Annotated in this window: 43 protein-coding genes and 1 pseudogene (1 of these 44 running past the window's edge); 20 read left to right on the forward strand and 24 right to left on the reverse strand. The window is 61.9% G+C overall.

Annotated elements, in window-relative coordinates; translation table 11 throughout:
* Nucleotides 1-234: 234 nt before the first annotated feature.
* Nucleotides 235-1,191: a LysR family transcriptional regulator gene (locus AACX99_RS16700; RefSeq protein ID WP_339413552.1), complete on the reverse strand. Its 957-nt coding sequence runs from the start codon at nt 1,189-1,191 to the stop codon at nt 235-237.
* Between the two features lie 106 nt (nt 1,192-1,297).
* On the opposite strand from AACX99_RS16700, the gene AACX99_RS16705 reads away from it, so the two are divergent.
* Nucleotides 1,298-2,053 (forward strand): sulfite exporter TauE/SafE family protein, encoded by a 756-nt coding sequence (locus AACX99_RS16705; protein WP_339413554.1) that lies wholly within the window; start codon nt 1,298-1,300, stop codon nt 2,051-2,053.
* Here AACX99_RS16705 and AACX99_RS16710 read toward each other — a convergent pair.
* Nucleotides 2,043-2,897 carry a LysR substrate-binding domain-containing protein gene (locus AACX99_RS16710; protein ID WP_339413556.1) on the reverse strand — a complete coding sequence of 285 codons (855 nt, stop codon included), beginning with the start codon at nt 2,895-2,897 and terminating at the stop codon, nt 2,043-2,045. The two genes, AACX99_RS16705 and AACX99_RS16710, sit on opposite strands and share 11 nt — an antisense overlap.
* A gap of 97 nt (nt 2,898-2,994) precedes the next feature.
* On the opposite strand from AACX99_RS16710, the gene AACX99_RS16715 reads away from it, so the two are divergent.
* From AACX99_RS16715 to queF, 4 genes are all read left to right on the forward strand, one after another.
* Nucleotides 2,995-3,228, forward strand: coding sequence for a DUF1127 domain-containing protein (locus AACX99_RS16715; protein WP_339413559.1), 234 nt, complete (start codon nt 2,995-2,997; stop codon nt 3,226-3,228).
* 92 nt (nt 3,229-3,320) lie between these two features.
* Nucleotides 3,321-3,791 (forward strand): DUF3291 domain-containing protein, encoded by a 471-nt coding sequence (locus AACX99_RS16720; protein WP_339413561.1) that lies wholly within the window; start codon nt 3,321-3,323, stop codon nt 3,789-3,791.
* Between the two features lie 126 nt (nt 3,792-3,917).
* On the forward strand, nt 3,918-4,616 hold the full coding sequence (gene pyrF / locus AACX99_RS16725) for an orotidine-5'-phosphate decarboxylase (RefSeq protein ID WP_339413563.1): 699 nt from the start codon (nt 3,918-3,920) through the stop codon (nt 4,614-4,616).
* 93 nt (nt 4,617-4,709) lie between these two features.
* Nucleotides 4,710-5,540 carry an NADPH-dependent 7-cyano-7-deazaguanine reductase QueF gene (gene queF, locus AACX99_RS16730; RefSeq protein WP_339413565.1) on the forward strand — a complete coding sequence of 277 codons (831 nt, stop codon included), beginning with the start codon at nt 4,710-4,712 and terminating at the stop codon, nt 5,538-5,540.
* 267 nt (nt 5,541-5,807) lie between these two features.
* On the opposite strand, the gene AACX99_RS16735 is transcribed toward queF, so the two are convergent.
* Together AACX99_RS16735 and AACX99_RS16740 are read right to left on the reverse strand one after the other, a co-directional pair.
* On the reverse strand, nt 5,808-6,074 hold the full coding sequence (locus AACX99_RS16735) for a DUF4404 family protein (RefSeq protein ID WP_339413567.1): 267 nt from the start codon (nt 6,072-6,074) through the stop codon (nt 5,808-5,810).
* A gap of 148 nt (nt 6,075-6,222) precedes the next feature.
* On the reverse strand, nt 6,223-6,933 hold the full coding sequence (locus tag AACX99_RS16740; RefSeq protein ID WP_339413568.1) for an HAD family phosphatase: 711 nt from the start codon (nt 6,931-6,933) through the stop codon (nt 6,223-6,225).
* A gap of 233 nt (nt 6,934-7,166) precedes the next feature.
* Here AACX99_RS16740 and AACX99_RS16745 point away from each other — a divergent pair, with 233 nt between their 5' ends.
* A complete protein-coding gene (locus tag AACX99_RS16745) occupies nt 7,167-7,868 on the forward strand; it encodes an MlaA family lipoprotein (protein ID WP_339413569.1) in 702 nt (233 codons plus the stop codon).
* A gap of 58 nt (nt 7,869-7,926) precedes the next feature.
* Here AACX99_RS16745 and AACX99_RS16750 read toward each other — a convergent pair whose 3' ends face one another.
* The gene (locus AACX99_RS16750; protein ID WP_339413570.1) at nt 7,927-8,226 is read right to left on the reverse strand and encodes a PilZ domain-containing protein; all 300 of its coding nucleotides are present in this window, start codon (nt 8,224-8,226) and stop codon (nt 7,927-7,929) included.
* 215 nt (nt 8,227-8,441) lie between these two features.
* On the opposite strand from AACX99_RS16750, the gene rssB reads away from it, so the two are divergent.
* Nucleotides 8,442-9,626 carry a two-component system response regulator RssB gene (gene rssB / locus AACX99_RS16755; protein ID WP_339413571.1) on the forward strand — a complete coding sequence of 395 codons (1,185 nt, stop codon included), beginning with the start codon at nt 8,442-8,444 and terminating at the stop codon, nt 9,624-9,626.
* A gap of 8 nt (nt 9,627-9,634) precedes the next feature.
* Complete coding sequence (gene rssC / locus AACX99_RS16760) at nt 9,635-10,117, forward strand: anti-sigma factor antagonist RssC (RefSeq protein ID WP_339413667.1); 483 nt, start codon at nt 9,635-9,637, stop codon at nt 10,115-10,117.
* A gap of 57 nt (nt 10,118-10,174) precedes the next feature.
* Here the strand turns inward: rssC and tal are convergent, their stop codons facing one another.
* Both tal and dusA read right to left on the reverse strand, forming a co-directional pair.
* Complete coding sequence (gene tal, locus AACX99_RS16765) at nt 10,175-11,101, reverse strand: transaldolase (protein ID WP_339413572.1); 927 nt, start codon at nt 11,099-11,101, stop codon at nt 10,175-10,177.
* A 41-nt stretch (nt 11,102-11,142) separates the two neighbouring features.
* Nucleotides 11,143-12,147, reverse strand: a complete 1,005-nt coding sequence (dusA, locus tag AACX99_RS16770) for a tRNA dihydrouridine(20/20a) synthase DusA (protein ID WP_339413573.1) — start codon at nt 12,145-12,147, stop codon at nt 11,143-11,145.
* Between the two features lie 124 nt (nt 12,148-12,271).
* On the opposite strand from dusA, the gene AACX99_RS16775 reads away from it, so the two are divergent.
* Nucleotides 12,272-13,417, forward strand: coding sequence for a site-specific integrase (locus AACX99_RS16775; protein ID WP_339413574.1), 1,146 nt, complete (start codon nt 12,272-12,274; stop codon nt 13,415-13,417).
* On the opposite strand, the gene AACX99_RS16780 is transcribed toward AACX99_RS16775, so the two are convergent.
* From AACX99_RS16780 to AACX99_RS16820, 9 genes are all read right to left on the reverse strand, one after another.
* A complete protein-coding gene (locus AACX99_RS16780) occupies nt 13,406-13,666 on the reverse strand; it encodes a pyocin activator PrtN family protein (RefSeq protein WP_339413575.1) in 261 nt (86 codons plus the stop codon). The two genes, AACX99_RS16775 and AACX99_RS16780, sit on opposite strands and share 12 nt — an antisense overlap.
* A gap of 160 nt (nt 13,667-13,826) precedes the next feature.
* On the reverse strand, nt 13,827-14,114 hold the full coding sequence (locus AACX99_RS16785; protein ID WP_339413576.1) for a HigA family addiction module antitoxin: 288 nt from the start codon (nt 14,112-14,114) through the stop codon (nt 13,827-13,829).
* 31 nt (nt 14,115-14,145) lie between these two features.
* Nucleotides 14,146-15,690 carry a DUF3363 domain-containing protein gene (locus AACX99_RS16790; protein WP_339413577.1) on the reverse strand — a complete coding sequence of 515 codons (1,545 nt, stop codon included), beginning with the start codon at nt 15,688-15,690 and terminating at the stop codon, nt 14,146-14,148.
* A 349-nt stretch (nt 15,691-16,039) separates the two neighbouring features.
* Nucleotides 16,040-16,564 carry a S26 family signal peptidase gene (locus AACX99_RS16795; RefSeq protein ID WP_339413578.1) on the reverse strand — a complete coding sequence of 175 codons (525 nt, stop codon included), beginning with the start codon at nt 16,562-16,564 and terminating at the stop codon, nt 16,040-16,042.
* Nucleotides 16,561-16,803, reverse strand: a complete 243-nt coding sequence (locus tag AACX99_RS16800) for a hypothetical protein (protein WP_339413579.1) — start codon at nt 16,801-16,803, stop codon at nt 16,561-16,563. Before AACX99_RS16800 ends, AACX99_RS16795 begins: the two co-directional genes overlap by 4 nt.
* Nucleotides 16,800-17,438: a ParA family partition ATPase gene (gene parA, locus AACX99_RS16805; RefSeq protein WP_339413580.1), complete on the reverse strand. Its 639-nt coding sequence runs from the start codon at nt 17,436-17,438 to the stop codon at nt 16,800-16,802. The genes AACX99_RS16800 and parA overlap by 4 nt, the downstream gene beginning before the upstream one ends.
* 229 nt (nt 17,439-17,667) lie before the next feature.
* On the reverse strand, nt 17,668-18,498 hold the full coding sequence (locus AACX99_RS16810; protein WP_339413581.1) for a replication initiator protein A: 831 nt from the start codon (nt 18,496-18,498) through the stop codon (nt 17,668-17,670).
* Between the two features lie 23 nt (nt 18,499-18,521).
* Nucleotides 18,522-18,803, reverse strand: a complete 282-nt coding sequence (locus tag AACX99_RS16815; RefSeq protein ID WP_269381902.1) for a helix-turn-helix transcriptional regulator — start codon at nt 18,801-18,803, stop codon at nt 18,522-18,524.
* A 598-nt stretch (nt 18,804-19,401) separates the two neighbouring features.
* Nucleotides 19,402-19,647 carry an antirestriction protein ArdA gene (locus AACX99_RS16820; protein ID WP_339413582.1) on the reverse strand — a complete coding sequence of 82 codons (246 nt, stop codon included), beginning with the start codon at nt 19,645-19,647 and terminating at the stop codon, nt 19,402-19,404.
* Between the two features lie 616 nt (nt 19,648-20,263).
* Between AACX99_RS16820 and AACX99_RS16825 the strand changes: the two genes are divergently transcribed.
* From AACX99_RS16825 to AACX99_RS16850, 6 genes are all read left to right on the forward strand, one after another.
* On the forward strand, nt 20,264-23,536 hold the full coding sequence (locus tag AACX99_RS16825; RefSeq protein WP_339413583.1) for an amino acid adenylation domain-containing protein: 3,273 nt from the start codon (nt 20,264-20,266) through the stop codon (nt 23,534-23,536).
* Nucleotides 23,537-23,566: 30 nt separating this feature from the next.
* A complete protein-coding gene (locus AACX99_RS16830; RefSeq protein WP_339413584.1) occupies nt 23,567-25,228 on the forward strand; it encodes a cyclic peptide export ABC transporter in 1,662 nt (553 codons plus the stop codon).
* A gap of 174 nt (nt 25,229-25,402) precedes the next feature.
* The gene (locus AACX99_RS16835; protein ID WP_339413585.1) at nt 25,403-27,502 is read left to right on the forward strand and encodes a TonB-dependent siderophore receptor; all 2,100 of its coding nucleotides are present in this window, start codon (nt 25,403-25,405) and stop codon (nt 27,500-27,502) included.
* Nucleotides 27,503-27,604: 102 nt separating this feature from the next.
* Nucleotides 27,605-27,904, forward strand: a complete 300-nt coding sequence (locus tag AACX99_RS16840; RefSeq protein ID WP_339413586.1) for a hypothetical protein — start codon at nt 27,605-27,607, stop codon at nt 27,902-27,904.
* Nucleotides 27,904-29,451, forward strand: a complete 1,548-nt coding sequence (locus tag AACX99_RS16845; RefSeq protein ID WP_339413587.1) for a PepSY-associated TM helix domain-containing protein — start codon at nt 27,904-27,906, stop codon at nt 29,449-29,451. The genes AACX99_RS16840 and AACX99_RS16845 overlap by 1 nt, the downstream gene beginning before the upstream one ends.
* Entirely contained in the window at nt 29,444-29,749 is a 306-nt protein-coding gene (locus AACX99_RS16850; RefSeq protein WP_339413588.1) for a DUF3325 family protein, read from the forward strand. Before AACX99_RS16845 ends, AACX99_RS16850 begins: the two co-directional genes overlap by 8 nt.
* 64 nt (nt 29,750-29,813) lie before the next feature.
* Here AACX99_RS16850 and AACX99_RS16855 read toward each other — a convergent pair whose 3' ends face one another.
* The 7 genes from AACX99_RS16855 to AACX99_RS16885 all read right to left on the reverse strand — a co-directional run bounded on the left by AACX99_RS16855 (nt 29,814) and on the right by AACX99_RS16885 (nt 53,723).
* Nucleotides 29,814-30,056, reverse strand: coding sequence for a hypothetical protein (locus AACX99_RS16855; protein WP_339413589.1), 243 nt, complete (start codon nt 30,054-30,056; stop codon nt 29,814-29,816).
* 34 nt (nt 30,057-30,090) lie between these two features.
* A complete protein-coding gene (locus AACX99_RS16860; protein ID WP_339413591.1) occupies nt 30,091-34,719 on the reverse strand; it encodes an amino acid adenylation domain-containing protein in 4,629 nt (1,542 codons plus the stop codon).
* 112 nt (nt 34,720-34,831) lie between these two features.
* Entirely contained in the window at nt 34,832-35,875 is a 1,044-nt protein-coding gene (locus tag AACX99_RS16865) for a TauD/TfdA family dioxygenase (RefSeq protein WP_339413593.1), read from the reverse strand.
* Nucleotides 35,876-35,879: 4 nt separating this feature from the next.
* Nucleotides 35,880-40,658: an amino acid adenylation domain-containing protein gene (locus tag AACX99_RS16870; protein WP_339413594.1), complete on the reverse strand. Its 4,779-nt coding sequence runs from the start codon at nt 40,656-40,658 to the stop codon at nt 35,880-35,882.
* Complete coding sequence (locus AACX99_RS16875; protein WP_339413668.1) at nt 40,655-43,780, reverse strand: non-ribosomal peptide synthetase; 3,126 nt, start codon at nt 43,778-43,780, stop codon at nt 40,655-40,657. Before AACX99_RS16875 ends, AACX99_RS16870 begins: the two co-directional genes overlap by 4 nt.
* 5 nt (nt 43,781-43,785) lie before the next feature.
* Nucleotides 43,786-52,749, reverse strand: coding sequence for an amino acid adenylation domain-containing protein (locus AACX99_RS16880; protein WP_339413595.1), 8,964 nt, complete (start codon nt 52,747-52,749; stop codon nt 43,786-43,788).
* A 2-nt stretch (nt 52,750-52,751) separates the two neighbouring features.
* Nucleotides 52,752-53,723, reverse strand: a complete 972-nt coding sequence (locus AACX99_RS16885; RefSeq protein WP_339413669.1) for a TauD/TfdA family dioxygenase — start codon at nt 53,721-53,723, stop codon at nt 52,752-52,754.
* Nucleotides 53,724-53,948: 225 nt separating this feature from the next.
* Between AACX99_RS16885 and AACX99_RS16890 the strand changes: the two genes are divergently transcribed.
* From AACX99_RS16890 to AACX99_RS16905, 4 genes are read left to right on the forward strand one after another with little or no spacing between them, the layout of a single operon-like run.
* A complete protein-coding gene (locus tag AACX99_RS16890; protein ID WP_339413596.1) occupies nt 53,949-54,164 on the forward strand; it encodes an MbtH family protein in 216 nt (71 codons plus the stop codon).
* Nucleotides 54,164-54,943, forward strand: a complete 780-nt coding sequence (locus AACX99_RS16895; RefSeq protein ID WP_339413597.1) for a thioesterase II family protein — start codon at nt 54,164-54,166, stop codon at nt 54,941-54,943. Before AACX99_RS16890 ends, AACX99_RS16895 begins: the two co-directional genes overlap by 1 nt.
* Nucleotides 54,930-55,661 (forward strand): 4'-phosphopantetheinyl transferase family protein, encoded by a 732-nt coding sequence (locus AACX99_RS16900; RefSeq protein ID WP_339413598.1) that lies wholly within the window; start codon nt 54,930-54,932, stop codon nt 55,659-55,661. Before AACX99_RS16895 ends, AACX99_RS16900 begins: the two co-directional genes overlap by 14 nt.
* Nucleotides 55,662-55,673: 12 nt before the next feature.
* The gene (locus AACX99_RS16905) at nt 55,674-57,101 is read left to right on the forward strand and encodes a diaminobutyrate--2-oxoglutarate transaminase (RefSeq protein ID WP_339413599.1); all 1,428 of its coding nucleotides are present in this window, start codon (nt 55,674-55,676) and stop codon (nt 57,099-57,101) included.
* Nucleotides 57,102-57,176: 75 nt separating this feature from the next.
* Here the strand turns inward: AACX99_RS16905 and AACX99_RS16910 are convergent, their stop codons facing one another.
* Nucleotides 57,177-57,449: a hypothetical protein gene (locus AACX99_RS16910; protein WP_339413600.1), complete on the reverse strand. Its 273-nt coding sequence runs from the start codon at nt 57,447-57,449 to the stop codon at nt 57,177-57,179.
* Nucleotides 57,450-57,544: 95 nt separating this feature from the next.
* Here AACX99_RS16910 and AACX99_RS16915 point away from each other — a divergent pair.
* Nucleotides 57,545-57,671, forward strand: a pseudogene (locus tag AACX99_RS16915) (OST-HTH/LOTUS domain-containing protein); its annotated part runs 290 nt beyond the window's last position; the annotation flags it as partial.

Raw genomic sequence — 57,671 nt, forward strand, 5'->3', positions numbered from 1 at the left:
TTGGCACTGAGCTGGCTCACCTGGGCCAACCAGCGCTGAAAGGCTTGAGTATCCATGGTGGGCTGACCTCACAAGCGGATGTCTGCCTTAAAGCGTAGTCCTTGCAACACGGTCTTGGGACATAGCCTTTTTTATGGTCAGCCATCCTTGGCGGCCACCCTTAGGGTTGTCGCTGCGCGATGCCAAAAATGATTCCCGATCATTTTTTCTGCCTGCTGTTCCGGCCGTTTGCCCCTAGTTACGCTGTAAGCCGCTGTGCAGCGCCAGATCCCAAGGTGCTACCGGGCCAAAGCGGGCCTTGAGAAACTCCAGCAACAGACGGCTGCGTGAGTCGGTTTCCCGTTCCAGGCGCAGCGCATAAATGCCGCTGGGCTCGGGAGCAGGTAGGCCGTTTTCACAGAACAATGGCAGCAGTTCACCACGCAATAAGTAGTCGCTGATCAGCCAGGTTGGCAAATGGGCGATGCCCAGGCCGGAGAGGGCGCTGAATAGTAATGCTTCGGCGTTATTGGCGGTCATGCGCAGGCGTTTGGGGCGGCACAATTGCAGTTTACCGTCCTGCTCGAAGCGCCAGGCATAGGGCGGCGCGAGGCTGTCCCAGTCGAGGCCGTCATGGTCTATCAACTCACTGGGGCTGCGCGGCACGCCGCGACGAGCCAGGTAGTCGGGGCTAGCACAGACGACTCGGACCATGGGTGATAGCGCTGTGGCGACTAAACGGGTGTCTGCCAGTGGGCCGATGCGCAGCACCAGGTCGACTTCACCCAGGTGGGTGCCATGCAGATCGACGAAGCTGTCGATCAGACGCAACTGCACATCCAGGCCTGGATAGGCGACCAAGAACTCGGCAATCGCTGGGGCCAGATGCCTTCGGCCGAACGGTGCTGGGGCATCAACACGAATCAGCCCTTCTGGTGCGCTGCTCAGCGATACGGCTTCGGCGCGGGCCAGGTGCAGCTCGGCGAGAATGCGCCTGGCTCGTTCGGCAAACGCCAGGCCAGCGGAGGTGGCGCGCACGGCATGGGTGCTGCGGCTGAACAGGTTGCTGCCCAGCGAACGTTCCAGTGCATCGATGCGCCGAGCCACTGCTGAGGGCGTCAGTGGGTGACGGCGGGCCGCAGCGGAAAAACTGCCGTTTTCCAGTACATCGAGAAACAGGCTGAGCTGATCGGTCAGGCTATCGGGGTTCATGGGTAAGCCCTGCTGTGCGTTATGTGCATAGCCATTTTGCGTTGCTGTGCGTTTCACGGCTAGTGTCGAGGCGCTAGGCTGTGCGGCATCACTTTGGAGCCCACTGATGACCTTGCTCGACTTTGCCTTGAACCTTCTGCTTGGGCTTGCCCTTGGCACCCTAGGTGGTCTGTTTGGAATTGGTGGTGGCTTGATCGCCATTCCGGCGCTTGGCGTGTTGTTTGGCTTGGATCAGCAATTGGCTCAAGGCACGGCGTTGGTGATGGTCGTGCCCAATGTGCTGTTGGCGCTGTGGCGTTATCACCAGCGCAACCGTATCGACTGGCGGCATGCGTTGGCCCTCGCTGTGCCAAGCCTGATGTTTGCCGTGCTGGGCGCAGGCTGGGCAGTCACTGTGGATGCCGAGCGCATGCGCCTGGGTTTTGTGGCCTTCCTGGTATTGCTGGCGGCCTACAACCTCTCTCGGCTGTATAGCAAACCGGCCATGCTCTCGGTTGGCCTGCGTTATCCCTGGCCCTGGTTGACGCTGCTGGGCAGTGGCGCTGGTTTGCTCGGCGGGTTGTTTGGTGTTGGCGGCGCGGTATTGGCGACGCCGGTGCTGACCACGCTGTTCGGCACCAGCCAGGTTATGGCGCAGGGGCTGTCCCTGGCTCTGGCCGCGCCAAGCACGGCCGTAACGCTGGCGACCTACGCGGCCCATGAACATGTCGATTGGCTGCTGGGGGCGCCTTTGGCGCTAGGCGGTTTGCTCAGCATCAGCTGGGGCGTGAAGTTCGCCCACGCGCTGCCAGAACGGGTATTGCGCGGGTTGTTTGCCGGCTTTCTGCTGCTCTGCGCGGTATTGCTCGCGCTTAAAGTCTGAAACCTTCGACGATTTGTTCGGCCAGGGTTTCGGTGACCTGCGACTGGGTCTGGCTGTTACGCAGTAATACGATGCTGGCGGAAGGCATCGCCGGTAAGCCTTCGGCAGTGCCGATGATGCGCATGTCCGGGGTAATCAGACTTTGCAGCTGTGCGGTAATCGCCAGGCCGGCGCTGACCACCGCCATGATCGCCGAGAGGCTCGGGCTGGTGTAGGCGATACGGTATTCGCGCTCCATGGCGTCCAGCGCGTTGCAGGCCCAGGAGCGGCAGAAACACTGGGCATTAAACATCGCCAGCGGCAGCGGCTCCTGTTCATGCGGGCTGAAACCCTGGGCTTCGGCCCAGACAATACGTTCCTGGCGCAACAGTTGGCCGATCTCGGTGCCTGGCTCGCGGGTGACGATGGTCAGGTCGAGATCCTGGCGTTGCAGCAGTTGGAACGACGGCTCGCAGTGCAACTCCACCTGCACCAGCGGGTAGGCCTGGGCGAAGCGCGAGAGGATGCCGGGCATAAAGCGCATCACATAGTCGTCCGGTGTGCCGATGCGCACGGTGCCGACCATGTGCGGGGCGCGCATGCTGGTCATCACCTCACTGTGTAATTTGAGAATGCGCCGAGCATAACCGAGCAGTAACTGGCCCTCGGCTGTGAGGCTGAACTGGCGGCCGTCGCGCAGAAACAGTGGGCGTTGCACCACGTCTTCTTCCAGGCGTTTCATCTGCATGCTGACGGCCGACTGGGTACGGTTGACCATTTCCGCAGCGCGGGTAAAACCGCCGTGATCAGCAATCGCGACAAAGGTGCGCAGCAGTTCGCTATCGATGCTCGGGTAGCTGGCCATACATCAATCTCCGAGATGCATTACATAAGAAACATTCGTTGGATTGATCATAAGCCGAGCGCGAGACTGTCGCCAACCCCACAAGGAGGGCGACGAGATGAAAGGTCAAAAAGGTTATGCATTAGTCAGTGCTGGACGCTTACAGGGCCGCCGGCCGTTGGAAATACTGCGTGCGGTTGGCCGTCAGTTTTCCCGCTGGTGGCAGCTGGCCGAACAACGGCGGCGCCTGGCCATGCTCGATGATGCGGCATTGAAGGACCTGGGCTTAAGCCGCGCGGATGTTATCCAGGAAAGCGAGCGCTCATTCTGGGATGATCCCATGGCGCGCTGAGTCGCTGGCCATGTGCATCGAGGCTGTGATGCGCGTAGGGCTCAGTCAGGGCAGTGGTTATTCAGGGATTTACATAAATAAGGAAAGCATTGATGTCTAGCTATCAACTCGCGCAGTTGAATATCGCCACGATGAAGGAGCCGCTGGAGTCGCCAAGCATGGCCGACTTTGTCGCCAACCTGGAGCGCATTAATGCGCTGGCGGAATCCTCGCCCGGCTATATCTGGCGCTTGCAGGACGAGGCGGGCGATGCCACGGCGTTTCGCCCGTTTGGTGACGATGTGCTGGTGAATCTGTCGGTATGGCGCGATGTGCAGGCGCTCAGTGATTACGTGTACAAGTCCGCCCATACCGAGATGCTCAAGCGGCGCCAGGAGTGGTTCAGCAAGGTTAGTGAAGCGCATATGGTGCTGTGGTGGGTGCCGGCGGGGCATCGGCCATCGGTGCAGGAGGCTGCCGAGCGCTTGGCGTTGTTGCGTGAGCAGGGCGCCAGCGCGCAAGCGTTCAGTTTTCGCCAGGCATTTACGGCGCCGGATGCGCGCGTGGCTGAGCCTGCCGAGTAGCGGTAAGCCATGGTTTGCTGCGACTCTGTTTGAGCCGTGGGCGAGGCGGGCGGATCACCGGAGCGGCAAGCGTGCGGCGCATCCGCTACAATGCGCGCCGAATTTGTCTTGCCCGAGAGCCCGCCCATGTCCGCCTGCCAGACCCCGATTATCGTTGCCCTGGATTTCCCGACCCGTGATGCCGCGCTGGCATTGGCTGATCAGCTCGATCCCAAGCTGTGCCGGGTAAAAGTGGGCAAGGAGCTGTTCACCCGTTGCGGGCCAGAGATCGTCAACGCCCTGGCGGGCAAGGGCTTTGAGGTATTCCTCGATCTGAAATTCCATGACATTCCCAATACCACTGCCATGGCCGTTAAGGCTGCGGCGGAGATGGGCGTGTGGATGGTCAACGTGCACTGCTCGGGCGGCCTGCGCATGATGGCGGCTTGCCGTGAAACCCTGGACAAGCTCGCTGGGGCCAAGCCGCTGCTGATTGGGGTAACCGTGCTGACCAGCATGGAACGCGAAGACCTGGCTGGCGTTGGCCTGGATCTCGAACCGCAGGCTCAGGTGCTGCGTTTGGCTGGGTTGGCGGCGCAGGCTGGTCTGGATGGCCTGGTGTGTTCAGCTCAGGAAGCGCAGGCGCTGAAGGTCGCTTACCCGGCGCTGCAGTTGGTAACCCCGGGGATTCGTCCGGCCGGCAGCGCTCAGGACGATCAGCGCCGTATTCTGACACCGAGTCAGGCGCTGGACGTGGGCGCGGATTATCTGGTGATCGGCCGGCCAATCAGTCAGGCCGCTGATCCAGCTCAGGCGCTGGCGGCTGTGGTGGCTGAACTGGCCTGATCCTGGCGGCAAGGCTGGTTTCAGGCTTGCCGCGGTGAATCTGTTTTTGAAGTTGTATACAATCGCTGCATTTCGACTAGCCAGGTTTTCTCCATGCATCCCGCCGCCGAAGATTCGCCACTGGGCAAATCCAGCGAGTACATCGCTACCTACACCCCGTCTCTGTTGTTCCCGATTCCGCGCGCCGCGAAATGGGCCGAACTGGGCTTGAGCGCCGAGACGCTGCCGTATCAGGGCGTGGATTTCTGGAACTGCTTTGAGCTGTCTTGGCTATTGCCGTCGGGCAAGCCGGTGGTGGCCATAGGCGAGTTTGCCATTCCCGCTGACTCGCCGAATATCATCGAGTCGAAATCCTTCAAGCTGTACCTCAACTCGCTAAACCAGTCGCTGTTCAACAGCGCTGATGAACTGGTAGCGGTACTGACACAAGACCTCTCGGCAGCCGCCGGCAAATCAGTTGGCGTGCGTGTGCGCAGCCTGGCGGAGGTCACGGCCGACGGTGTGCAGGCCGCGCCAGGTATCTGCATTGACGAGCTGGATGTGGCCATCAGCAACTATGCGCAACCGCAGCCTGAGCTGCTGCGTTGTGATTCCGCGCGAGTGGTCGAGGAAAGCCTGCACAGCCATCTGCTCAAATCCAATTGCCCAGTCACCGGTCAGCCGGATTGGGGCTCGCTGGTGGTGCAGTACCGGGGCTTGGCGCTGGATCACGCCAGCCTGCTGGCTTACCTGGTGAGCTTTCGCCAGCACGCAGATTTTCACGAGCAGTGCGTTGAGCGGATTTTTCTCGACCTGCAGCGCCTGCTCAAGCCGGAGCATCTGACCGTGTATGCGCGTTATGTACGGCGTGGCGGTTTGGACATCAACCCCTATCGCAGCAGTGGACCTATCAGTCCTGACAATCAGCGCTTGGTGCGCCAGTAATGAAAAACCCCAGCTAGAGCTGGGGTTTTCGTTAGCGCCTGTCTCGGATCTGCTGTGCGTCGGCGATACTGCGTTAAAAACAGCCTCGGTAAGCCACATGTGGCTAACGCGCTTTAGCGCGACCCGAAGGGCGAGTGAAACGAGTAATGCTCATTTACAGCCGTAAACTCCGCTTCTTCGGCAGTTTTGACCAGCCGGAGGCTGTTACTAACGTAGCGCCTTGTCCCGCACTAGCTCGCAAGATCCGAAAGGCTCTATGCAGGTGCTTTAGATGCCCATATTGGCCAGACTCTGCACGATATTACGTAGGGTGCCGGCAATCGTCGGGTGGCTGGCTTCGAAGCGCTCTACCGCGAGATTGACCCCGTCGATCAGGGTTGCGTCAGGCGCGGCTGCTGCCTGGCGGGCCAGTTGCAGTTCAATATCCTGGGTCAGGACAAACAGCTCGGCGCGCTCGTCTTCAGTCAATGGTGTTTGCTCGGCCAGTTGGTCGCGCAGATCTTGCAGTTGTTGCTGCAGGCGGCTTGCAGGCATGGAGTTCTCCCTTTGGTAATCGACAGACTGACTGACCTTGCGCGGGCGCGAAAGGTCCTGCATATCTTCAGGTTAATCCAAGCACGCCGCCTTTGCTTGCTTTGGATCAAGCGCCGAGTACTGTTTCAGCGGGCAATTGAGTGCTGGCTCAGGGTTTCTCGCCTTTGTGGCGGCGCAGGCTGAGGTCTGCCAGGCAGGTGGGCAGATCGCTGAGTTGGTCGATCACCGAGTGCACGCCAATGCGGTACAGGCTCAATGTGGCCTGGCTGCGCAGTCGATCACGGTCACCCATCGGCAGGCTTTGCCAATCAGCCGGTGCCAAGCCGCAGAGCGGGCCACTGATTGCCAGGCCGATGGTCCAGATACCGGCATTCAAAGCCGCCTGCAGCAAGCGCGGTTCGCCACTCACCAGTACGCAGCCTGCAAGCTGATCTACTTGTAGCTCCATCAGGCTACGCCAGATACCGTCGGGCGCCGGCCAAGGGCGGTGGTTGTGGTTCGGCATACCGGGTAACCAACCCGGTAGTGCGCTGGCCAAGCTGATGCTGGCGTCGCGGGGTAGCTCATCGAGCCAGGCGCAAGGTACCGCTTGCTGTTGCAGTTGCTCAAGCAGTGACAGGGCAGCTGGCGTGGCTTCGGCATGCTCGCATGCCGTCTCGCAGAGCCTCTGCTGATAGGCCTGCCACTCTTCAGCCAAGGGTTCGCGGCCCAGTGCCTGTTGCAGGCTCTGGGGATTGTCTGCGGCCGGATAAAGTCGTTGTAGGGTGAGGGGGATGGTGCGTGCGCCAAAATCAACCAGGCAGCCGGACAGGCTAAATAGAATGGCGGTGAAGGCGGGCGAGATGGCGGGCGCTTGCATGGTCCGTCCTTGAAAAATAATCTAGCCCAAGCTAACGGTTCCAGATTACAGACAGATGAAGGCTTTGTTTCTCTAGGCGTGCATTCAGCCGTCGAGCTGTACGGCAATAGAAAGTAAGTTTTTTGGCTATTTGTTCATCCGCTATGCTGCCTATTTAGTAGGCTGGCACCTTATAATGCGCGGCCCGATTTGGCCGCCTGCGGCAACCTGAGCATTTTCAAGGAGCGACTGTGATGCGTATGACCGGTGCGAGCTGGATTGAACGATTGAGCCTGTTGATAACCGTTACTGGCGCGCTGTGGCTGCCTGCTCTGGCGCAAGCCAATGAAGAGGACCCCTGGCAGGGCTACAACCGCTTTATGTTCCGGGTCAACGATAACGTTGATACCTACACCCTCAAGCCGTTGGCCAAGGGTTATCAGGCGGTGACGCCGCAGTTTCTCGAAGATGGCGTGCACAACATCTTCCGTAACATCGGTGATGTCGGCAACTTGGCCAATAACCTGCTGCAAGGCAAATTGCATGACGCTGGGGTTGATGGCGGCCGCTTGATCTTCAACACCACCTTCGGCCTGCTGGGCTTCTTCGATGTCGGCAGCGCTATGGGGCTGCCGCGTAGCGATGAAGATTTCGGGCAAACCATGGGCGCTTGGGGGCTCAATAGCGGGCCTTATGTGGTGCTGCCACTGTTAGGCCCAAGCACCGTGCGTGATGCTTTTGGCAAGGTACCGGACAGCATGCTGACCGCGCCTGCGTATATTGACCATGTGCCGACGCGCAATGTGGTACGTGGTGTTCAGGCGGTTGACCTGCGGGCCAGCTTGCTCAAGGCCGAGCGTATGGTCAGTGGTGATAAATACATCTTTATCCGCAACGCCTACCTGCAGAACCGCGAATTCAAAGTGCGCGATGGTGACGTAGAGGACGACTTCTGAGTTCTCGTGTGCACAAAAAAGGCGGCCAAGCGGGCCGCCTTTTTGTTGGCCGAGCATTTCAGTTCATGGAAATAATCGCCAAGCCTAATGCCTGGCGGCCGTCTTCCATGGTACTGACACGCATCACTTCGGCTTGGGCATCCAAACCGCGTAATTCATTGTGATCAGAAGCAATATGCACCCGCACCTTGTCGCCTAACTTCACTGCACTTTCGGCTTCCAGCTGCATGCCGGTGCTGGACAGGTCGAGGCACAGCGCGGGAATTTCCTTACCGTCATGGTGCAGGGTGACGGGGGCCTCTAGCCGCATGCGGATGTAATCGCGTTTCTCACTGTAGGCACGATCATTTTGGCTCATGGGCTTTTTCCTCTTGTTATGGGGGCTGTCCTGCAGCTCTTATAACCTTCGCCGATTTGAGGTGTAAAGTCGTGCGGCGACGACCGGCACCCGCTTGAATCACGTAACGGATGGGAGTACCGTCTGCGCCTTGAAGCAAGCCGAGTTCGCGCGGCCAGGCGGTTGCCCTGACGCATAAACCAACCCATACCCGGCGCAGTTTGCCTGGATACCTCATGCACACAACCAGTGCCACGCTGCTGATAATCGATGACGACGACGTAGTGCGTGCGAGTCTCGCCGCCTACTTGGAAGACAGTGGTTTTCACGTGCTGCAGGCCGCCAATGGCTTGCAGGGGCTGGAAGTCTTTCATGCGGAGTCGCCGGATCTTGTGATCTGCGATCTGCGCATGCCGCAAGTAGATGGTCTCGAGCTGATCCGTCGTATTAACGCTCTGCAAATAGATACTCCGGTGATCGTGGTGTCCGGTGCTGGAGTCATGAGCGATGCCGTCGAGGCCTTGCGTCTGGGCGCTGCCGACTATCTGATCAAGCCACTGGCGGATCTCGCTGTGCTTGAGCATTCGGTGCGTCGTGCCCTGGATCGCGCCAATTTGCGCCTGGAGAACCAGCGCTACCGCGATGAGTTGGAAACGGCCAATCGCGAACTACAAGCCAGCTTACATCTGCTGCAAGAAGACCAGAACGCTGGTCGCCAAGTGCAGATGAACATGCTGCCGGTGACGCCGTGGCAGGCTGATGGGTTGAATTTTGCCCACAAGATTATTCCTTCCTTGTACTTGTCTGGCGATTTTGTCGACTATTTTCGCGTCGATGACAGCCGTATCGCTTTTTATCTGGCCGATGTTTCCGGGCATGGTGCCTCGTCGGCATTTGTCACGGTGCTGCTGAAATTTATGACCACGCGCTTGCTGTACGAGTCGCGTCGCGGCGGCAATCTGCCGAATTTCAAACCCTCTGAAGTGCTCGGTCATATCAACCGTGGCTTGATTAACTGCAAGTTGGGCAAGCATGTGACCATGTTGGGTGGTGTGATCGATCAGGCCAATAACCGCCTGACCTACAGCGTTGGTGGTCACTTGCCGCTGCCGGTCCTTTACAGCGAAGGGCAGGCGCGTTATCTGGAAGGTCGCGGCCTGCCGGTCGGGCTGTTTGTTGAGGCCGAATACAATGATCTGGAACTTGAATTGCCGGAAGACTTCAGCTTGACGCTGCTCTCCGATGGCATCCTTGATCTGCTGCCGGGTGATACCTTGAAAGACAAGGAAACCCATTTGCCGCAGCTGATCAGTTCTGCGGGCGGTACTCTGGATGGCTTACGTACGGCTTTTGGGCTGGCCAATCTGGGGGATATGCCGGATGATATTGCCTTGCTGGTGTTAAGCAGGAACCTTGCATGAACCCTGGGATAAGCCCCGGTAGAATCCAATTTGCCGAGCAAGATGGTACGTTCATCTTGAAGTTTGTGGGTGAAGTGCGCCTGACACTGTGTTCGGCCCTGGATTCGACCATCGAGAAAATTTTCACTGCGCTGAACTTCTCAGCCATAGTGATTGATCTCACCGAGACTCGCAGTATCGATAGTACGACCCTTGGTCTGCTCGCCAAACTGTCGATTCTGTCGCGGCAGAAGATCGGCCTGTTGCCAACTGTGGTGACCACCCATGCCGACATCACGCGCTTGCTGCAGTCGATGGGGTTCGATCAGGTGTTCAATATCGTCGATACGCCGGTGCCGTGCCCGGATTGTCTGGATGACCTGCCGTCGCAGGATCAATCGGAAGAGGTGGTACGTGCCAAGGTGCTGGAAGCGCACCGGATTCTGATGGGCTTGAATGAGTCCAATCGCGAAGCTTTCCACGATCTGGTCAATGCTCTCGAGCACCACTGACTAGGGGTGTTAAACAAGCGGGGCGCTCATTGAGCGCCCCGCTTGTTTTCAGGCCATTCAGGCTTGAGTGGTGAGCAGTTTTTCCAGCTTTTCCTGATCTCGGGCAAACAGGCGGATGCCTTCGGCGAGCTTTTCAGTACCCATGGCATCCTCATTCATGGCCCAGCGGAATTGGCTCTCGTTCAGGCTCTGCTTGGTTGCGGCGGCTTTGCCAGGGCTGAGCAGGCGCGCCAGTTGTTGCGGATCATCGGATAGTTGCTGCAGCAGCTCGGGGCTTATGGTCAGGCGATCACAGCCAGCCAGTTGCTCGATCTGGCCGATATTGCGGAAGCTCGCGCCCATTACCACGGTCTGGTAGGCGTTGGCCTTGTAGTAGTTGTAGATGCGCGTAACCGACTGCACGCCGGGGTCTTCTGCGCCGACAAAATCACGGCCTTCGGCCTTCTTGTACCAGTCGCAGATGCGCCCGACGAAGGGTGAAATTAAAAATACGCCGGCATCGGCGCAGGCCTGGGCCTGAGCGAAGGTGAACAGCAGGGTCAGGTTGCACTGGACACCGGCCTTTTCCAGCTGCTCGGCAGCGCGAATACCTTCCCAGGTCGAGGCGATCTTGATCAGCACGCGTTCGCGACCAATCCCGGCCTCTTCATACAAGCCAATCAGGCGTTCAGCGCGGCGCAGGGTGGCCTGGGTGTCGAAGGACAGGCGCGCATCCACCTCGGTGGAGATGCGCCCGGGGATGATTTTGAGGATTTCACCGCCCACAGCGACGCCAAAATGGTCGCAAGCTAGGCCTAGATCGCCTTTGCCGGCAGTCACTGCGCTTGTCAGCAGTGCGCTGTAACCAGGCATGGCAGCGGCTTTGAGCAGCAGGGAAGGGTTGGTGGTGGCATCAACCGGCTTCAGGCGGGCGATGGCGTCGAGGTTGCCGGTATCGGCGACCACTGTGGTGAACTGCTTGAGTTGATCGAGCTTGGAGGTCATGGCGCAGCCTTGTCGTTACAGATGCCCCGACCTTACCCGAGTCAGCGGCCTTGCAGCAATTGCGCCGCTTGATCGAATAGCGCCAGGGGCTCGCTGGTCTTGTGAATGTCCACCGAGAGCAGTTGTCGAAAGCGCCGAGCGCCGTTGAAACCCTGGCCCAGACCGAGCATGTGGCGGGTGATGTGGTGCATGCTGCCGCCTTCGGCCAAGTGCGCGGCGATATAGCTGCGCATGCTCTGCATGGCCTCGAAGCGGCTCATTACCGGGCGGCTGGAGCCGAACAGTAGTTGATCCACCTGCGCCAGTAAGTAAGGGTTGTGATACGCCTCGCGGCCCAGCATCACGCCATCGAAGGTCTGCAGATGTTGCTGGCAATCTTCCAGGCTTTTGATGCCGCCGTTGAGGATGATCTCGAGGTCGGGAAAGTCCTGTTTGAGCTGCGCGGCCACTTCATAACGCAGTGGCGGTACCTCGCGGTTTTCCTTGGGCGACAGCCCTTCGAGAATGGCGATGCGCGCATGCACGGTAAAGCTGCGGCAGCCTGCATCGCGCACGGTGCCGACGAAATCGCACAACTCGGCATAGCTGTCGCGACCGTTGATGCCGATGCGGTGCTTTACCGTTACCGGGATATCCACCGCGTCCTGCATGGCTTTCACGCAGTCGGCGACCAGCTGCGGGTGGCCCATCAGGCAGGCCCCGATCATATTGTTCTGCACCCGATCACTCGGGCAGCCGACGTTGAGGTTGACCTCGTTATAGCCCGCTTCCTGCGCCAGCTTGGCACAGGCTGCCAAGTCCGCCGGCGCGCTGCCACCTAATTGCAGGGCCAGTGGGTATTCCGCCACGCTGTGGCGCAGAAAGCGCGCGTTATCGTTATGCAATATCGCCCCAGTGGTGACCATCTCGGTGTAGAGCAGGGCGTGCTGCGACAGCTGGCGCAGGAAATAGCGGCAGTGCCGATCAGTCCAATCCATCATCGGCGCAACTGAGAAGCGGCGGGACACTGGAGTCGGCGTGTTTTCTGGGGTTAAGCCTTGTAGCATGGGTGTCTCCGGTGTGCGTGTTTCTGACGTGTTTTCGGGGGTTTGCGGGCATTTTTAAAAGTCAGGTGGTACGCTGTACCACCTAAATGCTCGCATGTACCACCGGAAAACAGGATGTACCACCATGGCAACGATCAGGCCGCGAAAGAGGGCTGACGGCACGATCAGTTACACCGCTCAGATTCGAATCAAAAAAGATGGGGTGCAAGTTTACACAGAGAGCCAGACCTTCGCGCGCAAGAAGGCGGCCGAGGCGTGGGTGAAACGTCGCGAGACTGAGCTGAGTGAGCCTGGTGCAATCGAGCGCGCCAAGAGGGGCGGTGTGCTACTCAGGGATGTAATTGATAAGTACTTGGCAGAGGTCAGCCAGGCTCAGCCGCTTGGGCGGACGAAGGAGTATACGCTGCGTGCGATTGCTGCATCGTATCTGGGTGATATGACGCCAGCGCAGATGACCAGCCAGGTACTCGTCGACTATGCGCTATGGCGGATGGGCTCAGAGGGTGGTGGTGTTCAGCCGCAAACTGCCGGCAATGACCTGGCTCATCTTGGAGCGGTCCTGTCAGTCGCCCGCCCAGCCTGGGGGTATGACGTGCCTGCCGGCGCGATGACGGATGCCCGGATGGTACTCAATAAGCTGGGTTACAAGATGAAGAGCCGCGAGCGCGAGCGGCGGCCGACCCCGGCTGAGCTGGCACTGTTGCTTGAGCGGTTCTGTGATGTTTTGAAAGCACGCCCGTTGTCGGTTCACATGCCCAAAATCGTGCTCTTTGCATTGTTCTCCACGCGTAGACAGGACGAGATAGTGAGAATTCGTTGGGCAGACTTGGACGAAAGTCGGCAGGCGGTACTGGTCCGTGATATGAAAAACCCAGGGGACAAGTGGGGCAACGATGTGTGGTGCCATTTGCCTGCAGAGGCATTTGCCATCGTGCAAAGTATGCCGCGGGTCTATGAGGAGATTTTCCCGTATACAGGTGACGCGATACAGGGCGCGTGGGCGCGGGCGATTGAGAGGACGCAGATCGAGGATCTTCACTTCCATGACCTGAGGCACGGTGGCGTGAGTAGGCTGTTTGAAATGGACTGGGATATTCCTCGAGTGGCGAGTGTGTCTGGCCACCGGGATTGGAACTCACTTCGGCGCTACACCCACCTGCATGGGCGAGGGGATTCTTTCGAAGGTTGGGAGTGGCTGCCGAAGGTCATAGAGATGCCAGTGAGGTTTGGCGCGGCAGTGGCCAAGCGCAAGCAGCTTTCAAGCGTATAGCTGCTGGCATTCTTTTAAGGCTGCTGCGCGCTGATCGTCGAGATAGCTCGCCAAGTCTTGCAGGTGGATTCCCTTAGCGGACTTCTGGCTGTGCTCCAGGCGGGTGATCGGTATCCTTATTTGCCCGGCGAGAGCCTTGCGCAGGAACATCTCGGGGCTAAGGTGTGAAAAGTAATCCTGGCAAACTCTATCAAGTGGGATTATCACCTGCCCGTTGTATTGAGCCATCAGCAAAAACAGCGTTTTCATTGCTCCATGCCTTATTTGCCATTCCAGTTGGCTCAGCTTATCGAATTCATTTTTATTCCAAACAAGCTAAGTCGCAGACGGGCGTGTTTGCGCGAGCCGAATTGCTCTAAGTTTCTGGGCCTTTCACGCTGCTGGGGCTCTAGTGACTTGCCGAAGATGCCTAAGCAATCGCAGCGAAGCGCTCGATATGAGGGTGCTCGCGATGTGTCGCTTGCCAGAGGTCGTAATCGATTTGTACGCCAAGCCAGGTACGTGCCTTGCCTATTCCTGCCAATTCCAATCGGACGGCTAGATCCGTGCTAATCGGAGCACGCCCGTGCAAGATCCGCGATAGCGTCTCACGGGCAAAACCAAGTCGACGGGCTAGTTCAGCGATGCTGATATTGAGTTCTGGGAGCACGTCCTCGAGCAGCGTTTCGCCAGGATGTGGCGGGTTGAACATGGTCATGGGAAACCCCTCCTATTCAGTGGTAGTCAAGCTAGTCAAGGAGTTCTATGTCGCTACCAACGAATCGAAAGATCACTCGCCAATTGCCGTTTATGGTGAGAGACCAGAATTCTACAAGCTCCCCTTTAAGGGCATGCAGTCGCCACCCGGGTATGTCTAGATCGGATGGTTCGCAAGCTCTGTCCATAAAACTCAGCATCCGGCTTAGACGTTTCGGGTGATCGTTCTGGATGCCTTTGGTCGAGCCTGATTCGTAGAAAGTGCGTACAGCCCCAGGCCCAGGATCGTTTCCCCCGCAAGCCTGTGATCTGACCAACGCGAGGTGGTGATCAGTGCGGTAAATACCCTCCACAGCCAGTGAGGCAAGTGAGCGATCTACAGCGCGAGGTTCGTTTACGGATCGTGTTTCTACCACCGCCCCGATTGGATAGTTAGACAATTCCGCGCGGGCAGGCAGCGTCACGTAATGAGCCTTGCCGTCGAGGCCATCAACTACCAGGTAGCCTTGATCGTGCAGCTCATCTGCAAGCCCCTTGGCCATCACTCGGCCGACCACATTCGGGTTGCTGCCGCCTGCCTCGAAAACCGTTAGATCCCTCTGCGTGCCAGCCATGGCGCGTTGCATCGTGCGCACGATATCGCCACGTTCGCCCATGGCCCTCAAGGTAGTTTGAGCGTCGTTGCGTATGACCCATTCCCCCGTCCGGCTTTCATGGGCCAGTCCCATTTTCTCAAGGTACTGCAGACGGCCGATCAGTAACTGTCTGCGTGGATGGTTAACGAGGGTTTTCACACGCAGAACGTCCGCTTGGCGTTCCCGCATTAGGGTTCGATCTAAGCTGGTCCAGCGCTGCTGTTGCACCTCGCGCTGCAGTCCCTGGTAGATATCCAGTTCAGTACGCGGCCCCAGCCACTCTGTGGCTAGCTCTGCTGCACGATTGCGCATGCCCTCGGCGATGTAGTCGCGCGCTATCACCAGGTCCTTACCGGTATCGTCTTTGCCGCGCAGGACGATGTGAGTGTGCGGGTTGTCAGTGTTCCAGTGATCAACCGCTACCCAGTCAAGTTGAGTGCCAAGGTCGGCCGCCATTCGGCTCATCAGGTGACGTGTGTAGGTGCGCAGATCATCCAGTTGCTCAGCATCTTCGGGCGAAACGATAAAGCGAAACTGGTGCCGGTCCTCCTGACCCCGTTCCTCGAAGGCACCGACGTCCGCCTGGTCGGTGAGTGGGCCGTAGGCCTTGCCCGGATCGCCATCGCGACTGACACCGTCGCGCTCGATGTAGCGCAGGTGAGTAAGTGTCGAGCGCTTACCTGCTTTGCGCAGATTCACTAAGCGCGTCTTGATGGTCACACGACGGGCGTTGTGGTTCAGTTTTTGCGCGCTGAAACGGGCAGCGACATGTCCGCGGCCGATACCCGCGCCAGGTTGATGAGCTGCTTTTCTCGACTTCCCCGTGCCAGCCTTATTGGCCTGGTGTAAGACCTGATTGACGAAGGTTTGGCCGCGCTGCCGTGGCTTGCCTGGCTGGGGTCGAAACTCTTGCTCGTTATCTTTGTGGCTTCCCTTGCTCATATTGATTGCTCCTCAATGCTGATCGCAGATGGGCGTACCAGGCACACCTATAAGCCAGTGTCTGTGAGCGCTCTTGGTGATTCCGGCACCTGATCGTCTAGGCGGTGTGCCGCCTAAACCTCCCGTGCAGACCACCCCCGCGAGCCACGAAGTGCCGCCCCCTTTTATCTTGCCCTCTGCTTTTCTTCTGCCTTGGTCGTTCATAAGAGGGTCGCTAGGGATGGTGTGGTGGCCTGTGAACACGTCTCAGCGGAAGAGTGAAAGCGGTGTTTCCTGCACGCAGGCGGCGCACGACTTGGCAAGCGAAACACACGAGGTTGCTTAGTCGGTTGACGCGGAGAGTACCGACTCATGGGGGCGTCACCAGCCTCAAGGGCTGTGCTAAGCCGATTACTGCGTCGATCGAGATAGGGCCGAAGTAGCGACTGTCGAATGACTCCGGATTGCTGCTGAGCAGGAACAGTTCATCGCTCACCAAGTGCCGACAAACCTGCCAAGTCGGTAGCGGGCGACCTTGCCAATCCCATCGCAGTTGTCTGGCCACAAGCTTGCCGTCGATCAGTACTTGATTGCTCTGCACGCACACGTGCTGCGGTGCGATAGCGGCTACCGTTTTCAGCAGTGGCACGGTCGATGGCAGGTAACCGCGCTGCGCCGCAAATGCTGCTATCTCTGCCGGCAAGCGAACCAGAGCTAGGTCGCCAGTAGCCAGAAGACGAGCATCAGCGATGCGGTACCAACCTGCGGGCACGCTGTTGGAAGCGTTGTAGACGAGCAGGGGTGATGAGCTCGTGAGTGCAGTCCAGGCCAGTGCGAAGAAACTGCCGACGCTCAAGGCAATGGGCCCTAACGCATGACGACCCAACGGCGTCATGACGTGACCTCTGGGAACTCTCGTTCCAGGACATCACGCAGCATCTCCGCCATCGTTACACCGCGATCGAATGCAGCGAGCTTGATGCGTGTTCGCAGTGCTGGTGTGACGTCGAGCGTGAGTCGGGCGCTGTAGTGTTCGACTTTGACGCTGTCTTGGACGGCGCCCTGGCGTATCCAGTTATCGGCCTTGGGGTCTGCTAACGGACGAGCACCGATGTCGATGCGCTTGCCGCTCACAGCGACCACCGCAGCAGCTCGTCTACTAGGTTGCTGACTTCACGTGCGGCAGCGCTGTCCGGTGCTAGTTCGCACGCAAGGCGACCTGCAGCGACGCTCTCAGCGAAGACAATGCGTTGGCGTACTTCCGACTGCAGAGCTGGCAGCGGCTGTTCAGCCAAGGCGCTGCGTGCTTCCCGGCCAATTACCGTGGTGCTGACGCGACGGTTGATGGCAAATGCCGCGCGCAGCATAGGCCTGAACACCTGTGCCTCGCGAATCAGATTGACCATCTCCGCGCTCGCCCACAGATCGTAAGGGCTGGGCTGTACAGGGATCAAAGCACGGTCGGCGGCGAGCAACGCCGAGCGGGCGAGGGCGGCAATGCGCGGTGGTCCATCAATGATCACGTGATCGGCACGGCGAGCCAGTTCCGGGGCCTCCTGATGCAGCGTCTCGCGTGCGAGGCCGACGGCGCTGAACAACCGAGGCAATCCCTGCTGGCTGCGTCGTTGCGTCCAGTCCAGTGCAGAGCCCTGTGGGTCAGCATCAAGCAGGATGACGTTGTTGCCACGCAGGGCCAGTTCGCCTGCGATGTTGGTGGCCAGGGTGGTCTTGCCAACTCCGCCTTTCTGGTTGAGCAGAGCAACAATCATGGTCGAGTCTCCCTGGCCAGATAGGCCCGATTTTCACCTGTCCACAATCGGGCAGCTTCCCAATAAAAAGTTAGAGCTTTTAAGTTAGTTAAGTTAAGGGCGGGTGTAGGCCGCGCCAGACGTGGCCTGCAGAGCATTTTGTGCGCCTGATGGCACGATGGTGATGCTCCTGATAGCACGTGCCTGCTTGCGCCTGATAGCACGTCTGAATTCACAGCTTTTGCGCAGGTTATCCCCGTGCCGTATACGGCACGGCGCGGAAGGCGAGCAGTTCGGTTGAAGGGGTGAACCGAACGATGTTCATGTGATATCCAGGTAGCGACTGCCGAGCGACCAGTGCACGTAGGTCGAGAGCAAAATCTGAATAGCGGGCTGTGCTCCCTGATTTGCGGTACAGGTGGCGAAAGTCGAATTGCCAGCCGTCCTCCTGCTTCCCGCCATGCTTGCGCACCAGGCGATACAACCAGCGCTCGATGCCACCGGTGAGCCGGAAGTAAGCCGAGTCGATTGTTAGCACCAGCGCCTGGTCGAGTACCCCGCTGTAGAACCAATCTGGAAGGATCAACTCGATACCCAGCGGACGACCATCTGGTGCGGCGAGTTCCTTCCACTCGTTGATCCAGGAGAAGCGGTGCAGGCGCCTGCCAGTAGTCTCGCGGATTGAGGTGGCCACGCTGGTCGACTGCAGCCGATCCAGTGCGGCCTTGAGCCGCTGGTAGTCGCGCTGGGACGTGCCCCGGCCAATAAATCGCAGGATTTGATAGGGCGTTGCGCGCATCAGTCTCGAGGTCGGAATACCGGCATCGCGCGCTTCGACGATCTGACTGGCTGCCCAGATCAGGATGTCGGCATCCCAGATCGTAGCGATGCCATGCTCCAGCGTGCCCTCCACACGCACCGTCACTTCTCCTGAGTGAAAGTCGATAGGCGTTGTGCGCCGCGACTTGGCAAGCGAGAAGAACGGATTTGCCATCAGGTCCTGGGCGTCGCGTGGCGCCATATCGCCCGGTAATGCGCGGAACAGGTCTAGTTGCTCGTTCTGCGCTGGCAGGGTGTGCATGCAGCGACTCATAGGCGAGGGTTTCACTGGTCATCACGCTGAGCTCCTGGGTGGCGTTCGAGGTACTCAGGATCGAAGGTGGTCTCAAAGCTGCGCTCATTGGCCCAAGTCTCGAGATCTGCCAGGGCGTACATGACCCGTCTGCCGAACTTGTGAAAGCGCGGGCCACCGCCGAGTACGCGCTGTTTTTCCAGAGTGCGCGGCGATAAGCGCAGGTAGGTCGCTGCCTCGGTATTGGTGAGGTAGCGGGGTGGAGTACCGGCTTGCTTCGCGGTTGCTGTTTGATTGGGCGCTATTGGGGCCATGGCATGAGCCGTCGGCCCAGCCTTGCGATGACGCGGAGAGTCTAGGTCGACGCGATGCTGGTGGTGGGGCAGAGTCGGTAGTTGCGACATGGTGTGTCCTCCGTCGAAGTGGAAGGTGCACCGTGCGGCAGCCGTCGCGCTCGATCATGCCGGGTTAGGTCTGGGCGAACTCGCAGGAAGATCGGCGATGGATTGATGCCCCCAAGGTCTGGGCGCTGACCGAGTACGCTCACTTACGAGAACAACTGCGAATTGAAACGACATTTCGTAGACCAACTCGCGTGACCTCAAGGTTTTGCGTATCTACGGCTTTCTGTAGAACCTGAAATGCGCATATACGAATTTCTGTAGACACGTAAAAGCGTAAATCCGGTTTCCTGCAAATCCGTAAATCTGTAGATACGGATTGGCTGATTTGTGCAAAGACGTAAGTCCGTAAAGGTCTGAATAGGTCACTGCCGCAGAGCTCTTTTCTACATGCTCATGGCTGGTGTACACGCCAGTTCACCAGCCTTCAGGGTGGGGCGCGCGGGTGGCCGGCAGGACAGGAGCGCAAAAAGCAAAGGCACCGGGTTCGCCCCGGTGCCTTGATTTCACATCAACGGTTCCAAAACACATGCACTTGCTCAAAGTCCGTTTCCAGCGTGAATACGTCGCCGCCACACTCCATGTCTCGCGCCATGGCGGTGTAGTCGATGTAGTTGGCCAGGTGTGGGGGAATGCTGCTGGTTGCTTCAGTTAGATCTTGGGCGCAATCGGCCAGCGAGGCGTAGCATCCGCAATAATCTTCCTCAGCGGCGTTGCGTACCTCGTCAATGTCGTTGAAGTGGGCGAGTACAGACATTCTTTCAGTTGCAAACGACCCTTTGGGCAGAGCAGCTTTTATAGGGGGGCACGCTGTTGCTAGTAAAGGGATGTGGATTGAACTATAGCCGTCAACAGGGCGGGCGTTTAGAATTGCAGCGCTCAGGGATGGGCAGCGTTTTCGGGTAATGTGCATCACTTAGATGCTATTTAATGACAGGACGTCGCATGATGCATAGGAACTCTTCGCAGTATTTCAAGCAGGCTTTGACGAGTGCAGGCCTGAAAACAAGTATGCCTAGAGTGAAAGTGCTGCTCGCCTTGCAGGGCGAGCACTCTGAAGGGCTGACTTCTCGTCAACTCCACGAGCATCTTGTAAGTGCCGGTGAGGCGCTCTCTCTCCTTAGTGTCCGCCAAGTAATTGGTCGTCTGTGTGATCGGAATCTTCTCGTTAGAGTTGACCAGAGTCGTTATCGACTCAATCAAGCTGTTTTGCCTGAGCCAGAGCTTGGCGGGGTCTAGTTCTAGCGGGGTTCGGGTGCCGAAATATAAGGCCGGGCTAGCCTAGCTTGTTGTTGACAATAATTATCATTGCCACCTAGTATCCGTGCGCATTTGGAGTCGCCCCTTGGCTCCTTGTACCGGAATTACTTTGCATGAATGAGTTCGATAGCGCCTTGTTGGCGCTGCTGCTTGAGGACGAAGCGCCTCAGGCTGGCCGCATACCCTCACTGCAATCTGCCGGGCCGTCCCCTCTGTCATTCGCTCAGCAGCGGCTGTGGTTTTTGCAGCGTGTGGCTCCAGAATCGACTGCCTACAACCTTACTCGGGCGTTTCACTTACGCGGCAAGCTCGATGTGTCGGCGTTGGAGAGCGCCTTCCAAGCTGTTATGGCTCGGCACGCGGTATTGCGTAGTCGCTTCGACGACATTCAGGGTGAGTCTCAGCAAATTGCGCTTGATGAGGTGCCTTTCAGTCTTGCCATTGAAATGCACGCTGGCCTGTCTGAGGAGGTGCAGGTAGAAGTAGTTAGCAGCCGCTTAAATCAGGAGGCTGCGCGGCCCTTCGATCTGGCTCGGCCTCCACTGCTGCGAGTGACTTTGTTGCACTTCGGTGAGAACAGTCACGGCCTCTTGCTGGCCATGCATCATATAGTTTCGGATGCCTGGTCCAACCCTATTCTGGTGCGTGACCTAGCCGTCGCCTACGCACAGGCCCTGGCGGGACAAACGCCTGAACTGCCGGCGCTGCCTGTGCAATATGCCGATTACGCTGTTTGGCAGCGCCAGCAGTTGCAAGGTGAGGCCTTGGCGAGTGAGCTGCGTCACTGGTGCGACTATCTGGGCGAGCGCGTGCCGGTATTGGAATTTCCCACCGACCTGCCGCGTCCGGCCAAGCCGAGCCAGCGCGGGCAGCGCCTGCGTTTCGCCATTCCGGCCGAACTCACTGCACGCGCCCAGGCATTCTGCCGGGCCGAGGGCTTTACACCCTTCGTGCTGCTGCTGGCGACCTGGCAAGTGCTGCTGGCGCGCTACAGCGGTCAGCAGGCCTTTGCCATTGGCGTGCCCCATGCGGGGCGCAGCCGCGGTGAACTGGAGGAACTGATAGGTTTTTTCGTCAATACCTTGGTCTACCGGGTTGATCTGAGCACCCAGCCGAGTGGTCGCGAGCTATGCCGGCGGTTACGCCAAGAGTCCTTGTCGGCACTGGATCACGCCGAGTTGCCATTCGAACTGTTGCTGGAACAATTGCAAGTTGAGCGCGATCCGAGCAGGACTCCGTTGTTTCAGGCGATGTTCAACCTGAATAGCGGCGCTGAGGTGCGTCTAAGTCTGGCGGATATCGATATCGAGCAGCTGCGGATCGAGGCCGACAGTGCCAAGTTCGACCTGAGCCTGGATGTCGCAGTGCGCCCGGATGGCGTGCACTGCGAGCTGGAATACAGTCTAGATCTGTTCATGCCGGCCACCGCCGAGCGAATAGCGGCGCATTACCAGCAACTGCTAGGTGCATTGCTGGGTAACCCCGAATCAAGCGTCTGGCAGCTACCGCTGCTGGTAAGCGGCGAGCGCGATGCAGTGCTGAACCTTTGGAACCGCACCGAGCAGGCGCTGACGTCGGGCGGCGACATGCTGGCGCTGTTCGAGCTGCGCGTGCTGGCCGACCCAGAGCGCTGCGCACTGGTCTGCGGCGCAGAGCAGTTGAGCTATGCCGAGTTAAATGCCCAGGCGAATCGCTTGGCGCACTGGCTGCGCGGGCAGGGCGTGGGGGCCGAACAGTTGGTCGGCGTTTGCCTAGAACGCGAAGCCTTACTGCTTATCGCGTTACTGGCCATCCACAAGGCTGGTGCAGCCTACCTGCCGATAGATCCCGCGCAGCCGTCGGCGCGCAACGCCGACATACTCGGCCAGGCTGCGCCGCGTCTGCTGCTGACCTGTGAAGCGCTGGCTGGTCTGTTCGATAGCAGCTTGCCGGTGGTCACCCTGGAGTCGCTGGAACCGGCGTTGGCGACACTCAGCGAAACGAACCCTGGGTTGACTGCGCATCCACGGCAGTTGGCTTACTGCCTCTATACATCCGGCTCTACCGGCCGACCCAAGGGCGTGCAGATCGAGCGCGAAGCATTGGCCAATTTTCTCCAGGGTATCCAAGCGCATGCGCGCCTGACGGCCAATGACCGCTTGCTGGCGGTGACTACCCTGGGCTTCGATATCGCCGTGCTGGAGCTATTCCTGCCGTTGCTGCATGGGGCTTGCGTAGTGCTCGCCCAACGTGAGCAGGTGTTGCAGCCAGCCGCCTTGATCGAACTGCTGGAGACCCAGGCGATCAGTCTGATGCAGGCGACCCCGGCCACCTGGCAGATGTTGCTGGAACACGACAGTCAAGCCTGGCAGGGACTGCGGGTACTTTGTGGCGGCGAAGCACTGACCGGAGAGTTGGCCGAACGCCTGCTGGCGCGTGGTGTGCGTCTAAACAATGTCTACGGGCCGACCGAAACTACCGTTTGGTCGACGGTGCAGAAGGTTGAGCGAGTAGATGCAGCAGTCGTCCCTATAGGTCGGCCGCTGGTCAATAACCGCCTGTATATCCTCGATGAGTATTTACAACCGCAGCCGCCCGGCGTAGCGGGGGAGTTGTATATCGGCGGTGCCGGCCTGGCTCGTGGCTATGCCGGACGTGCTGATTTGACCGCCGCGGCCTTTGTGCCAAATCCCTTCGCTGTGGCCGAGGCTCCTGGAGCTGGAACTGGCAGCCGGCTCTATCGCACTGGCGATCTGGCCCGCTACCGCGCCGACGGCAGTGTTGAGTTCCTCGGGCGTCGGGACTTTCAGGTGAAACTGCGAGGCTTTCGTATCGAGTTAGGCGAAATCGAAGCAGCGTTGAGCGCCCATGGCGAGGTGCAACAGGCTGTGGTGGCGATACGCAAAGCACCTGGCGGACAGGATGCGTTGGTTGCCTACCTGCGCGCGGCTCCTGAGTTGGTCAGCGAAAGCCTCGGTCCCTATCTGCGCGAGCGGCTGCCGGCCTACATGCTGCCGGCGGCTTTCGTCAGGCTGGAGAATTTTCCTCTGAATGCCAACGGAAAGATTGACCGCCAGGCATTGCCTGCTCCTGTTTGGGGGGCGGGCGAAGCGGCGATGCCGCTGGTCAGTGATAGCGAAAGACGCTTGGCCGCGATCTGGGCTGACGTGCTCGGGGGAAGCGTCACTTCACGCCAGGATGAGCTCTTCGCTCTGGGCGCGCAGTCCTTGCAGCTAGTGCGCATCCAGGCGCGGATCGCCCGCGAGTTCGACTGCGAGGTGGCCTTGGCTGAGTTGTTTGCCCATCCGCGTCTGAGCGATATGGCCCTGTTAATCGAACAAGCCTGCCTGACACCTGAAGAGGATCAATGGGCGCAGATCGACAGCCTGTTGCAAGACTATGAATAAGCGTATCGAGGGTTACTCATGACGGTCTTTATGTCTTTGCTGCGACGCCACCGTGGCCTGCTTACGCTGGCTCTGCTGGGCAGCCTGGCGAGCGCGGCGGCTGGCATAGCGCTGCTCAACGAAATCAATCAGATGATCGCCGGTGTTCAGACCATGAGCATTGCGCGAGGGAGCTATTATCTCGGTCTGCTATTGGTGCTATTTGGCTGTGGCTTCGCTTCCCAAGCCTTGCTGACCGCCCTGGGCCACCGGGTGGTCTATGAGCTGCGCCTGCAATTGGTCAAGCGTCTGCTGGACACGCCTATCGAGCAATTGGAGAAGATCGGCGCTGCAGGCCTATATGCCACCCTGAGCAAGGACGTCGAGTCCATAGGTCAGGCCTTCAACCGACTACCCTTTGTGCTCTACAACGGTATCTTGATGCTGGGGGGGTTCGCCTATCTGGCCTGGCTGTCCTGGCAGCTGTTGCTGCTGTGTGGGTTGTTGCTGGGACTGGGCGTCTGGTTGGCCCATGGTTGGTTTGCGCGCATGCGCGAACTGATGAAAGTGGTGCGCGACACTGATGATCAGCTTTACGCCGCCTATACCGCGGCCATCGAGGGGCGCTACGAACTGGCGTTGAATACGCCACGCAAGCGACGCTTCTACGAGCTGGATCTGCTTCCTGCAGCAGATCGCGCTCGGGCCAACGAGGTACTTGCCGATCGCTATTGGACGCTCAGTCTGAACTGGACAGTGACGCTAATCCTTGGCCTGGCCGGTGGGTTATTTGCCGCTGGAACGTTGTTGGGCATAGCGGCTGCCACTGTGGCGGCTTTCGTCTTGGTACTGATGTTTTTGCGCATGCCACTCAACGATATGATCGGGAGCCTGCCCACCTTGGTTTCCGGGAATGTGGCTTTGGCCAAGATCGAGTCACTGACTCTGGCCCCAAGCAGCCCCGATTTCTCAGCCCAACAACCCAGTTTTCCCAACCACGGCGAGTTGCTGCTCAAACTCGAGGGGCTAACTTACGCTTACCCCTCCGTCAGCGATGACTATGGCTTTCACTTGGGTCCCATAGACCTGCAGGTCTATGCGGGCGAAACCCTGTTCATCGTCGGCGGCAACGGCAGTGGTAAGTCGACCCTGGCCAAGTTGCTGACAGGGCTATATCGCCCAAGCAGCGGGCTGTTAAGCCTGTACGGCGAGGCGATTACCGATGAGCGAAGAGATTGGTATCGCAGCCATTTTTCCACGGTGTTTTCCAGCTTCCATCTGTTCGAGCGCCTGGTCGGCCCGACAGGCGATTTTGATCTGTCTCTGGCTCAGGCCTGGCTGGCTCGCCTGCGCATGGACCGCAAGGTATCCATCGATCCAGCCGGCCTGCTTTCCACAACTCAGTTGTCCCAGGGGCAGCGTAAGCGCCTCGCTCTGCTGGTGGCGTTGGTGGAGGAGCGGCCGATCCTGCTACTCGACGAGTGGGCTGCGGATCAGGATCCGGCCTTCCGTGCGTTCTTTTATTTGGAACTGTTGCCCGAGCTGAAGGCCTGCGGCAAGACGGTGATTGCCATTAGCCATGACGACCGCTACTTCGCTGTCGCCGACAGGGTTATCCGTTGCGACAGTGGGCAACTTAGCGCTCTGGATAGCAGTGCCTTCACCCCGCTGCAGAAGCCGCAAAATGTTGCCACGGCTGGAGTTGGGGCCTAAGACCATGCGGCTAACGGCGGCATTGGGGTTGTGGGGTTGGCCAGCATTTAGCTATTATTGAAAATCATTATCGTTAGTGATTCGATTAAAACTGTCAGGGAGAGCGGTATGCAGCGTCGGTGTAAGCAGTCGAAGCGGTCTGCGCGGGTTCAAAACCGTCTATTGGTGCCATTTATGCTGACCGGCATCGCCTGTTCAGGCGCGTCTTGGGCCGAGGAGCAGGTTGATAGCTTGGATCTGCCAGCGCAAACGATCACCGGCAAACAGGACGATCAGACGCTGGTCACTGCCGGATCGAAAGTCCCGCTCAAGCTGCGCGAAGTCCCGCAGACTGTGAACGTGGTGGGCCAGGAGCGCATCGAGGAGCAGAACCTCTACACCCTGGAGCAGGCCATGAAGCAGGTCGGCGGGGTGACGGTGCAGCGTATCGATGCCAACCGCACAACCTATTTTTCCCGTGGTTTCGAGATGACCTCCTTGTCGCTGGATGGCACGCCTACGACTCTGGATAACCGCATTTTCCTCTCGCCGGATCTGGCCATGTACGAGCGGGTGGAAGTACTCAAAGGCCCGGCCGGCATCCTCAATGGCACCGGCGGCACTGGTGGCAGCATCAACCTAGTGCGCAAGCGGCCACAGGGCGACGCGGCGGTGTCCGGCGAGCTGAGCGCCGGTTCTTGGGACGACTACCGGGGAATGGTCGATGTCACCGGTCCGCTGACCGAGAGTGGCAATATCCGTGGTCGTGCAGTAGCCAGTCAGCGTGATCGTCAGTTCCATTACGACGGTGGCGATGAGAAAAGTAATCTCTTCTACGGCGTGCTGGAAGCCGATGTGACTCCGGATACACTGTTTACCCTAGGTGTCAGCCACCAGGAAGTGGATGCTCGGGGTGCACAACGCTCGCTGCCGTCCTATCTGTCGCAGACTCCAGACGGAGATTTTAAACTGAAGCTAGTCGATGTCTCACGCGACAACTTCTACGGCGCCGATTGGAATCGCGACTATTTCTGGAGCGATAGCGCCTTTGCCGAGCTGGAGCAGCAACTGGCGGGTGACTGGAAGGCCAAGCTGTCCCTGCGCCATGCACAAAATAACTACGACCTGACACAGGCCTACGCTCGCAACGGCATGGGCATTGACCCTGCGACCAATCTGGTAGATATCAACGCCATTCGCTTCGACTACCGTGAAGAGCAGAATGAAGTTGATGCCTATGTCGATGGGCCGTTCAGCCTGTTCGGCCGCGAGCACAAACTACTGCTTGGCGCTAACTACTCGCGTTCCGAGTTTAGCGATAACGGAAACTCCGACTCTGAGTTTCTTGAGGAGGTCGATCTGTTCGATCCTCAGGTCGTCTCGGCGCAACCCGGTTTTGCCAATGTGGAAGATGTTTTCGCAGATACCCGCCAGCGTGGCATCTACAGCAATCTGCGCTTGAGCTTGGCCGATCCGCTAACCCTTGTGCTGGGCGGTCGTCTGTCCTGGTGGGACTTCAGCAATACCACTTACGCGCCTTCCGGGGCTCGCACCGGCAAGACCACCGATAATGTAGATGGCGAGTTCACCCCTTTTGTCGGTTTGGTCTATGACATCAATCAGACCTACTCCCTCTACGCCAGCTACGCCGAAGTGTTCCAGCCGCATAATGCACGTACCCGTGATAGCAGCGGCGGCATGCTTGAGCCCCTGCAGGGCGAGCAGTGGGAAACCGGTATTAAGGGCGAGTACATGGGCGGTGCTCTGGCGGCATCCTTTGCCCTGTTTCAGGTCGAAGAAGAGAATCGCGCGATTGACGACCTGAACAATGCATCGATAGCCGGTGGCAAGGCGCGTAGTCGTGGTTTCGAGACCGAACTCAACGGCCAGCTGACCTCCAACTGGACCTTGAATGCTAACTACACCTACACCCACAAGGATTATCTGAACAGCACCGACACCGTCAAAATCTTCACCCCTAAGCATATCTTGCGCGTATGGACTCGCTACCAACTGCCGGGTGAGTTGCAGCGCTGGAATCTGCAGGCCGGCATGAATAGCGTCAGCAAGACCTACAACACCATCACGCCGCTAGACGATGCCAAGTTGCAGCAAAGCGGCTACACCCTGTTCGATGCCGGTGTGGGCTACCAGATCACCCCGCAGTTGTCTGCGGATCTGTTGGCGACCAACCTGACCGACAAGAAGTACTACCAGCGCATCAATACCATGCAGGACGGCAATATCTGGGGTGACCCTCGTGCCGCCACCCTGACCCTGCGCGCTAAGTTTTAAGCGCAGGCTTAGCGGGGGTGAGTATCGGCTCTCCCCTGTAGGGTAACCAAGGTCCAGCCCTTTTGAGGGGCTGGGCCTTTTGTCTTTCAGGAGCTACTGACCGTGCCCAGCGTTGCCAAAAAGTCTTCGCCCCGTGCCCGTGCTCGTGCCGCTTGCCTGCTGGCGGTACTGCTCGGTTCCTATGCAGTGATCTGGACGTCCACCGAATTTGCCGCCGTCGCCTTGTCATGCCTGGGGATGGCACGCAGCGAGGCGGTGATCGTCAGCAGTCTGCTGGGCTTCGTGCTTTATCCAGTGTTGACTCTGGCAACGCTGGCAACACAGCGGCCATTGTGGCTCTGGGGCATAGTGGCAGTTACTAGCCTGATGCTCGGTGCGTTCGGTAACTGGGGCACCAACTGATGTTTGCCAACCTGCGCGAGGCCATGCTTTGGCTGCATAGCGTCCTCGGTCTGGCCTGTACCTGGGTGCTGTTCGTAGCGTTCTTTATGGGCAGCCTCGCCTTGTACAACAGCGAACTGGATCGTTGGATGCTACCGCAAACGCGGTTGTCAGCGCCGGTCGTCGAGCTGTCCTTGGATCGTCAGATATTGCCTGAGGTCGAACGTTTAACGACGGGACAGGCGCTTGAGCAATGGTATGTGGAGTTGCCCAGTGCCAGGGTCCCTGTGTTGCGTCTGCAGACCTGGGATATGCAGGGAGAAGGGCAGAGCCGCTTTATCGACCAGGCCACTGGCCAGTTACTGGAAACGTCGGGAAGCCAGGGTGGGGATTTCTTTTACCGCTTCCATTACATGTTGCACTTGGAGGCCGGTAATCTTGGCTTGCTGCTAGTGGGTCTGGCCAGTATGGCCGGTTTGATGGTGATGATTGCTGGGCTGCTGATTCATGTGCGGCTGTTCAAGGACTTCTTCAGCTTCCGCCCAAACAAGGCGCCGCGGCGTTTGCTAGATCTTCATAATCTATCCGGTGTGTTCGCACTGCCGTTCTATCTGGTCATCCTGTTGAGCGGTCCGGTTATCAGCTTTCCTCAGTATCTGCCGGCTGGCCTCCTCGCGGCATACTCGGAGCAACCTGGCGAATTCGCCAGCGAAGCGCGTGATACCTTCAGTCGACCACCGTCGGGCCAGTCGGGCCGACTGGCATCACTGGATGCCATGGCCGCACAGGCCCGTGCGATATGGCGGGACGGCGAGCTGACTTTTGTCCGCGTTTGGCACCCAGGCGACGCTGGCGCCTATGTGGAAATCAGCCGTTCCTTGGCGGATCGCTTGAGCATCGACGGCGAGACCCTGTTCTTCGACGGAGCCAGCGGACAGTTGTTGCACCAGTCCCGGCTCAAACCGGCGGCTTCCACCTATAGCCTACTGGCAGGGCTGCATGTGGCGCACTTCCAGCAGCCGCTGCTGCGTGCTCTGTATTTCCTGGCCGGTGTCAGCGGTTGCATCATGCTGGCCAGCGGCATGCTGTACTGGAGCGAGAAACGTCGCTTGCGCTTGCCTCTGGGGCGCGCCGGCGTGCGTCTGGTCGAGGTTGTTGCCGCCAGCCTGATCACCGGCTTGCCTTTGGCGACCCTGAGCATGCTGGCGGCCAATCGACTGTTGCCGGAGACCCTGGCGCAACGGGCGAGCTGGGAGGTGTGGCTGTTCTTCGCCGCTTGGATAGCCGCAACCTTGCATGCCCTCTTGGTCATTTGCCGCTGCGCCGAACTGCGTGCGCCCTGGCGCAGCCAATGTGCGGCTATTGCTTTGCTGGCGCTGGCGACATCGCTGCTCAACGGCATCACCACCGACGACTATTTGTGGCGAGCGCTGAGCCAAGCCCAATGGGCGATAGCCGGGGTGGATGGGGTTTTGCTGCTGACGGCATGCCTGGCTGCCAGTGCCTGGTTACGCCTGGGGCGGCGCAAGGCGCGGGCGTTGCGACTCGAGGCGCTGGAAGATGCTTGATCTGTTGCTCGGCGGCGGCATGCTGGCGCTGCATCTGCTCGGCCTGGCTTGCCTGGCGTTGGCCCAGGGCAAGCACTGGAAAACCCTGAACATCTATTCTCCGCGCCAAACTTGGATAGTGCCTATCGGCTGGGGCAGTCTGGCGTTAAGCCTGCTGCTGGCCTGGGCTTCTCAAGGCGCGACATTCGGCAGCCTGGTCTGGCTGCTTCTACTGCCACCCTGCGGCTATGCCCTGGCCTTCACCCTGGCTTGGCGACCGCAGTGGTTGTGGCCGCTGGCCAGGCTGTTGAGTCGGTAGTCGCCTCGCGGGGGTTATACCCCGCCTACGGATTTTGCATCCGATCCTTTCGTGTGGACGTTCTCTATGGCCGGCTATCGCGCAGAAACTCATTCTTGAAGTAAGCACGAATCAGCACGGAAGCGATCAACAACACTACGCTTCCCACGGCTATTTTCGCTTGGTCCAGGCCGCCATCTTCCGTCATTACAGCAAACAGCATGACCGCGAAGACCAGCGTTGCGGCCAGCCATGCCGAGTAAAACGCCCGCTTTTTTCCTATTCGTCCATCTTTTATTCCCTTGAAGTTAGCTCCTTCCCCCGCCAAGGCGGAGGAGAACCATCATCCGCGCTACTTCCAGCTAGCGTGCCATACCGCCCGCATAGGGCTTGAGCACCCGTACCAGATCGGCCAATTGCGGATGCAGGAACACCAGTTGCGCTGGGATCGCCGTGCCCCATAGCGCTTGCAACCGCGCACAGAGCAATACTGCCTTGAGCGAAGTGCCGCCTTGCTCGAAGAAGCTTGCCTGCGGGTCGAGCGTGGGTTGTTCCAGCAGTTCTTCGAGCAGGGCGTACACCTGGGTTTCCGCCTTCAGGGCGCTACGCTGGTCGGCTGCGGTTGCCTGGCTGAGCTGCTCGCTCAATTGCTCCAGACTCGCCTGCGGCTGTCGCACCACATGGCGTAGCAATTGCCGATAGTCCTCGGCCAGCATGGCGACATTCTCTGGCTCGAACAGGTCGGTGCTGTATGTGAAGGTGGCGACCAGGCCGTGTTCGCGCTCGCCGATATCCAGCATCAGATCGAACAGTGTGCTGTGGTTGCTGCCTTCCTCCAGGGGGGTGATCTGCAAGTTGCCGAACTCGCTGGAGGCGAGGATGCGTTCGCGGTGCAGATCGAACATCACCTGCAGCAGCGGCGCACTCTGCTGCTGGGTATTGGGCAGCGCTTGCAGCAGCTGCTCGAACGGCAGGTCCTGATTGTCGTGGGCGGCCAGCATAGTGTCGTGCAGTTGAACCAGCAGCGCCTCGAACGAGGGGTTAGCGCTCAGATCGATGCGCAGGGCCAGGGTGTTGACGAAGAAGCCGATCAGCCCTTCGAGCGCTTGCTGATTGCGGTTGGCGATCGGGATGCCGACGCGGATGTCGTGCTGCCCGCTGTGCCCGGCAAGGAGCAGCTTGAAGGCGGTGAGCAAGGTGCTGAACAGGGTCACGCCCCGCTGCTGGGTCAGCTCGTGCAGCGCCTGGGTCAGTTCGGTGTCGAGGCTGAACTCGTACTGGGCGCCGCGATGGCTGGGCAGCGCTGGGCGCGGACGCATACCGCGCAACTGCAGCAGCGGGCGGTCTTTGCCCAGGTGGGCGAGCCAGAAGTCGAGCTGTGGCTTGAGTGCCTCGGGGCTGAGCTGGCGGCGCTGCCAGTGGGCGAAGTCGGCATATTGCAGCGCCGGCTCGCTCAACGGTGAGGGTTGGCCGGCGCTGAATGCGGCGTAAAGCGCGATCAGTTCGCTTGTCAGCACGCGCATCGACCAGCCGTCGGTGACGATATGGTGCAGGCATAGCCAGAGCACGTGATTGTACGCGTCCAGGCGCATCAGCCCGGCGCGGATCAGCGGCCCGCGAGCCAGGTCGAAGGGCTGCAACGCCAGGCTGTCCAGTTGGCTGCGCAGCGCCTGCTCGCGCTCGGCTTCGCTCAGGCTGCTGATGTCCAGCAGCGGCAGCGGGAAGGCACGCGGCGCGTCGACGTGTTGCAGCGGCTGGCCATTCTCCAGAACGAAGCGGGTACGCAGACCGGCGTGGCGGCGCAGCAGTTCGCTGAAGCTGCGTTCCAGCGCCGGCTGGTCCAGCTCGCCGGAAAGCCGCACCGCCTCGGCGACGTTGTAGGCGGTAGTGCCAGGATGTAGGCGGTCGAACAGCCACAGACGTTCCTGGGCGAAGGACAGCGGCAGCGCGCTATCGCCAGCGGCCGGTTGGATCGGCGGTAACGCGGGCGCGCTGGCAGCCGGCAGGGCTTGGTCGGCGAAAGCGCCCAGGGTCGGATGCTGGAACAGCGCACGCACCGGCACTTCGAGATTCAAGACGCTGCGCAGGCGCGAGATCAGGCGGGTGGCGGTTAGCGAGTGGCCGCCGAGCTCGAAGAAGTGATCGTCGAGGCCGACTTTTGTCACGCCCAGAACTTCTGCCCAGAGGCCGGCGAGCAGACCTTCCCGCTCGTTGCGTGGGGCGCGGTAGGCGCGTTGTCCGCCGCGCTCGGGGGCGGGCAGGGCGGCGCGGTCGAGCTTGCCGTTGGGGGTCAGCGGCAGCGCCGGCAGCACCACGTAGGCGCCCGGCAGCATATGCTCCGGCAGGCGCTCGGCCAGGTGCTGGCCCAGCGTTTGCGCGCCGGGGCAGGCGTCGCGGGCGACCACATAGGCCACCAGCTCGGCTTCGCCGGCGGGGTTCTGCCGGGCGATCACCGCTGCTTCGCGCAGGGCTGGATGCTCCAGCAGGCGCGCCTCGATCTCGCCCAACTCGATACGGAAACCGCGAATTTTCACTTGATGATCAACGCGGCCGAGGAATTCCAGATCGCCTTCGGCGTTCAACCGGCCGATATCGCCGCTGCGGTACAGGCGACTGCCCGGCGCGCCAAAGGGGTCTGGCAGATAACGCTCGGCGGTGAGATCCGAGCGGCCGAGGTAGCCCTGGGTGATGCCGGCGCCGCCGATATAGATCTCCCCGGCGACACCAGGGGCGACCGCTTGTAGCCGCTCATCCAGCACTTGCACACGCATATTGGCGATGGCGCGGCCGATGGGCAGTACGCCTTGTTCTTCGCCCTGGCTGCGGTACAGGCTGCACCAGACGCTGCCTTCGGTTGGGCCATATTCGTTGTAAAGCGCGGCGCTCGGGCAGACCTCACGGTGCCGCGTCGCTACTGCGGCCTGGCAGGCTTCGCCGGCGACTATGGCGCAGCGCAGGCTGCTCAGGTGTTCGCCGCCTTGTTCCAGCACCTGGGCATAGAGCGAGGGCAGCATCAGGCAATGGCTGATGCGTTGCTCGGCGATCAAGCGGCCGAGGGCCAGGGCGTCCTGTACCTGGACGTCTTCCGGCAGGCACAGGGTACCGCCTTGGCTGAGGCTCCAGAACAGGCCAGCCACCGAGCTATCGAAGGCCAGGCCGGAAACCAGCAGGAAGGCCTCCAGCGGCTCCTGGTAACCCAGCCAGCGGGCGCTGGTGGAATGTACGGCGTTGCGGTGCGAGACCATCACGCCCTTGGGCCGGCCGGTGGAGCCGGAGGTGAAGATCAGGTAGGCCAACTGGTCCGGGTGGCCGATGGGCGCGGGGCGCTGCTCGGGCAGCTCGGCCTGGTCTTCGGCATCCAGCCAGAGGCTGTGGTAATTGCCGGCCGGCAGACGCTCGGCGAGGGCGCTGACGCTCAGCAGCAGCGGCGCTTGGGTTTGTTCCAGCATGTCGGCCAGGCGCTCGGGGGGGTAGGCCGGGTCCAGCGGCAGGTAGGCGCCGCCGGCCTTGAGAATGCCGAGAATGGCGACTATGGCCTCGCGGGTGCGACCGAGGAACAGTCCCACCGGTTGACCGGCACCCAGGCCGGCTTGGCGCAGGCGATGGGCCAGGCGATTGGCCTGGCGCTCCAGTTCGGCATAGCTGACTTGGACGCCGCCGTGGCTGAGGGCGATAGCCTCGGGGCGGGCCTCGACCTGGGCTTCGAACAGCTGATGCAACAATGCCGGCGCGGCGATGTTCGCCTCTGTGCGGTTGAGGTCGGCGAGCCATTCGGCTTGCCGCGTGTCTATGCCGCTGGCCTCGCGTAACGGGCGCTGGCTGGCGCTGGAGGCCTGTTCGCAGAGGGCGAGGAACTGTTCGAGGATCAGGCCGGCGGCATGCCCGGTCAGGCGGCTCGCGTCATAGCGCAGGGCAAAGGCGAACTGGCCGTTGCGCTCTTGTACATCGAGCTTCAGGGTCGAGGGATCGCCGTCGGCCTCCAGCTCCACAATCGGCCAGGGGCAAGGCTTACACTGGCTATAGCGGAAGCTGAAGGGCAGCCCCGGCGCATCGCCCGGCCAGCTTTCCTGCCAGGCTTCGGCTTCCGCCAGCAGTGCGTCGAACTCGCCGGTGAGTGCCGCCAGGGGTTGGTTTTCGTCCACCGCGAGCAGCAATGGCAACCCCTTGGCGTAGGCGCCGAAGGCGGTTTGCGTGGCGTCGTTACGGCCTTCATGGCACCAGCCGAGCAGCAGGCGCGGCAAACCCAGATGGCGTTGCAGCAGGGTCGCCCAGCACAGGCCGAAAACCGTTGCCGGTTGAGCGTTCAGCCCGGCGAAGGTGCTGTGCAGGCGGTCTTGGGCGGCGGCGGGCAGGGTTTGCTCGACTCGCTCTGGCCGGTAACCCTGTTCCGCGCGCGGGTGCTGGAACGGGTGGGCTGGGCTCAGCAGTTCCGCCGCCTGCTGGCGCTGCCAGAAGGCGCGACCGGCGTCACCGTCCGGGCCGCTGATCAGTTCGTGCTGCCACTCGGCGAAGTCGGCGTACTGCACCGCTTCGTCGTCCAGGCTCTGGCCTTGGTAGAGGGCGGCCAATTCCAGCAGCAGACGCTCCAGGGTCGCGGCGTCGGCGTTGGCGGCCGGCAGGGTCAGCAATAGGTGGTTGCTCGGGCCGTTGCACAGCAGGGCGGCGGCCAGGGGCGGTTGCTCGGGGTTAGTTGCGCTGGCGGCTAGCTCGGCCAGCAGGCGGGCTTCAGCGCCCGCCGCGCTGACCTCGACGATTTGCCAGGTGAAATTCAGGCTCTCGGCGATCACCTGCACTGGCAGTTGCATACCTGGCACGGCAGTCAGGCGGGTACGCAGAATTTCATGGCGCGCCAGCAATTGACCGAGGGCGGCATGCAGGCGTTGCGGGTCGATGCCTGCCGGTAGCTCGGCGCGCAGGTGCGCTGCGGCATGGGGGGCGATGCGCCAGTGACGGGTTTGTTGTAGAGCGGGGCGGAAACCTTCGATGGACATGTCCGTTGGCCTTTGGAAAAGGGAGGCAGATGTAGGAACCAGCTCGCTGGCGATGCTCTTACGGTGGCTCCTATTGCCAGCAGAGCTGGCTCCTAAAGATCGTTACGGTGGGCTATCTGAGCGCCACGTCGCTGCTATTCAGCGCTTCGGCCATGGACACCAGGATGCGCCGCGGGCCGTTGTATTCGTTGCGCGCGTGCACCGCGAGCATGTTGTCCAGCAGCAGCACGTCGCCGCGTTGCCAGGGGAACTCGATCATTTGCTGCAGGTAGACCGCGCGTAGATGCTCCAGTACCTCGGGCTCGATCGGGCTGCCGTCGCCGTAGAAGGTGTTCTGCGGCAGGTCGTCGTCGGCGAAGTCGGCTTGCAGGGCATCGCGTACCGAAGCCGGCAGGGTACTGACGTGGAAGAAGGTGGCGTGGTTGAACCACAGAATCTCGCCGTTGCGCGGATGGCGTACTAACGCCGGGCCGACTTGGCGGGTGCGCAGTCGGTTGTCCGCTTTCCATTCCACGGCAATGCCGACGTTGGCGCAGTAAGCCTCGACCTGGGCACGGTCTTCGGTCTGGAACACCGTTTGCCAGGGCAGGCCGAAGCCGTCGCCGTAATTGCGCACGTACATGATGCCTTTCTCGGCAAAGCGTTCGCGGATCGCCGGATCGATCGCGCGGGTAATGGCGCGGGTATCGCCGATCGGCGTTTCGCCGCGCCATTCTGGAGCGACGTCGCACCAGAGGAAGATCTTCAGCGGGAATACCGGCGAGTAGGAATGCTCATTGTGCGGGAAGATCCGCTGATCCTGGGGGTAGTCGGTGGAGGTGTAGATGTTCAGGCCGGGGTTGACCTGGGTGCGCGGTGAGGCGCGGAAGCGGTACTCCAGAGCGCCGCCGGACAGGGCGCTGATGCACTGATCGAACTCGTTGGCCGAGCCCACGGCGAAGCCGCGAAAGAGAATCGCGCCATGTTCTAGCAGCTTGCTTTCCAGCAGCTCGCGCTGGCGTTCGGCCCAGGCCTGGAGGCTGACCCCGGCGGTGGCGGGTTCGCATAGCAGTGGGAATGTCTGGCCGGGCAGCAGTGGGGTGAAGCGCACCAGGGCGTCTTCTTCCAAACGGATGGCTTTACGGCGCATGCCGCCGAGGGTCAGGGAAGTAGTCATGGGCCTAGCCCTCCAGGGAATCGGTGGTGAGTAGGGGTTTACGCCGGGCGCCGCCGAGGCGCGCCAAGCCTTGCTGGCTACGGGCGCGTTGTTCGCTCAAGCGGCGTTCGCGGGCGCGTTGGGCGAGGTTCTGGGCCAGGGTCGCTATCTGCATTTCTGGGGTGGAAACTACCTGCGCCAGCAGTGCTTTGAATTCCTCGGCGAAGGCCGCGATGGTCGTGGGCTCGAACAGATCGACGCTGTATTTGAAGGTGCAGTCGAGCCCGCGTGCCGTTTCTTCCACGGTCAGGTGCAGGTCGAGCTGGGCCTGGCCGTGTTCGATCGGCTCGGGCAATACCTCCAGACCGGGCATTTCGAGGGCGCCTTCCGGCTGGTTCTGCAGCACCAGCTTGACCTGGAACAGCGGGCTGTAGGCCAGGCTGCGCGACGGGTTGAGCGCCTCCACTAGTTTGTCGAACGGCAGTTCTTGATGGCTGTAGGCATCGAGCACCTGTACCCGCAGGCGCGCCAGCAGCTCGGCGAAGCTCGGGTTGCCGGCCAGATCCGCGCGCAACGCCAGTTGGTTGAGGAAGAAGCCGACCACGCCTTCGGTTTCGGCGCGGCCACGGTTGGCCACATCGGTGCCGACTATGGGGTCGAGCCGCCCGCTATGGGCGTGCAGCCAGACTTGGAAGGCGCCGAGCAGCCCCATAAATAGCGTGGCGCCCTGTTGCCGGCAGAGGTCGGTCAAGGCGCTGGCGGTGGTGCGCTCGACGCTGAAACGATGGCGCCCGCCACGGCCGCTCATGGCCGTCGGCCGCGGCCGGTCGGCGGGCAATTCCAGCGGCGCCTGCGGCTCGCCGAGGGCTTGGCGCCAGTAGGCGAGTTGGCGCTCCAGGCCGGCGCCGTCGAGGCGTTGTCGTTGCCAGGCGGCATAGTCGGCGTACTGGATCGGCAGGGCCGGCAGCGCGGCCTCGCGACCTTCCAGGGCGGCGCGATAAAGCTGCGCCAGCTCGCTGACCAACACGCCCATGGACCAGCCGTCGGCGACGATGTGGTGCAGCACCACCAACAGCAAATGCTCGTCGGCCGCCAGTCGCACCAGGGTCAAGCGCAGCAAGGGCGCCTGGCTCAGGTTGAAGGGCCGGGTGGCTTCCTCGATCAACAGGCGGCGGGCTGCCTGTTCGCGCTCGGTGGGCGCTAGATGGCCGAGGTCGACCATCGGCAGCGGTAGGTCGATAGCCTCATGGATCAGTTGAGTCGGCTCGCCGTCCCGTTCTGCGAAGCGGGTACGCAACGCCTCGTGGCGACGCACCAGGGCTTGGAAAGCCGCGTGCAGGGCATCGCTATCGAGACGGCCGCGCAACCGTGCGGCGCTGGGGATGTGGTAGGCGGCGCTGCTCGGCTGCAGCTGCTGGATAAACCACATGCCCTGCTGCGCGTGGGACAGCGGCAGGGCCGCGATGCCCGAGGCCGGGCGCGGCGCGACGGCAATCGGCTGCTCCACCGGCGCATCACTCGAGGGCAAACGTTCGGCCAATTGGGCGATGGTTGGCGCTTCGAACACCGCCCGCAGCGGCAGCTCGATACCCAGTTGACGGCGCAGTCGAGCCACCAATTGGGTGGCCAGCAACGAATGCCCGCCGAGGGCGAAGAAGTTGTCGTGGATGCCGACCGCTTGCAGCCCGAGCACCGCTTGCCAGACCTGCGCCAATTCCTGCTCCTGGGTAGTGCGCGGCGGCGCCAGGTCATGGTTATCCGCGCCGTATTCCGGTAGTGGCAGAGCCTTGCGATCGAGCTTGCCGTTGGGGCTCAGCGGCAGTGCCAGCAGGCTGACGAAGGCAGCGGGCAGCATGTAATCCGGCAAGGTTTCGGCCAGATGCTCGCGCAGCGTGTCGATTGCTGGCGCCTCGGCATGTGGTACCACATAGGCGACCAGGCGGCGGTCGCCGGGGCGGTCTTCGCGTACCAGTACCAGGGTCTGGCGCACGGCCGGATGGCTTTGCAGGCGCGCTTCGATCTCGCCCAGTTCGATGCGGAAACCGCGCAGTTTCACCTGCTGATCGATGCGCCCGAGGTATTCGATGGCGCCGTCCGCCAGGCGCCGCGCCAGATCGCCGGTGCGGTACAGACGGCTGCCCGGCGGGCCGAAAGGGTCGGGAGCGAAGCGCTCGGCGCTCAAGGCCGGGCGGCCGTGGTAACCACGGGCCAGCAGCTCGCCGCCGATGCACAGTTCGCCGGGCACGCCGGGCGGCGCCAGGTTGCCGTCGCGGTCCAGCAGGTAGAAGGCACGACCAGGCAGGGCTTGGCCGATCGGCATCTGCACCGGCAGCGGCTGCGCGCCGCTGGCCCAGGCTTGGCAGTCCTGCACGCTGGCGGTCACCGTGGCTTCGGTGGGGCCGTAGGTATTGAGCAGGCGTATGGGCGCCAGGCCGGCTTGGCGCCAGGCGCTTAACCCTTCGGGCGGCATCGCCTCGCCGGTGGCGCTGACCAGGCGCAACGCGCCGTAGTCGGCGGGCGGCTCGGCGGCGAAATCCTGGGCCAGTTGATACCAGTAGGCGGTGGCCAGGTCGGCCACGCTGATGCCATGGCGCAACAGGCGGCGCTGGAATTCCTGGCTATCCCACAGCTCGGGCCCACGCAGGACCACACAGGCGCCGCAGCTGAGGGCGGGAAAGAGTTGGTCGACGAAGCCGTCGAAGTTGAAGGTGGAGAATTGCAGCACTCGGTCGGCCGCGCTCAGCGCGAAGAAGCCGAGGGCCACCTCGCTGTGCCCGGCCAGCGCTTGATGGTCGATGGCCACGCCCTTGGGCTTGCCGGTGGAACCGGAGGTGTACATCAGATAGGCCAATTGCGCCGGGTGCACGACCACGGTCGGGTCGGACACCGGGCCTGAGGCGATAGCGGTTACGTCGAGGCGTTCCAGTTGGGCATGGGCATCCGTGGCGGCGAGGGTCTCGGGTGCCACCAACAACAGGCGGATGCCGGCATCTTCGATCATATGGGCCAGGCGTTCGGCGGGGAAATCCGGGTCCAGCGGCACGAAGGCCAGCCCGGCTTTGAGGGTGCCGAACAGCACGGCAACCATCTCCAGTCCACGGGGCAGGCACAGGCCGATGCGCGCCTCTGCCGGCAGGTTCAGCGCCAGCAGGCGATGGGCTATACGGTTGGCGCGCTGGTTGAGCTCGGCGTAGCTCCAAGTGCAATCGTCCAGCACCAAGGCGGGCGCCTCGGGCGTGGCGACGGCCTGGGCGGCCAGGCGCAGGTGCACTGGTTGCGCGGCTGGCAGCACCATCCGCGCCTGACATTCGGCCAGCAACGCGGTTTGCTCGGCATCGCTCAGCAACGGCAGTTGGCCGATACGGCAATTGGGGTTGTCCAAGATGCCTCGCAGCAAGCGTTCGAAACCCTCGGCATAGCGGTCAATGGTGGCATCGTCGAACAGGTCACGGTTGAAGCTGAAGCAGGCTTCCAATTGACCATTGCGTTCGGCCATGTCCAGGCTGAGGTCGAACTGCGCGGCGTTCTGCTCGCGCTCGATTTCCTCGATGCTCAGGCCCGGTAGTTCCAGGCGGCGCGATTGCTGGCCTTCGAACAGGTTGAACAGCACCTGAAACAGCGGCGGATGGCTGAGGTCGCGTTCGGGTTGCAGGGCTTCCACCAGACGCTCGAAGGGCAGTTCCTGCTGGGCCTGGGCGGCGAGGCTGGTGGCTTTGACCTGATCCAGCAATGTGATGAAGGGTTGCTGGCCATCCAACTCGGCGCGCAGCACCAAAGTATTGATGAAGCAGCCGATCAGCCCTTCGGTTTCCAGGCGGGTACGGTTGGCCACCGGCACGCCGACGCGCAGATCGGTTTGCCCGCTGAGGCGATAGAGCAGCAAGTCGAAGGCCGCCAGCAGCACGCTGAACAGCGTGGTGCCACGCTCGCGGGCGAGGCGGTTGAGGCCGGCGCTTAGCTCGGCATCCAGGCGCCGAGTGTGGCGTCCGCCGCGGCCGCTCGCTTGTTTCGGCCGCGGGCGGTCGCTGGGCAGCTCCAGCACCGGCTGTTCGCCGCCAAGTTGTGCGGTCCAGTAGGCCAGTTCGGGCTCCAGCGCTGCGCCGGCCAGGCAGTTGCGTTGCCACAGCGCGTAGTCGGCGTACTGGATCGGCAGCGCGGCCAAGACCGGTTCGCGACCTTGCGCGAAAGCACCGTAGCAGGCAGCTAGCTCGCGGGTGAGAACGCCCAGCGACCAGGCATCCGCGACTATGTGATGTGCGGTCAGCAGCAGGGCGTGCTCGTCCGCCGCTAGCCGTATCAGGTGCAGACGCAGTGGGCCTTCGCTCAGATCGAAGGGCGCGTTGGCCTCGGCGTCGATCATCTGCCGCAGTTGCTTTTCGCGCTCGACTGTCGGCAATCCGGCCAGATCGGTCTCGCCTATTGCCAGTGGCAGTGCGGCATGGACGATCTGCTCGGCTTCGCCCTCGGCCTGGTGAAAGCTGGTGCGCAGTGTTTCGTGGCGCTGCACCAGGCAGGCGAAGCTGCGTTGCAGCGCGCCCAGGTCCAGCTCGCCGCGCAGGCGCAGCGCGGCCGGCATATTGTAGGCGGCGCTATCGGGCTCCAACTGCATCAGGAACCACAGGCGTTGCTGAGCGTAGGACAGCGGCACGGCGCCGTTACGGGGCGCGGGGACTATGGGCAGGCGGGTCAGGCGGATGCCCTTGTCGGCCAGGGCACGGATAAAGCCTTCGCGTTTTTCCGGAGCGAGCTTGGCGATGCGTTCGGCCAGGGTTTTGGCGTCGAAAGGCAGGCTTGGGCTGTTCAATTCGCAACTCCTACGCTCGATTGCGCACGCGCTTGCAAGGCGGCGCGTTCTTCGGGACTCATGGCGGCGAGTTTGAGGCGCAGCTCGGCGATCTGCTCCAAGCGCCCCGGCACGCTTTCCATTCCGCGCAGAGCCTGAGTCAAGGCTGCGACGCTGGGGTGATCGAACACCAGGCCGGGCGCCACTTCGATTTGCAGCAGCTTGCGCAGGCGGGCGCAGAGCTTGATCACCATCAGCGAATGACCACCGAGGTCGAACAGGCTCTGCGTCGTGCCCACCGCATCGCGCTCCAGCAGTTCGGCATAGAGGTCGGCGAGCAGAGTTTCCAGGGCATCGCGCGGGGCCTGGATTTCGCTGTCGTCGTCCTGATTGCTGGGGTCTGGTAGCGCCTGGCGGTCGATCTTGCCGTTGGCCATTCGCGGCAGTGCGGTCAGCTTGAACAGGCGGGTCGGTTGCAGGTAATCCGGCAGTTGCCCGCGCAGTTCGCTCAGCAGTTCATCGGTGGGGCGTTCGCTGACCACATAGGCGAACAGCTGTTCGCCGACCACCTTCACCGCCGCCTGGCTGACGCCGCGCAGGGCCAAGAGCGCAGCCTCCAACTCGCCCGGTTCGACGCGGAAACCGCGAATCTTCAATTGCTGGTCGATCCGGCCGAGCAGTTGCAGGCGACCGTCGGGCAGCAGGCGGGCGCGGTCGCCGCTGCGGTAGAGGCGTCGGCCGGGGCGCAGCGGGTCGTCGATAAAGGCATCCGACTCGCGGTTCAGATAACCACGGCTCAACTGTGCGCCGCCCAGGTACAGCTCGCCGACGACGCCGAGGGGCGCGGGGCGCAGGCCCTCGGCACTGGTTTCCAGCACATAGGCGTAACTGTTGGCCAGGGCGCGGTCCAGCGGCAGGCTGTCGCCCTCGCAAGAGGTCTGCCCGAGGCTGTGCACCAATAGGCCGACGGTGCTTTCGGTGGGGCCGTAGTGGTTATGGATGCGGCATGTCGGGGCCAGGCGGCGGATACGTTCCATCAGCGCGCGCGGGGTGGCTTCGCCGCCGAGGATCAGGGCTGCCGGCAGGCTCGCTGTATCGTCCTCGATCAGCGCGGCGAGGTGCGAGGGCACCATCTTCAGGCAGTCGATGCGCTGCGCGCGGACGAAACGGGCGAAAGCTGCGGCATCGGTGCTGTCCGTGTCGCTCGCCACTATCAGACAGGCGCCGTTCCACAGGGCGCCGAACAGGCTGGTATTGCCCAGGTCGGCGGCCACCGAGGAGGTCAGGGCGAAGCGCTTGCAGTCGCCCAGCTCCAGCGCTTCGCTGACGGCGGCGCTGTAGTTGAGCAGTTGGCCGTGTTCGATCACCACACCTTTGGGCTCGCCGCTGGTGCCGGAGGTGTAGAGCAGGTAGGCGGCATGATCTAGGTGAATGCTGTCGAGAGGCGCCAGTTCGACTTGGCTGTCGTTTAGAAGATCGGCGAGACGCAAGAAGTTTTGGCCGTGCAGATACTCTCTCGGAAACTCGCTCAGCAGCAGTTGCGGCTGGGCGTCGGCGAGGATTTTATTCAGGCGCCCGGCCGGCCAGGTCGGGTCCAGCGGCAGATAGGCGCCGCCGGCGCGTAGAACCGCTAGCAGCGCCAGCACCAGCTCGCCGCAACGTGGCAGCAACAGCGCCACGCGGCTCTCCGCTCCGACGCCACGGGCTTGCAGCGCGGCGGCCAGGCGTTCGACACGCTCGTTCAATTCGCGGTAGCTGAGCCGCAGATCGCCGGCATGCAGCGCCTCGGCCTCGGGCGTGGTCGCCGCCCAGTGGGCAAGGCGAGCCGGCAGGCTGGTCGAGCCGAAGTCACGAACCGCGCCGCACAGGGCCAACTGGCGCGAGCGATGGGCCACCGGGCTGAGATTCAGTTCGGCCAGGGGCGCGTCGGGGCGTGCCGGCAGTTGTTCCAGCAGGCACAGGTATTGCTCCAGCAAACACTGCGCATCGTCCTGCCCATAGCGGACGCTGTTGTGGTGCAGGGCCAGGCTGACGCCGTTGTCCGCCATCTGGACTTGCAGGGCCTGTTCGAAGCGCGGGTCGGCGCCCGGCAGTGCCAAGGCACACCAGCTCAGGCCGGCCGCTTGCTGTTCGGCGGGCTGACCCGCCAGGGCGAAGCCGACACTGAGGTGCGCTTGCTGCGGTTCGGTCAGGGGCCAGTACTCTTGTGCGCCGACATGCTCTTCCAGCAGAACAGCCAAGCGTTGCAGCCATTGCGAAAAGGGCTCGGTCAGGGCGAGACGCAGTGGTAGCGGCAGCACTTTGTCGAAGACACCGACCCCACCGGCCAGCGCCTCGTAGTCGCGCCGACAGTCGTGCTGCCAGCCGCCGACGAAGGCCGGTTGTCCGCCGATGCGCGCCAGCAGCGCCCACCAGGCGGCTTGCAGCAGGGTCGGCAAGGGCTGCTGTTGGGCTTCGGCGAGGCGTTCCAGCTCGGCCGCCAGTGCGGCAGGTAGCGCTTGGCTCAAGCAGCCTTGATTGCTGTCGGCCTGATCCTGGCGACGGTAGCCCAGGCGTAGCGCCGGCAGTTGCTCCAGGCCGAGGTCGGCCCAGTAAGCGCGGCCGGTTTCGGCTTCAGGGTCGGCTGCCAGCTCGGCGCGCCAGTCGATAAATTGCGAGTACTGAAAGACCGCTTCCAGTTCGGCGTACGGCTGGTCATAGAGCTGCGGCAGTTCGGCGAACAGGGTTTCCAGGCTCAGGCGGTCGCCGGCGCTGGGCGCCAGGCTCAGCGCCAATTGCCAATCGCGCTCGTCCAGGCGGACCAGTACGGACCGCAACAGGCGGCCATTGTCCAGGGCGAACGGCTGGGCGCACAGCTCGGCCACGCACGTTTCAAGGCTGTCCGCCGCCGTGCGCAGATCCAGTGTGTGCCAATCCAGATCGGCCGCAACCGGTTGTTGGCGCAGGCCGCGATAGAGCGGCGAGGGGCGTAGTGCCATGCGCAGGCTTTCGTGGCGCGCCAACAGGGTGAGCAACGCTTGGCGCAGGCGTTCTTCATCCAGCGCGCCGTTCAAGCCGATGCGCAGTTGCGCTGCCGGATGGCCGGCGTCGAGGGCGACCTGTTGTTCCGGGCCGAGGGGGTATCCCGAGTCGATTTCGTGCATGTCGTTCAATTCTGCAATTCCATTTTGCTGCGGTTATTCAGCAGTTGCGCTGGCTGGTGAAGGTCGCCCATGGCTACCACTATCTTGCGCGGGCCCTCGTAGGGGTCGCGGGCGTGGGCGGCCAAGAGGTTGTCCAGCATCACCACATCGCCGCGCTGCCAGTCGAAGCGCACCGCGCATTCCTCGTAGAGACGGCCGAGCAGCGCCATTACCTCATCGTCGATCGGGCTGCCGTCGCCGAAGTAGACGTGGCGCGGCATGCGCTCCAGGCCGACCATACCCAGCAGGTCCTCGCGCACTTCCGGCTCCAGGCAATGCACGTGATGCAGCTGCACCTGGTTGAAGAAGCTGCGCTCGCCGCTCAGCGGGTGGCGGATCACTGCCGGGCAACGGGTGCGGGTTTGCAATTCGTCGTTGGCCAGCCAGACGAACTCGGTGTCGCTGGCGCGGCACTGGGCCTCCACCTCGGCGCGGTCGTCCGTCTTGAAAAATTCCTGCCAGCTCACGTCCAGGCGCTTGGTGAAGGTGCGCACATAGAGCAGACCCTTGCGCTCGAAGGTGTCCGCCAGGGATTGCGGCAGGCGCCGGTACAGCTCGCGGCAATCGACGATGGGCGTGGCGCCGCCCACCGGCGAAGGCTGTTCGCAGAAGAACCACTGCTTGCGCGGCGCGCGCGGCAGGTGCGAACTCTCGTTATGGAAGAGGATCATTTCCCGCTCGGGGTAGGGCGTGGAGCGGTAGATATTGCGCCCGCCTTCTTTCTTCGGCAGGTCGCCGTAGCCGCCGAACAGACCGGGGTGGATGGCCTCGGCGAAGGCTTCGAAATCCTGCGCGCTGTTCAGGGCGAAGCCACGGAACAGCAAGCCGGCGTGGCGGCACAGCAAGGTGTCGATCAGATCCCGGGAGCTGCGCGCCCAGCCCACCGGGTCGAGGTCGGCCACGGCCGGTTCGATCAACAGCGGGAAGTCGCGGTCGGCTACCAAGGGCGTGGTCTTGATCAGCGGACGCGGCGTGGTGCTGGTACGCGGCGCGAGTTTTTTCAGCTTGTCGAGTTTGTTCGGCGCAGGGGGCTTGGCCATGCCGGAAGGCTCCGATTGCGGCAGTGTGAAGGTGAATGCGGCGACAGTGCCCCGGGGTACGGCGACGGCCTGTTCCAGTACCGCGACCCAGGCGTCGGCCAGAGCGGCGATGCGCTCGGCCTTGAACAACGCGCTGGCGTATACCCAGTCGGCACACAGGTCGCCGCCGTCGCGTTCGAGGAACAGCGCCATGTCGAACTTGCTGCTACGTTCGGCGGGCGGCAGCAACTGGATAGCCAGGCCGGGAATGGCGAAGTCGCTTTGCGGCGTGTTCTGCATCACGAACAAGGCCTGCACCAGTGGGTTGCAACTGCGGTCGCGGGGTACGTTGAGGGCCTCGACGATGCGCTCGAAGGGCAGCGCCTGGTGCTCGAAGGCGGCCAGGCAGGTGCGCTTTGTGGCGGCCAGCAGCTCGACGAAAGATGCCGTCGGCTGCAGGCGTGAACGCAGTGGCAGGACATTGACGAAGAAGCCGATCAGCCCCTCCAGCTCACGTGCTTCGCGCCCGGCCACATCGGTGCCGAGCAGCAGGTCGTCGCTGCCGCTGAGGCGGTGCAGCAATAATTGAAAGGCGCTCAGCAGGACCATATAGAGGCTGGCGCCCTCGGCATTGGCCAGGGCTTCCAGGCGCGCGACCAATTCTGCGGGCACGCGGAAGGCGTGGGCGGCGCCGGCGCTGCTGGCTTGGACCGGGCGCGGCCAGTCCGTGGGCAGCGCCAGTATCTGGGGAGCAGCGGCCAACTCGGCACGCCAGAAGCCCAATTCACGCTCCAGTCGCTCGCCGCTGAGTAGCCGGTGCTGCCAGACGGCGTAGTCGGCGTACTGCACCGGCAGGGGCGGCAGATTCACCGGTTGGGCGGCGCACAGACTACGGTAGAGCTGGCTGAATTCGTCGAACAGCACGCCCACCGACCAACCGTCGGCGACCATATGGTGCAGTGCCAACAGCAGTTGATGGCGCTGCTCGCCGAGCTTGAGCAGACGAGCGCGGATTAGCGGGGGCTTGGTCAAGTCGAAGGGCTGGCGCAGGTTGTCCAGGCTTTCCCGGCCGGCCTCGGCTTCGCGCTCGGAAGCTGGCAACCCGGACAGGTCACGCAGCCCCAGGTGGAAGTCCAGGTGCGCGGTTATCACTGCGCAAGGTTCGCCGTCGTTGTCCGGGTAAGCGGTGCGTAGCACCTCATGGCGTTGTAGCAGGGCGGTGAAAGTGGCTTGCAGCGCCGCCACGTCCAGTTCGCCGTCCAGGCTCAGGGTCGCCGCCATGTTGTAGGCGGCAGCCGCGCCATGCAGGCGATCCACCAGCCACAAGCGTTGCTGGCTGGGCGACAGCGGCATCTCGGCGCTACGTTCGACCGGGCGTAGCTGCGTGCTATCGGCAACTTCGCTTGGCTGGGCGAGCAGGGCATCCAACCGCTCGGCCAGTCGGCACAGGGTCGGCGCTTCGAACACCGCGCGCAGTGGCAGGTCTACCGCCCAGTCTTGGCGTACACGGGCCAGCAGCCGGGTGGCCAGCAGCGAATGGCCGCCCGCCTCGAAGAAGTGACTGCGGCGACCCAACGCCTGCGGTGGCAGCAACGCGGCCCAGAGTTCGGCCAGGCGCTGCTCGGTTTCGCCTTGGGGCGGCTCGATCAGCGTGCTGTCCAGGCGCGGTGCCGGCAATGCCTTGCGATCGACCTTGCCGTTGCCGTTCAGCGGCCAGTTTTCGACCCGCACCCAGGCGGACGGCAGCATATAGGCCGGCAGTTCGCCGCGTAGATGCGTGGCCAGCTCGGTTTCGTTGGCCGTGGCGTCGTCATCGCCTTGCCAATAGGCCACCAGCAGCTCGCTTTCGCCCAGGCGTTGCAGGTTGACCAGGGCGCGCTGCACCGTCGGGTGACGTTCCAGGCAGGCCTCGATTTCGCCGGGTTCGATGCGAAAACCCCGCAGCTTGAGTTGAAAGTCCTTGCGCCCCAGGTATTCCAGCACGCCGTCCGCGCGCCAGCGGGCCAGGTCGCCGCTCAGGTACAGGCGACTGCCCGGCGCGCCAAAGGGGTTGGGCACGAAGCTGGCGGCGCTGCGCGCGGGGTCGGCTAGGTAGCCACGGCTGACACCGATGCCGCCGATGGCCAACTCGCCGGGTACGCCGACCGGCAGCGGGTTGAGGTCGTGCCCCAGCACATAGAGCTCGGCTCCGGCGGTGGGGCTGCCAATGGCGACGCTGCCGCTTTCCTCGGGCGCCTGATGCAAGGGCTGGAAGGCCACGTCGTCCGAGCATTCGGCCGGGCCGTAGGCGTTCATCAGCGCGATCTCGGGGTAGCGCTCGAACCAGGCGCGGGCGGTCGGCATCGGCAGCGCTTCGCCGGTGGGCAGCACCCAACGCAGCGCGGGTAGCTCGATACGGCGTTGATCCTGAGCATCCAACAGCGCTTGCAACAAGGCGGGTACCGGCTCCAGCAGGCTGACCTGACTGCTGGCGAGCAGCGCCAGCAAGGCCAGGGGATCGCGCACCACCGCGTCTGGGACTATTTCCACGCAGGCGCCGAACAGCGGTGCGGTGAGGGTCTGCCAGACCGAAATATCGAAACAGGCCGGCGCGGTCTGGGCGATCACGTCCCCTTCGCTAAAGCCCAGCGGCGCGAGCTTGGCCAGCATGTTGTTGAGCATGCCGGCGCGGTTGACCATCACGCCCTTGGGCTGACCGGTGGAACCGGAGGTGAAGAGCACGTAGGCCAGTTGCTCGGGTCGCGCCGCTGTCTGTGGCAACTGGCCCTCGGCGCTGCGTTCGAGCAACTCGCCGGGCACGGCGATAGGGCCGTCGTAATGCGCGGCCAGGGCGGCGCGATGCACTTCGCTGCAGACCACCAGCGGCCGATCCGCGCGGCTCAACACTTGCTGCCAGCGTGCTGGCGGCTGAGTAGGTTCCAGCGGCAACCAGGCGGCACCGGCGCGCAGGGTGGCGACCATCAGGCAGAGCAACTCCAGACCGCGCTCGGCCAACAGTGCCACCGGCTGATCCGCCTGCGCGCCCAAGGCGCGCATACCACGAGCCAAGGTCTCGGAACACTCCCAGAGCTGGGCGTAGCTGAGGCTCTGATCGCCGCAACGGGCAACAATGCGCTGAGGGTGTGCGGCGACCCGCGCGGCGACCCGGGCTTCCCAATCGGGCTCGAGGCTGTAGTCGGCTGCGTGGCAGCCCCAGTCGGCCAAGCGCGCCTGTTCGCCGGCATCCAGCAGGCTGATCTGGCCAAGTCGGGTTGCGCCGGGGCTGTCCATCGCCAGCAGCAGGTGGCGCATATGCGCCATCAGGGCCAGCAAAAGCGGCTCGGGTAGGCGCTGGGCATCGGCGCTGAACAGCAGTTGCAGTTGGCGTCCCGGCAGGGCTTCCAGGGTCAGGCCGTAGTTGGTCTGTTCCAGGTTATCCAGGGCGCGCAGGGTCAAGTCGCCAACCTGCAACCGGCGCTCGGCGGCGGCCGGCAGGTTCTGGAACACCAGCAGTGTGTCGAACAACGCGGCGCCGCGATCCTGGCTTTGCAGGATTTCGGCCAGTGGCGTTTGTTCGTGTTCGCGCAGGGCGACGCTGGCGTCCTGTACCGCCCGCAGGAAATCCGCTAGTGCCAGCTGCGGTCGCGCTTGCAGGCGCAATGGCAGCGTATTGATAAAGACCCCGAGCATCTTGTCGGCGTCGGGCAGGTCGCTCGGTCGGCCGCTGCTGGTGACGCCGATGACCATGTCGGGCTGGTCGTTGTAACGCGCCAGCAACAGTGCCCAGGCAGCCTGGATCAGTGTATTGAGGGTGACCTTGGCGCGCTTCGCCGCCTGGTTCAGGCGCAGGGTTTCCGCGGCGTCGAAGCTCAGCCCGCGGGTGAGGTAATCCACCGCCTGGCCGGGCCGCGGTGCGGCTAACATCGGCAGCGAACCGCTGCCTTCGAAGCCTTGCAGTGTGCGTTGCCAGAACGCCGCCGAGTCCTGCACCGGTTGTGCGGCCAGCCAGCCGATATAGTCGCGGTACGCCGGGCGCGGCGCCGGGGTGCTGCCGCTGTAGCGGGCGAGGATTTCCTCCAACAACAGCACCGAACTCCAACCGTCGGCGATCAGGTGATGGCGGCTCCACACCAACCACCAGCGCTCGGCCTCTAGACGGATCAGCGCCAGGCGTTGCAGCGGCGGATGTTGCGGGGCGAAACCCAGGCGGCGATCGTCCTCGCAGTACTTTTGCAAGGCCTGTTGGCGAGCGGATTCGTCCAAATCGCTCCAGTCGAGCAGCGTCACCGGCAGTTCCAATTCGCGGAAGACAGCTTGCACGGGCTCGTCCAGCCCCTGCCAAAGCACGCAGGTACGCAGCAGCGGATGGGCGGCGACTGCCGCGTGCCAGGCGGCGAGGAAGGGTTCGGGGAAGAAGGGGCCGGTCAGTTCGGCCTGCAACTGGTTGACGTAGACCCCGCTTTCGCCTTCCAGCAGGCTGTGGAACAGCAGGCCTTTTTGCAACGGCGACAGTGGATAGGCGTCTTCCAATTCGGCGCCGGCTAGCTCGCGCAGCTGTTCGGCTGTGAGAGTACTCAGGGCGAACGCTGCCAAGCGCGGCGCGGCGGATTGCACGGGCGCGCTGCTGGCGGCGGGGGCGCGGCTAAGCAGCAAGCCGGCGAGCGCTTCAACGCTGGGGTGTGCGAAGAGTTCCTTGGGACTGAACTTGAGCCCGGCCTGGCGGCACTTGGAGATCAGTTGCAGGGCCAGGATGGAATCGCCGCCTTGGGCGAAGAAATCGTCCCGGCGGGCTAGCTCAGGCTGCCCCAGCAGTTCGCGCCAGAGAGGCAACAACAACGCTTCGAGCTGGCGCGTGGGGCTGTCAAGGGTCGCTGCGAGGTTGGCAATGGTCGGCTGGGCGAATAACTGTTTTGGGCTGAACTTGAGGCCGACCTGGCGGGCCTTGGCGATCAGTTGCAGGGCCAGAATGGAGTCTCCGCCGAGGGCAAAAAAGTCGTCGTGGATCGACAGCGATTCGCGTTGCAGCAGCGCACTCCACAACTGCACCAGGGTTTCCTCCACGCTATCTCGCGGTGCGCCTTCTGCGGCTTTGGCGTTGGCGGTTTCCGTGGGCAGTGGCAGGTTTTTGCGATCCACCTTGCCGTTGGCTAGGCGTGGTAGCTCGGTCAGTTCGACGAAGGCAGCGGGCAGCATATAGTCGGGCAATTGCTTGGCCAGACGCTGGCGCAGTTCGTCCAGATGGATGGGCTGGGCAGCGATCAGGTAAGCGACCAGGCGCAGTCCGTCGCCGCTGGTTGCCGGTTGCGCCAGCACCACGGCGTCGCGCAGTTCGGGGGAGGCCTTGATGCAGGCTTCCACTTCGCCCAACTCGACGCGGAAACCGCGAATCTTCACCTGGTTGTCGATGCGTCCGAGGAATTCCAGCAAACCGTTGGATAGCATGCGCACGCGGTCGCCGGTGCGGTACAGGCGGCTGCCATCGGCGGAGAAGCGATCAGGGATAAAGCGCTCGGCGCTCAGCCCCGGTCGGTCCAGATAGCCATTGGCGACACCTGCGCCACCCACATAGAGCTCACCCGCGCTGCCTTGGGGCAGGGGATTGAGGTAAGCATCCAGCACCTGCACGCTGACATTGGCCAGGGGGCTGCCCACTGGAACTAAACCGGACAGACTGGGTTCGAGTTCCTGCACGCTATGGCTCAGGCAACCGACCGTGGTTTCCGTCGGGCCGTAATGGTTGACAATGCGGCAATTCGGCGCCAGTTCGCGGATGCGCTGTACCAGGCTCAGGTCCAGCCCTTCGCCCCCCAGCACCAGGCTGTGGCGCGGTAGCAGACGCGCTGGCTCGGCCACGGCCAGTAGGGCCTTGAGGTGCGAGGGCACTATCTTCAGGCAATCGAGCGGCTGCTCGGCCAGGCTGGCGGCCAAGGCCTCGGGGTCGGCGGCTAAGTTTTCGTCGATCAGTTGTAAGGTTCTGCCGCTGAGCAGGGCACCGAACCAGGCGGTGTAACCGAGGTCGGCCGCCACAGTGGCGAGGGCGCTAAGTGTTGCAGCCGGAGGCAGTTGTAACGCCTGCAATACGCCGCTGACGTAATGGATCAGGTTGCCCTGGCTTACCACCACGCCTTTGGGCATACCGGTCGAACCTGAGGTATAGATCAGATAGGCCGCCTGAGCTGGATGAATAGCCGGGACCTTACGCTGCGTTGCATCGGGCAGGGAGTCCGGCGCGTCGAGATCCAGCCAGCGTGAGTCACCCAAATCCTGTGGCGCCGGGCCTTGGCCAACCACCACGGATGTGTTGCTGTCTTGGAGCATATGCAGTCGGCGGGATGCGGGTAGGGCAGGATCTAAGCACAGGTAGGCTGCACCTACTTTCCAGCATGCCAGCATGGCGCTGATCAGGTTGATGCCGCGTGGTAGGGCCAGGGCCGCCACTCCGCCGGGACACAGGCCGGCCGCCGCTAATCGCTCTGCCAGGCGCTCTGCGGCCTGGTCCAGTTCGGCGTAGCCGAGGCTGACGTTGGCATCGCTCAGCGCTGGGCGCAGAGGATGAGCCGCAACCTGTCGATCAAAAGCTTGCAATGCGGTAGCGGCGAATGGCTGAAGCGTCGGACCTTGCAAGCGCGCCAGTTCTTGGATCGGACAGATCGGCAGTTCGCTGACCCGTGCCTCAGGGTTTTGCGTGGCGGCGCGGGCGAATTCGGCGAATTGGCCTGCCATGCTGCCGATGCGTTCATCGCGATACAGGTCAGTGCTGTAGCGCCACTGGGCCAATAGCTGTTGGCCGTCGTCTTGCCAGCGCAGGTTCAGCTCATTGGCCGCGCCGCGCTGGGTAAACAGGTACTCGCGCAGGCTGTAGTCGGCCAGGGCCGCGATGCGCCGACTCGGCATATAGGTGAGCATATGGCGGAACAGACCTGGGCTACCCGCATCTTCTTGCATGCGTGCAAGGGGATAGCGACGGTGACGCAGAGCTTCACGGAGCTGTCGTGCACTGTCCTGCAGGCAATCGACTAGTCTCGGGTTGCCCGCGAGCTGGGCGCGTAATGGGACGGCATTGAGGGTATAGCCGATCAGTTGCTTGTACTTGGCTTTGTGCCTGTCCATCGTCGGGGTGCCGATCAGGAAGTCATCCTGGCCGCTCAGGCGATGCATGAAAACTTGGAATAGTCCCGCGAGCAGGGCGAACAGACTGATGTTCAGGCGCTCAGCTAGGTCCCTGAGTGCCGTGCTATCCGCGATGCTCAGGCACTGCTCGAACTCCTTGCCGCTATAGCTCGGGCTACGTGGGCGTGGCAGGTCCGGGGTCAGCTCCAGCGAGGGTGGCGCGCCCGTTAGGCGATTTTGCCAAAAGTGCGCCTGCTCCTCAGCTGCGCTGCCAGCGAGCAGTTCGCGCTGCTCGGCCAACCAGTCGAAGTACAAACCGGGCCTGGTCAACGTCGGAGGCTGGCCATTGATCAGGGCTTCATAGGTGTTAAAGGTCAGTTCCAGCGTTGATTCCACGCTGAAGAAATCGCCGCAGATATGGTGAAAGGCTGCGCACATATACAGCTTTCCGCGGCTCTGCAGCAGGCGCAGGCGGCTGATATTGGCCAGAGGTAGGTCGAATGGCAGATCCGCCTGGCGCTCCAGCCAGGCCACGACACCGGCTTCGTCCAGATCATCGTCTCGTTCGCTGGCAACATCCGCCTCTATCTGGGCCGGCTGAAACATCCACAGCTGGCCTTGGTCTTCCTGATAGCCACAGTGCAGGGCCTCACAATGCGACACGACTATGGCGAAAGCGGCGCTGAGCATCTCGGGGTCGAGGTCGGCGCGTAGCTCTCGGGCCGCCACCATGTTGTAGGCCGGACTGTCCGGGTTGAGTCGGTGAAATTGCCATAGGGCGAGCTGACCGGGGCTGGCCAGGTGTTTCTGGATGATGTTCATAGTCACTCCTGCACTGGCTCGGCCATGGCTACGATGACTTTGCGCGCACCACTGAAACTGGCACGGCCGTGAGCCACCAGCATGTTGTCAAGCATCAGCACGTCGCCTTGCTGCCAAGGAAAGCGCACAGTGCAGTCATCCAGTACCCCACGGATTTCATCCAGTGCACTGTCTTCCAGAGGCGAGCCGTCGCCGTAATAGACGTTGCGCGGCAGGTCGAGCGGATCGTCGACCACCGCCAGCAGGCCCTCACGCACGGCGGGGGCAAGGTTGGAGATGTGGAACAGGTGTGCTTGGTTGAACCAGACCATGTCCAGGGTGACAGGGTGGCGTGCCGTTGCCTGGCAGACTTGTCGCGTGCGCAACTCGCCATCGTCCTTCCATTCGAAATCGATGCGGTTGGTGCGGCAGAAGGCTTCCACCACGTTGTGGTCTTCGCTGTTGAAGGCTTGCTGCCAGGGCAGGTCGAGGCCATTACCGTAGTTGCGCACGTACATCAGGCGCTTGTCGTTGAAGCGCTGACGCAAGGCAGGGTCGATACGGTCGTGGATTAGGCGGCTGTCGGCGATCGGCGTATCGCCGCCTTCGGCACTTGGCTGCACGCAGTGGAACCAGATCTTCATCGGCCATTGCAAGGTATAGGACTGCTCGTTGTGCAGCGGTATGACCTGGTGGGAGGGATATTCGGTGGAGGTGTAGACGCCTTGCTCGACTGCTTTACGCGGGGTTGAGCCGAATTCGTAACTCAACAGTTCATGGCCGAAACTGCGCACCAACTGCTGAAAAGCTTGCTCGCCTAGTACATCGAAGCCACGCAGCAAGAGGCCGCCAACTTCATGTAAGCGTGTGCGCGCCAGTTCGAGCAGGGCGGGCAGGCTAGCCACGTGATTCACCCCAGGTTGAACCAGTAGCGGCAATGACGAATCCGCCAGTAGAGGTTGCACGCTTAGCTCGTATTCGCGTGCAGCTGTCATTCCCATGAGTCGCCCCTTCCTTAGTAATGTTCTCTACGTGCGCAACAGGGTGCTGTGAAAGCCCTGATTTAGACGCCTTGGTCTTTGGCGCTGGAGTCTAGCGGAATTAATCGTCAAATGTAATGATAGCAATTATCATTTGTGTTGGATTGTGTTTAGATACGGTCCAACGCGGGGCGTGGAGCCTTAGCGAACGATCGATGGCAGCCGAATTAAGGAAGCAAAATGAGCTGGGACAGTCCCGATACGCGTTTTCTGGTGGTGGTTAATCACGAAGAGCAGTACTCCATCTGGCCGGACTACAAAGAGGTGCCTGAGGGCTGGCGCGCAGTCGACAAGCAAGGCACCAAAGAAGAGTGCCTGGCTTATATCGAGTCGGTCTGGACCGACATGCGGCCTTTGAGTTTGCGCCAGGCTCTGCAGGCGCAAGGGCAGGGTTGATGACAGTGGCTGACAGCTCCTGGTTCTCGGTATTGCCGAAAGGCAAAACAGCGGCCGCTTTGCGCCTGTACTGTTTTCCCTATGCGGGGGCCGGACATACAGTGTTTCAGCATTGGCGGGCTCTGCTGGCCGATGAGATTGAACTGGCTCTGATCAAACTGCCGGGGCGCGGGGCGCGCTTCTCTGAGCCCCATGCCGAATCGCTCGATGAGTTGGCGCAGGCTTTGGCGCAATCGATTGCCGAAACCACCGATGGGCCTGAGCACTTCGCCTTTTTTGGTCATAGCATGGGTGCTTTGCTGGCTTTCGAGACTGCACGGGCTTTGCAAAAACGCGGACTATCGCCCCGCGCACTGTTGGTGTCGGCGCGCACCGCACCGGTCGCCCATGGCTGGCGCGAGCGTCTGTCTGACCTGCCGGACGCAGCCTTCCTTGAGGTTATTCGCAGCATGAATGGCCTACCTCAGGAGGTGCTCGACAACCCTGAGTGGTTAGCGTTGTTCCTGCCGATCATTCGCGCCGATTTCGCCCTTTGTGAAAACTACCGTTATCGCTCCGGGCTGCCGTTGGCTTGTCCGATCCAGGTAGTGGCGGGGCGCGATGATGCCAGCGTACCCCTAGCCCTGCTCGATGGCTGGGCCGGCGAGACTCTGGCTGGCTGTCAAAGCAGATTATTTGCGGGCGGACACTTCTATCTGTTCGAGCATGAGGCTGAACTGCTTGAGCTGATGCAACACCAGCTCTATCCACCGCGTAAGCACCGGCATGCAACTGTCTGAGCGGGAGGTGCACCTTTGGTCGGTGCAGCTGCAGCAAGTCGAGCCCTCTCTGCTGGAATTGGCTGCGGATGAGAGAGAGCGTGCCGCGCGCATGCGCTGTTCGCAGGCGCGCGGTGCATTTGTGCAGACCCGCTTGGCTCTGCGCACCCTGCTTGGACACTACCTCGGTTTACCTCCCCGTGCCGTCGCACTGAACAGTGGGGCTTGGGGCAAGCCCCAGCTCGGCGCGGGTATGGGCAATCTGCAATTCAATGTCAGTCATAGCGGCCACTTGGCCTTGATCGCCTTATCCCACGCAGCAGTCGGCGTGGACCTGGAATGGCAGCAGATCGATCTCGACTGGCGCGAGCTGCTGCCGGCCTGTTGCCATCCTGCCGAGCAGGCCGACTTTCATGGCGTCGCAGACGCAGAGGGTGGTGCTCGACTAATGCGCTTGTGGACTGCTAAGGAGGCTTACCTCAAAGGCCGCGGCGAGGGGCTAAGCCTGCCGCTCACGGCTATTCGCTTGGGCGTCGCCGGTGACTGGCAAGCTCATATCGACGCTCCTTGGGACGATGGCCAGGGCTGGTGGCTACATGCACTGGCACTACCCGCGGGCTACCTCGGCTGCGTCGCTACGCCGTTTCCCTCCCCACTGATCCGTTTCCAGTCCTTGGCCGAGCTGACGAGCAGTGCTCGGGCCGAGGGCCCACTTACCCCGATGTTTTGTTACCCCTAAGGGAAATTCACTATGGAAAGTATTCAAAGTCTGCCCTCGTCCAGCGCCGCTTTTAACCTTGAACATTTTCGCCAGCAAGGCCCGCGCGAGCTGAACGCCAATCCCTACTTGCAGCGTCAGGCCGCCCGCGAATCCAACGCGCGATCCTACCCTCGACGCATTCCCTTGGCGTTGCAGGAAGCCCACGGGATCTATGTGCGTGACACCCAGGGGCAGCTGTTTATGGACTGCCTGGCTGGCGCCGGTACCCTGGCGCTCGGCCACAACCACCCAGTGGCCATCGCCGCCATGCGCCAGACCCTAGATGCAGGTTTACCGCTGCATACTCTGGACCTGACTACGCCGGTCAAGGACCGCTTCGTCGAAGAGCTGTTTGCCGCATTGCCCGAAGCCTTCGCCCGCCAGGCACGCATTCAATTCTGCGGACCGACCGGGGCCGATGGTATCGAAGCGGCACTTAAGCTGGCTAGAATCGCCACCGGGCGAAAGCCCATACTGTCCTTCTCCGGCGGTTATCACGGCATGACCCACGGCGCACTGAGCCTTATGGGGAACCTGGGGCCGAAGCTGGCATTGGGTGCGGCGATGTCCGAGGTGCAGTTTCTGCCGTATCCCTACGACTATCGCTGTCCGTTCGGCATCGGTGGCGAAGCCGGAATAGACGCTGGGCTGCACTATATCGAGCAACTGCTCAGCGATCCCGAATCAGGTGTGTTGCCACCGGCCGCCGTGGTGGTGGAGGTGGTGCAGGGTGAAGGGGGGGTAATCCCCGCACCGACACGCTGGCTGCAGGGCTTGCGCCAACTTACCCGTAAGCACGGCATAGTGCTGATCATCGACGAAGTGCAGACCGGCCTGGGCCGCACCGGCCGCCTGTTCGCCTTTGAGCATGCTGATATCGAGCCCGATATCCTGGTGCTATCCAAGGCCCTCGGTGGAGGCCTGCCGTTATCCGTGTTGGTTTACCGCGACGAATTGGATACCTGGAAACCTGGCGCCCACGCCGGCACCTTCCGTGGCAATCAGATGGCCATGGCGGCCGGTGCGGCAACCCTGCGGCACATTCTCAGCGAGAACTTGCCAGCCCACGCCAACCTGATGGGCGAGCGTTTGATGGCTCAGCTGCGCCAGCTGCAGCACGATTACCCATGCCTCGGCGATGTGCGTGGTCGCGGCTTGATGGTGGGCGTGGAAATAGTCGGCAGCGCCGATGGCAGTCGCGTACCTCCGGCCGACTCGTTACTGGCCAAAGCCATACAGCAGCAGTGCCTACGCCTGGGTATCATTCTGGAGCTGGGTGGACGTCATGGTGCAGTGGTGCGTTTCCTGCCACCGCTGCTGATTCACAGCGAAGAAATCGATTTGTTGGTGGAGCGCTTCCAACAGGCTTTGGATCAAGCGCTGGAGGCCGCTACAAGCAGGACACTGCATATCGCTTAGTGTTATGACCGGCAGCTCGCAAGAGCTGTCGACTCACTGAATCGTCCCCGGTTCTATAGACGATCCGGGGCCGGTTCAGGTTGAAACCTGTCTCACATCCAGCACGACCCAAACCTCATAGCCTTTGTCCCGCGCAGCTTTCTCGGCCTCGAGTTGAGCTGTCAGCGTGCTAATGGAGTTTGATCGGTGCTCGAAGCGGAAAGGTTTTCCACCATTCTCGCGCACGCTCAGCTCAACAACCGTGTAGATGGAAAATGGATTTGGCTTTTTAGCGGGCTGTTTCTCATGTATCTGATCAAGGCCGAATGCGCGGCGCATTTCGGCTTCTGAGACAGTTGTATCGGTCACGCGGTATACCTGCAGGAAATGCATTGGGTGAGTTAGCGGGCTAGGGGTGACATGCATCGGTCGGCGACTGCTAACGCTATACGGTGTATCCCTATAAAACACCCGATGCACTGCGTAATGCCAGTGACCAGTTCTTCGAGTGGCGCCGGGATGAGCACATCCAGGAGCCTGTTGCGGATCATGTAGATAAACCGGCGACCAAAGCAGAACTTAATACGAAGC

The sequence above is a fragment of the Pseudomonas sp. EA_35y_Pfl2_R5 genome (assembly GCF_963970805.1).
Classification (GTDB): Bacteria; Pseudomonadota; Gammaproteobacteria; order Pseudomonadales; family Pseudomonadaceae; genus Aquipseudomonas.

Excerpts from the sequence above, each read along its gene's own strand:
- AACX99_RS16700 (WP_339413552.1), bottom strand. The coding sequence starts at position 1,191 with ATGAACCCCGATAGCCTGACCGATCAGCTCAGCCTGTTTCTCGATGTA.
- AACX99_RS16705 (WP_339413554.1), top strand. The coding sequence starts at position 1,298 with ATGACCTTGCTCGACTTTGCCTTGAACCTTCTGCTTGGGCTTGCCCTT.
- AACX99_RS16710 (WP_339413556.1), bottom strand. The coding sequence starts at position 2,897 with ATGGCCAGCTACCCGAGCATCGATAGCGAACTGCTGCGCACCTTTGTC.
- AACX99_RS16715 (WP_339413559.1), top strand. The coding sequence starts at position 2,995 with ATGAAAGGTCAAAAAGGTTATGCATTAGTCAGTGCTGGACGCTTACAG.
- AACX99_RS16720 (WP_339413561.1), top strand. The coding sequence starts at position 3,321 with ATGTCTAGCTATCAACTCGCGCAGTTGAATATCGCCACGATGAAGGAG.
- pyrF (WP_339413563.1), top strand. The coding sequence starts at position 3,918 with ATGTCCGCCTGCCAGACCCCGATTATCGTTGCCCTGGATTTCCCGACC.
- queF (WP_339413565.1), top strand. The coding sequence starts at position 4,710 with ATGCATCCCGCCGCCGAAGATTCGCCACTGGGCAAATCCAGCGAGTAC.
- AACX99_RS16735 (WP_339413567.1), bottom strand. The coding sequence starts at position 6,074 with ATGCCTGCAAGCCGCCTGCAGCAACAACTGCAAGATCTGCGCGACCAA.
- AACX99_RS16740 (WP_339413568.1), bottom strand. The coding sequence starts at position 6,933 with ATGCAAGCGCCCGCCATCTCGCCCGCCTTCACCGCCATTCTATTTAGC.
- AACX99_RS16745 (WP_339413569.1), top strand. The coding sequence starts at position 7,167 with ATGCGTATGACCGGTGCGAGCTGGATTGAACGATTGAGCCTGTTGATA.
- AACX99_RS16750 (WP_339413570.1), bottom strand. The coding sequence starts at position 8,226 with ATGAGCCAAAATGATCGTGCCTACAGTGAGAAACGCGATTACATCCGC.
- rssB (WP_339413571.1), top strand. The coding sequence starts at position 8,442 with ATGCACACAACCAGTGCCACGCTGCTGATAATCGATGACGACGACGTA.
- tal (WP_339413572.1), bottom strand. The coding sequence starts at position 11,101 with ATGACCTCCAAGCTCGATCAACTCAAGCAGTTCACCACAGTGGTCGCC.
- dusA (WP_339413573.1), bottom strand. The coding sequence starts at position 12,147 with ATGCTACAAGGCTTAACCCCAGAAAACACGCCGACTCCAGTGTCCCGC.
- AACX99_RS16775 (WP_339413574.1), top strand. The coding sequence starts at position 12,272 with ATGGCAACGATCAGGCCGCGAAAGAGGGCTGACGGCACGATCAGTTAC.
- AACX99_RS16780 (WP_339413575.1), bottom strand. The coding sequence starts at position 13,666 with ATGAAAACGCTGTTTTTGCTGATGGCTCAATACAACGGGCAGGTGATA.
- AACX99_RS16785 (WP_339413576.1), bottom strand. The coding sequence starts at position 14,114 with ATGACCATGTTCAACCCGCCACATCCTGGCGAAACGCTGCTCGAGGAC.
- AACX99_RS16790 (WP_339413577.1), bottom strand. The coding sequence starts at position 15,690 with ATGAGCAAGGGAAGCCACAAAGATAACGAGCAAGAGTTTCGACCCCAG.
- AACX99_RS16795 (WP_339413578.1), bottom strand. The coding sequence starts at position 16,564 with ATGACGCCGTTGGGTCGTCATGCGTTAGGGCCCATTGCCTTGAGCGTC.
- parA (WP_339413580.1), bottom strand. The coding sequence starts at position 17,438 with ATGATTGTTGCTCTGCTCAACCAGAAAGGCGGAGTTGGCAAGACCACC.
- AACX99_RS16810 (WP_339413581.1), bottom strand. The coding sequence starts at position 18,498 with ATGCACACCCTGCCAGCGCAGAACGAGCAACTAGACCTGTTCCGCGCA.
- AACX99_RS16815 (WP_269381902.1), bottom strand. The coding sequence starts at position 18,803 with ATGGCCCCAATAGCGCCCAATCAAACAGCAACCGCGAAGCAAGCCGGT.
- AACX99_RS16820 (WP_339413582.1), bottom strand. The coding sequence starts at position 19,647 with ATGTCTGTACTCGCCCACTTCAACGACATTGACGAGGTACGCAACGCC.
- AACX99_RS16825 (WP_339413583.1), top strand. The coding sequence starts at position 20,264 with ATGAATGAGTTCGATAGCGCCTTGTTGGCGCTGCTGCTTGAGGACGAA.
- AACX99_RS16830 (WP_339413584.1), top strand. The coding sequence starts at position 23,567 with ATGTCTTTGCTGCGACGCCACCGTGGCCTGCTTACGCTGGCTCTGCTG.
- AACX99_RS16835 (WP_339413585.1), top strand. The coding sequence starts at position 25,403 with ATGCTGACCGGCATCGCCTGTTCAGGCGCGTCTTGGGCCGAGGAGCAG.
- AACX99_RS16845 (WP_339413587.1), top strand. The coding sequence starts at position 27,904 with ATGTTTGCCAACCTGCGCGAGGCCATGCTTTGGCTGCATAGCGTCCTC.
- AACX99_RS16850 (WP_339413588.1), top strand. The coding sequence starts at position 29,444 with ATGCTTGATCTGTTGCTCGGCGGCGGCATGCTGGCGCTGCATCTGCTC.
- AACX99_RS16860 (WP_339413591.1), bottom strand. The coding sequence starts at position 34,719 with ATGTCCATCGAAGGTTTCCGCCCCGCTCTACAACAAACCCGTCACTGG.
- AACX99_RS16865 (WP_339413593.1), bottom strand. The coding sequence starts at position 35,875 with ATGACTACTTCCCTGACCCTCGGCGGCATGCGCCGTAAAGCCATCCGT.
- AACX99_RS16875 (WP_339413668.1), bottom strand. The coding sequence starts at position 43,780 with ATGCACGAAATCGACTCGGGATACCCCCTCGGCCCGGAACAACAGGTC.
- AACX99_RS16880 (WP_339413595.1), bottom strand. The coding sequence starts at position 52,749 with ATGAACATCATCCAGAAACACCTGGCCAGCCCCGGTCAGCTCGCCCTA.
- AACX99_RS16885 (WP_339413669.1), bottom strand. The coding sequence starts at position 53,723 with ATGACAGCTGCACGCGAATACGAGCTAAGCGTGCAACCTCTACTGGCG.
- AACX99_RS16890 (WP_339413596.1), top strand. The coding sequence starts at position 53,949 with ATGAGCTGGGACAGTCCCGATACGCGTTTTCTGGTGGTGGTTAATCAC.
- AACX99_RS16895 (WP_339413597.1), top strand. The coding sequence starts at position 54,164 with ATGACAGTGGCTGACAGCTCCTGGTTCTCGGTATTGCCGAAAGGCAAA.
- AACX99_RS16900 (WP_339413598.1), top strand. The coding sequence starts at position 54,930 with ATGCAACTGTCTGAGCGGGAGGTGCACCTTTGGTCGGTGCAGCTGCAG.
- AACX99_RS16905 (WP_339413599.1), top strand. The coding sequence starts at position 55,674 with ATGGAAAGTATTCAAAGTCTGCCCTCGTCCAGCGCCGCTTTTAACCTT.